The sequence below is a fragment of the Winogradskyella damuponensis genome (genome assembly GCF_039538385.1).
GTDB lineage: Bacteria > Bacteroidota > Bacteroidia > Flavobacteriales > Flavobacteriaceae > Winogradskyella > Winogradskyella damuponensis.
Window position 1 is genome coordinate 1 of the sequence record NZ_BAABCB010000020.1, and the last position, 57,671, is coordinate 57,671.

Sequence of the window (57,671 nt, forward strand, 5' to 3'; positions counted from 1 at the left end):
TCTGATTTATCCTTAAATTTAATGAATTGTAAACTTAAGCCGTGTATAATTAATTGCTTTGGCAAGTGCTTATCTGGAAAATTCCTTCGGAATTTTCTCTGGCAAGTATTTGTTTACTAAATTAGTTGCTTAACCACGCAACTAACCATACACAATCACGTTGTGCTTCATTACCACAAACCGCTAACCAATGATAAAATTCTTTAGAAAAATTAGACAAAATTTACTCTCTGAAAATAAATTCAGTAAGTACCTGATTTATGCCATTGGAGAAATTATTCTTGTTGTTATCGGAATTTTAATTGCATTGCAATTGAATAATTATAATGATGCCTTAAATAAAAATGATTTTGAACGAAAGGCACTTCTTAATCTTAAACTGGATTTTGAGTACAATCAATCAGAATTAAATAAATCTATTGTAGAACTAAAAGAAATTAAAAAAAATAGTTTCATAATTCTTGATAATACAGGTAGTAAATATCAAGCTTCATTCGATATCGATAGTTTACTGCAATCGGTTGGAAACGTTCCAAAATACTATCCTCAAAATGGGTTTTTATTGGATTTGATTAACTCGGGTAATCTCGGTATAATAAAAAACGATATTTTACGGAATAAACTTTCTTCTTGGTTACCAACACTTGAAACATTAAAAGACAGAGAAAAATCTGTAATTGATTTTTCTGATGACTTTATTAGATACATTATTAAAAATGGCAGTTGGTTAAATTCTGATGAAAAAACCAATGACGAAGAAATTACTAAAATAAGATTTCCTAAATCAGGATTTGAAATAAACAATAATGATCTACTCAAAAACATTGAATTTGAAAATATCGTTGAAAACCTGATTGTATATAAATCATTATTACTTGATAGACACGAAAAATGTATTGAACTGAATAAGGAAATAATTAATCTCTTGGAAACCGAAATTAAAAAATAACGAAAGCACAACAACGTATAAAATTAATTACTGGTAAAAACCTACTTACAAAAATCCTTGCGGATTTTTACTACACACAGTTCGCTTCGCTCGTGTCTATCTGGTTTTTATTTACTAAATTAGGTACTTAACCACGCCACTAGCCATAACACAAACACGTGAGTTAGACAACATTTGAAAAAACATTGAGAAAACAAGAATGATTTTAGATGATTTAGAATATATCACTATTGAAAACCAAACTACTGAATTTCCAAAGCACTTTCACGAAACGTTTTGCATTTCGCTAATACATTCAGGAATTGAACAAATTGATTTTGAACATCAAAGCCTTTTTAGTGAAGCTGGTTCTATTTCAATAACGAACCCTTACGAAATACATTCTAATCCACTATTTGACAAAACAACTCAATTGAAATTTGATACAATATACATTCCTAATCAATTGATGAAAGACATACTAAATGGAAAGAATATTAAATTTATAAACAGAAAAATAAATAGTAAAAACGCTAACAAATTGTTTATAGAACTTAAAAATGCTATTGATAAACAAGAAACTGAAAATATTGAATTTAATCTACATCAATTTATTAATACCATCAAATCGCACTCGCAAGAAAACGATAAAGAATATTCTGAATTAAATCTAAATAGTTTTAAGCAAATTAATAACTACATTGAAAAACACATTTGCGAAAAGTTTAGTCTAAATGAACTATCGAAAATTGCGAATATTAATAAATATGGATTTGCTAAAAAATTCAAAGCAGCTACAGGTATGACGCCAATTAATTACATATTGATGAAAAAAGTTTTTTCAAGTAAAATGTTAATTAATTCAAATACAGAACTTACAACATTAGCGTATCAATACAACTTTACAGACTTGGCACATTTTTCCAAAACGTTTAAGCGTTTTGTAGGAATTTCACCTAAAAAATACCAACAAAGCATTATTGAAAAACTATAATTGCCAATATTATACAAGTACTAATATTATGACTGCATTACATTTGGAAAAAATTTAAACCAAATGAAAAGAATATTAGCCCTCTCTCTTCTCTTTTTTATAATATCAAATTCAATTTTTGCTCAATCAACAGATGATTCTAATTCACATAAAAAATTTGTTGAAGATTTTGATTATTTAATCACAGAACTAAAATTACAACATCAGGGACTTTATGAATATGTCGGAAAAAATGAAACAAATGCGAAAATTGACAGTATACGAAACACATTAAAAAAACGTCAAACAAAATTAGAGTTCTACGAAAAGTTAAGGTATGTTATTGGATTAACCAACGAAGGACATACATCAATTGAGCTTCCAAAGGGGGCAATGATAAAACTTGGACTCTCAAAATCCTTTATACCATTAACGGTTAAATTATGTGATGGAAACTTGATTGTTACACAACATTATGGAAGCAATATTACACACCTTGAAAAAGGCGTTAAAATAGTTTCCGTTAACGGTAGAAAAATAACCGATATTCTTGAAAAACTTTACCCTTTAATCCCAACAGACGGTTTTAATGAAACCTCAAAACACGAATGGATTGGAGGCTTGAATTTCTCTTTACTTTACAGATTGGTTTACGGCAAAAAGAAAAAATTTGAACTTCAGATTCAAAAGTTCGGAAATGATAAAATTCAAACATTGACTGTTCCCGCCATCCGATTTACAAAATTCAAGACCAAAAATGCCAAATTTGCTTCACAAGATTTTGACTATAATCATTTTAAATTTGAGCAAATTAACGATTCCATTGCCTATTTGAGCATTCCTAGTTTTGGCGATGACAACCTAGATTACGAAGAGTTTTATCAAAAAAACTTCAAAAAAATAGATTCCCTGAACATAAAGCACCTAATTATTGACATTCAAGCCAATGGTGGAGGAACAGAAGGTAATGAAAATTTACTTTTTAGCTACTTATCTAACAAAGTCGTTCAGAAATACAAACAAGTAACAATGCTTCCAAAACCCTATCAAAAAAACAAAAGTAAACAAGGTTATATTGAGGATAAATGGACGTTTCAAAACACCTTTGCCAAGAGAGGAAATTTTACCCTGTACAGCGATTACTATTCCGATTTAGGCTATAAAAAACCGCAAAAAGAACTGATTTACAATGAAAAACTATACGTTTTGATAAGTGGCAGAACATTTTCGGGCGGTGCAGAATTTGCCAGCTTGATAAAAATGACTGACAGAGGAATATTCATCGGAGAAGAAACTGGTGGAACTTACGAAGGAAATGTTAGCGGGTATTCAGAATATGTGAAATTGCCAAATTCAAAAATTGAGGCAAAAATCCCGACTGTTCATTTTCAAATTAATGTAGAACCAAAAATAAAAGGACGAGGGGTAATACCTAACTACGAAGTACCTCAAACTTGGAAAGCTTATTTGAATGGAAAAAACACAAAAAAAGATTTTACAATTAAAAAAATAATGGAATAAAAACGTTGCCTAACAATGGCTATAAGTAATTGTTTGTTCTCGCCTACTACTGAAAATCCTTGTTATTTTTTGCTACGCACAGTTCGCTTCACTCATGTCTATTCGGTTTTTATTTGTTAAATTAGGTACTTAAACACGCCACAAACTCACTTACAGCCACTTATGATTGACACATATATCAATACAACGCTAATTATTATCTTGATTTGCCATTTAGCAGCCATTATCGTCGCTTACAAAAAGAGGAAATCAACATTAATAATTCCGTATTTAAATATGGTTATAGTAATCGGTATATTTGTCTTTTGGACCACCACTATTCCGAATATAAAAGAGCATCACTTTGAATTTAGAGAAATAGTGGTCATTGGTTTAGAAGCTTGTATTTTACTATTTGCCCTTTGCGCTATTTTTGGTTTTTTTAATAAAACCTACGTCAAAGTCTTAAATGCTATTGGATTTGGACTTCATTTATTGACAACAATAGGCCTACTTTATTATATGTTAGCATTCAAATTTGATAGCCTTTATTAATGATAAATTATACCTAACTATGAAGGTTCTCACATTTAACATATGGATTTTATTACTTGTATGTATGCCATACACGGGATATACACAATCAGAAAAGAACATGACAAACGATTCGATTACAATACCTTTAAAAACAGGAAAAAATCCTAGTATTCAATTTGAAAAATTAGTTATAGAACCTTCAAATCTATTCATTCAATCAACATTAATAAATAACGACTCACCGCAAATTCAGCTAGAATTAAACGTATTTGAAAACAATACTAAATACGCTACTTTCCTATGGTGTTATGATGCGTTTAGTGATCGTAAAAAAGCAAACTATCCAAAAGCATATCAAAACTATTCTTTTGATTTAAAAATGGATAAAGACGACGTAGCGTTAGTTATTACACAATTAGACTTTGAAAAACCAATGTTTATAGATTTGGGTCAAACTGCTGTAATTGGTAACCTTGAAATTATATTTAAGGATTATATTGGAGAATGGTCTGAGGATATAAATGGCAACCAAACCGATGCCTTTAACTCATATCATATGTTGTTATCAGAAGACGAGGCACAGAAAATGGTGTCTTTTACGTCTCTAAATAATACTGAAGATAAGGGTATAACTATAGAATGGAAGCATTATAAAATTATAATCTTAGAAGATTCTGAGAAAACAATAAAGCTAATGGTGTTTAAAAACGATTCTAACAAAAACTAAGTATTCAACTCAAAAAATGAAAATCCAAGACCTATTAAAAACCACTGAGCACAGACCTTGGAAAATACCCACTGAAAATTGGAAATTCTATCAAGAGTGGAATAATACCATATTTCTTCATTGGGAAGTTGAATTAGAGGAACTCAAAAAATTTGTACCAAAAGAATTAGAAATGGACCTTTTTGAGGGCAAACCTTGGGTTTCCGTGGTAGCATTCACTATGGAAAAAATCAGACCTAAATACTTCCCATCGCTCTCCGCAGTTTCAGATTTTGATGAAATTAATATTAGAACTTATGTAAAATCGGGATCTAAAACCGGTGTCTATTTTTTAAGTATTGAAGGGGGAAAACGATTCTCTTGTAAAATTGCAAAAGCAATTTCTGAACTTCCATATCGTTATTCAAAAATTAAGAGAACAGCAAACCAATACCAATCATATAATGCTGCCTTTAATGACAAACTGGATGTTAGATTCTCAATTGGAGAAACGCTTAAAACAAAATCAGAGTTAGACCGATGGTTAACGGAAAGATACGCCCTTTTTCAAGATACAAAACAAGCTATAAACGCGTTTGAAATTCACCATTTAGAATGGCCAATTCATCACATTAACATCACTGCAATTGACTTCAATTACCAAAGGTTTAAAAACCTTCTAAAAAACGAACCAAACAAAGTTCAATATTCTAAAGGTGTTAATGTTGTTGCTTGGGGAAAGACCAAAAAAGATAAAACTAGCTATAACAAGGTCTAAAAATTAGAGTATATCTTCGTCCTTCTTATACAAAGTAGGTAAACTAATTTTATAGCGCACGGCAATTAATCGCACAATAATAACTACCAAACCTGCAATAACAAATAAATAGTTTCTGTCCTCAAAAAATTGAAGTAGTAAAAAATAAGTTAAGCCTCCCAAGATACAAGCTGTTGCATAAATTTCTTTTCTAAAAACTACAGGAATTTCATTACATAAAATATCTCTTAACACACCTCCAAAACATGCCGTCATGGTTCCCATTGCAATACAAATAAGAGGATGTAATCCTGCCACAAGTCCAGTTTCTACACCAACAACAGTATAAAGTGCAATACCAATAGTATCGAATAAAAAAAGTGATTTTCTAAGGTAACTGATGCGTTTTCTAAAAACAACAGCAAATGCAGCAGAACCAATAATAACATACACAAAAGTCATATTTCGCATCCATGAGACAGGTTCAATGCCAATCATAACATCACGTAATGTACCACCGCCAACTGCTGTAACAAAAGCAATTATGAGTACGCCAAACGGATCCATACGTTTGTTCATGGCTATTAATGCGCCAGAAATAGCAAAAGCTATAGTTCCTAATATATCTACAATTTGAAAAAACATGAATGTATTATGGTTTCATTTTAGTTATTCTGTACTTAAAACAGAATTCACTTGATTAATGAGATTAGCTACGCTGAATCTACGATTTTCTAATTACATGTTTTGAGTGTAATAGTTATAATCCTTTATTACTTTCGCTACAAAATCTATTGGTTTCTCTGTTGTCTCTATTGCCATCACTTTTAAAAGGCGATAGTGTAAGTTTACTATGACATTATGGTTTCCATTTCTAATGGCATCATCATATAAATTTTTAATAGTTTGCATATCACTATCATTTAACACCGTTACTTGGCTGTATACAGGAACATAATCTAACGGAATATCTTTAATAAGTGTATCTTCAATGGTCAATTTTTCTTTTTCACTAATTACAGTTGTACCTGCAGCAATATCACCAATGCGCTGTCCATTGCCTTTTAATAAAATGGTTACTACTGCACCACCACCAGAGGTCAAAGCCACATCTACAATACGTAAAATCCATCTTACAAAGTAATTCGCAAAACTCGGTTTAGAACCATCTAATTTTACAACCCTAGTCTTCATTAACATTTTCCCTATAGTTTTTCCATCGAAAAAAGTTTCTAGCAAAACATAATACAAAAATGCAGGTAAAGACACCAATAAATAAATAGCCCAAGTATCACCTGGATCCAAATTTAAAGTGGTTAAAAGTAATATTGCAGATATAGAATAAAGAAGAATTACAGCACTATCTATAAGGTAACCAAACATTCTATCACCAATACTAGCAACATTTTGATTTATCCCTACATTTTGGGCTGTTTCTATTTGAAATTCATCCATATTTTCTTTTCTTTGGAAGTCTAAAAAGGGATTATAATGCGCGAGGCAGCTTTTGTAAAGCAAAATAAAGATAAATGGTTAGAATTTGAAAATATTCTAACTAATAATACTCAAATCGATCCCGATTTACTTTCTGATCTATATATAGAAGTTACCGATCATTTAAGTTACGCAAAAACATTTTATTCTAATAGCAACACAGAACGCTACCTTAATCAGCTCGCATCTAAAGCTCATCAACGTATTTATAAAACTAAAAAAGAACCTAAAAATAGACTCATTGGCTTTTTTAAAACGGAGTTCCCAACGATGTTCTATCAACATCATCGCGAACTATTTATTACCTTTTTAACCTTTGCTTTTTTTGTTTTTATAGGTGCATACTCTACGGCTACTGATGCCGATTTCGTAAGGTCTTTTGGACTTAACGATGCTTATGTAAATATGACATTAGAGAATATAGAAAAAGGTGATCCAATGGCTGTATATAAAGAGCAAGGTGAGTTTAATATGTTTTTAGGTATTACTTTAAACAACATAAAAGTAGCTTTATTTGCTTTTGGCTATGGTATTTTACTAGGTATTGGTTCCTTATATTTTATGATGCAGAACGGCATTATGCTAGGTGGTTTTCAATACTTTTTTTACGAGCAAGGCTTATTATGGGAATCTGCGCGTACCATTTGGATTCACGGTACTATTGAAATATCTGTTATTATTGTCGCTGGCTGCGCTGGTCTTGTTATGGGAAATGGCATGTTATTTACAGGGACACTCCCTAGATTAGAATCCTTTAAGCGTGGCGTTATTAATGGCTTAAAAATTCTTATGAGTACTATACCGTTTTTTATAATCGCTGGTTTTTTAGAAGGTTTTGTTACCAGACATACCGAAATGCCAGATTGGCTCGCTATATTAATTATTTCGAGTTCACTTGCTCTAATCTTATTTTACTACGTAATTTACCCCATTAAATTACACAAGAAGTCTAAATTAAATATTGAACAAAAAAATACAACAACATTAACACTTTCCCAAACCAATTAAATAATGAACAAACCATACATTGAATTTAGAAAACAACGCGATTTTAGTAGTATTTTAAGTGATACTTTTGGATTTATTAGAAACGAATTTAAACCTTTTATAAAAACAGTTATCAATATTGCAGGTCCTGCTATTGTTGTTTTTATGATTGCACTTGCAGCTTACAATTATGTCTCTGGAGATGTCCTTAACTTTAGCTCTTTTGGAGAGCCTAGTTTTAACTCTTCGAGTGTTTTTGTTATAATAACCACAGCCATTTTTTACTTAATTTCTGCAATTGCAGCATATATACTTACTGTAGCTTCTGTTCTTTTTTATATAAAGTCTTATGTTGATAACAAAGGGGTTGTTGATCCAACAGAGGTAAAAACCAATGTACACAAGTCGTTTTGGTCCTTTTTAGGGTTAAGCTTTTTAAAAGGTATTACCTTATTTATAGCTGCTTTACTTTGCTTTCTCCCTGTGTTCTACGCAATGATTCCTATGGCAATTGTCTTTAGTATTTATGTTTTTGAACCTAAACGTTCTACATCAGATGCATATAGTCAGAGTTTTAAATTAGTAAATATAGATTTCTGGACCGCTTTTGGAGCATTCCTTATTTTAGGTGTAATTTATTATGTTCTTGGTATGGTCTTTTCTATTCCTACAGTTATTTATACTCTAATTAGTACAGGTGTTTTTTCTGGCGAAATTGACCCCGCTAATATGAGCACTTTTTCTCAAGATCCTATTCTCATTTTCTTGAATGTGCTTAACACATTCTTTCAGTTCTTTTTAAACATCATTTTAATTGTTGGTGGAGCTATTATATATTTTCATCTGCATGAAAAAACAAACTTTACTGGAACTTATGATCGTATTAGTGAAATTGGAAAAATAGAAGACTAAATGCTTGTATATAAATGGTTTCTTATTTGTTTTTGTATTGGGCAATTTTCTTTTGCGCAACAAAACGAGCAACCTATATTATACGATGATTCCGTAATAGAAAAGCAACACATTTCCGAAAAAGACTTAGAAACGTATAAAGCCGATGACGATTTTAATTATACCGAAGTTGTAGCCGAAGAAAACTTTTTTGATAAAGCAAAACGATGGCTAAGAAACTTCCTTATTAAGTTTTGGGAATCTATTTTTGGTGTTGGCACTGCCACAGGATTTCTTTACTTTATGTTTCGAATTTTGCCCTATATATTATTAGGCGTTTTAATCTTTTTATTAATTCGGTTTTTCCTAAAAGTTAATTCAAACAACCTAATAACCAAAGCAAAAAAAGAAGCCTCAATATCGTTTACTGAAGAAGAACAAATCATTAAAAATGAAGATATTAATGCTTTGATAAAAGATGCTATTCAGCAAAAAAATTACAGATTGGCCATTCGGTATTACTATCTACTTTCTTTAAAACAATTAACTGAAAGCGATCATATTTTATGGCAGCCTCAAAAAACAAATGAAGATTACATCAATGAAATTGAAAAAGATCATTTAAAAATCGATTTTAAAAATATCACTAGAATTTATGATTATGTATGGTACGGAGAGTTTAATGTCGATGCTATAAAGTTTGAAACTTTAAAATTGCCTTTCGAAAATTTAAATAAAACAATTACAGCACCTTGAGTAAAAAAGGAAAACTATATATCGTACTTGTGGCTTTCGCAATTTTATCAATTGTTGTAATAGAAATGACCAAACCTAAACAACTCAATTGGTTTCCGTCTTATGCTACACATCATAAAATCCCTTTTGGCTCTTATGTCTTTAATGAGCAGTTAAAACGTGTTGCCAATACTGTTAATATTATAGACAGACCGCCTTTTGAGTACTTAAAAAACAACACTATTAATGGAACTTATCTGTTTTATAATGGAGGGATTAACTTTGGAAACGAAGAATTAAATAGTTTATTAGATTGGGTAAGCAAAGGAAACACACTAATGGTTTCTGCCGTTGGTTTTGAACATAAATTACTAGATACTTTAAACCTAGATACTAAAGCCGTAAATATTATTGACAATTTTAATAACAAATATCAAGTAAAACTAGTAAACCCTTTGTTAGCTAATAATACGTCCTATAAGTACGAAAAAGCAACAACATTCTATTATTTTAATAAAATTGACACTCTAAAAACTTCAGTTATTGGATTAATTGATAAATACAGAGGTGCAAACAAACCAATTAAAGATTCTTTAATCAGCAGTATAAAACAGCCCTTTGGTAAAGGTGAAATTATACTAAACACATTTCCTCAGGCTTTTACTAATTACTTTATATTACAATCCCCTAATCAAAATTATACCGCAGGACTTTTATCATATATAGATACCAGTAAGCCAATTTATGTAGACACTTATTACAAGACAGGAAAGACCTTTTACACTTCTCCAATGTATTTATTTTTAAATACTAAATCTTTAAAATGGGCCTATTATCTGGTATTAATTGGAGCATTAATCTATATTATTTTCGAAGGTAAACGAAAACAACGTGCCATCCCAATTATAAAACCTTTAAAAAATCAGACTGTAGACTTTACCAAAACGATTGCCAATATGTATTACGAAAACGGAAAGCATAAAGATATTGCGCAACATAAAATTCATCATTTTTTAGAGTATATTAGAAATACAATGCACTTATCAACTGCAGACATAAACACTAGTTTTTTAAAAAACTTAGCTGCAAGAAGTAATAATACACTTGAAGACACACAGACTTTATTTAAACTTATTAGAAGTTTAGATCAAAAAACAGAAATAAGTAATATCGAATTAGAAAGGCTAAATAGCTTAATAGAACAATTTAAATCCCATAATCAATGGAAGATACCGACATAGTAAACGACGACTTAAATTTTGATAATAGAATACAATTAGAAGGTTTAAAAAATGCTGTAGAAAGTATTAAAGCCGAATTGCGAAAAGTTATTATTGGGCAAGATCATTTTGTAGAACTACTTATTGTGGCATTATTGGCAGATGGTCACGTTCTTATAGAAGGTGTTCCTGGTATTGCTAAAACCGTAACAGCAAAATTATTTGCAAAAGTATTAAAAACAGAATTTAGCCGAATTCAATTCACACCCGATTTAATGCCAAGTGATGTTTTAGGAACCTCTATTTTAAATATGAAAACTTCGGAATTTGAATTTAAAAATGGTCCCATTTTTTCAAATATCGTTCTTATTGACGAAATTAACAGAGCTCCTGCCAAAACGCAAGCTGCATTATTTGAAACCATGGAAGAACGTCAAGCTACAATAGATGGCACAACCTATAAATTTGAGAATCCTTTTATGGTTTTAGCAACTCAAAACCCTATTGAACAAGAAGGAACTTATGCGTTACCAGAAGCACAATTAGACCGTTTTATTTTTAAAATCAAAGTAGATTATCCGTCTTTAGAAGATGAAATTAAAATTATTGCCTCACATCACGAACGCAAAGGCGAGAAACCACAAACAAGAATTAACGCCATTTTAGATGTCGCTTCATTAGAAGATTACAAAAGCAAAACACAAGAAATTCTTGTTGAAGAAAAAATCATTAAATATATCGCAGAGATTGTTTCTAAAACTAGAAATCATCCACATTTATATCTTGGTGGTTCGCCAAGAGCTTCGATCGCTATTTTAAATACAGCCAAAGCTTTTGCAGCCATAAACGGACGTGATTTTGTGATTCCAGAAGATGTAAAAAAATCGTTAAACCCTGTACTTAACCATCGTATTATCTTAACGCCAGAACGCGAAATGGAAGGTATGACTACTGAAAACGTAATTGAAATGATTGTACAATCGGTTGAAGTACCACGATAGTCTCAGTAAGCAGTAAGCAGTAAGCAGTAAGCAGTAAGCAGTAAGCAAATATGAAATTTTTAAAATCATTATACATACACAAACAGCTCTATATGTATATAGCTCTGGCATCGGTATGCTTTCTGTTATCGTATTGGATCCCTGTTTTATACGCTGTAGCCTGGATATTAACTATTTGCATAATTGTATTATTATTAATTGACATACTACTACTCTATCAACCAAAAAACGCTTTAAATGCAAGGCGAATTTTACCCGATAAATTTTCGAATAGTGACAACAACCCTATTCCAATTACAATAACCAATAATTATGGCTTTAAAATCCATTTAGACGTTATTGACGAGTTACCTGTACAATTCCAAAAACGGGATTTCTCTTACCAAACCTCTTTAAATCCAACTCAGAATCACAATTTTGAATATTTAGCAAGACCTGTAGATAGAGGTGAATATTACTTTGGCCACCTCAATATATTTGTATCATCTGTTTTAAAAATTATAAAACGAAAATATAAATTTCAAAATCAGCAAATGGTAATGGTTTATCCATCCATTATTCAAATGCAGAAGTACGATTTTCTAGCCATAAGTAACGCACTAACCGAAATTGGCTTAAAAAAAATTAGACGTATCGGTAATACTTCAGAATTTGAACAAATAAAAGACTATGTCCAAGGCGACGATTTTAGAACCGTAAACTGGAAAGCCACGGCAAAACGCGCACAGTTGATGGTCAATCAGTTTCAAGACGAAAAATCACAACCTATTTACTCTATCATTGATACTGGTAGAATAATGAAAATGCCTTTTAATGGCTTAAAACTATTAGATTATGCCATTAATTCAACCTTGGCCTTTAGTAATGTAGCCTTAAAAAAACATGATAAAGTTGGTATGATTTCATTCTCAAAAAAGATTGAAACCTTTTTGCCTGCCATTCAAAAACTAACGTACCTCAACCGTATTTTAGAAACCTTATACAACATAGACACACAATTTACCGATAGCGATTTTGGTTTACTTTATGCGCAATTAAAACGAAAAGTTACCCATCGTAGCCTGCTTCTACTCTACACCAATTTTGAACACATTAGTGGTTTAAAGCGTCAAATGCCCTACTTGCAAGCCATTTCTAAAAAACACATGCTTGTTGTTGTCTTATTTGAAAATACAGAATTAGATACAATCTTAAATGAAAATGCAGAAGATTTACAAACCATTTATCATAAAACCATAGCCGAAAAATTTGCTTTTGAAAAACGATTGATGGTCAAAGAGCTTCAAAAACACGGCATACAGTCTATTTTAACGGCTCCCGAGAATTTAACAATTAATACTATTAATAAGTATTTAGAAATTAAAGCTCGTGGACTTTTGTAATTACTTTTCTAAATTTAAAAAGTAACTCATAAGTTTTTAACCCGAATAACAGTTCATCTGTATAAAATTACAATTCAGTAAAGTCAATTATATAAACTGAAGTGTTTGTTAGATATTTGAATCATCAACAAAAAAGAACAGGATCTTACACTAACCATTAAAAACTTAAATCATGAAAAATTTACTTTTAACTTTCGCTTTAGCATTAACAACTTTATTCAGCTTTTCTCAGGACTCTAAAACAAGCATCACTGTAACTATAGATAACGTAACAAGTGATAAAGGCACCGTTAAATTATCTTTACATACAGCAGACACATTTATGAAAGGAAAAGGACTCATGAGTACCCAATCTAAAATAAAAGATGGAAAAATTACAGTCACTTTTGAAAATGTTAAGCCAGGCGACTATGCTATTATTGCTTTTCATGATGAAAATGAGAATAGTAAAATGGACTTTAGAGAAAATGGAATGCCATTAGAATCTTATGGTATGTCTAATAACTCTATGGCTTTTGGACCACCAAATTATAATGATGCAAAATTTACAGTTGCAGATAAAAACTTAGATTTAAATATTCGTTTCTAATAAAACACTCAATATACTCAAACAAAAAAACTTCAGATTTCTCTGAAGTTTTTTTTGTAACTAAAAGCTTGTATGACCTTTAAACTGTTTCACCCAACCACGCTTTCATCATCCAAACCGTTTTTTCTTGTTCAGTAATGAAATCACTCATCATTGAATTAGTTCCTTCATCATTAGCTTCTCCAGCTGTTTCTAAAATTCCTCTTTCTATTTTCAATAATTCTGACAATGAATCTACAATTAGTTGAACTGCTTTTTCATCTTTAGAAATATTTTTTCCAACCGGTACTTTTGCCGCTTTAGTGTAGTCTTCAAAGGTATGTAATGGCGTAGCGCCTAGTGTTAAAATACGCTCTGCTATTTCATCTACTTTAAGGTTCGCATCTGTATATAATTCTTCAAATTTCACATGAAGATTAAAAAAGCCACGTCCTTTTATGTTCCAATGAATACCTCTTAAATTTTGGTAGTACAATTGAAAATTTGCTAATAACTGGTTTAATTCATCAGCTAATACTTTTGTTTTTTCGGTATCTAAACCGATGCTATTAAGTGTCATAATGTGTTGTTTTTTTGTTTATTCAAAGTTACGATTTAAATAAGCCTTATTTCGTATAGTTTTTATGAATACTTTATATACTTTTATAGTCTAAATTAATAGTTATGACCATTACACAACTAAAATATGCTTTAGCCATAGCAGAACATAAGAATTTTACCAAAGCAGCAGAAAAATGCTTTGTAACACAACCTACCTTAAGTACTCAGATTCAGAAATTAGAAGACGAATTAGACATTACTATTTTTGACAGAGGTAAGAAACCAATTGAATTAACAGATGTTGGAAGAAAAATTGTTTTTCAAGCCAGAAACATTGTAAATGAAGCCGATAGAATTCAAGATATTGTAGATCAACAAAAAGGATTTATAGGTGGTGAGTTTAGGTTAGGTATTATTCCTACCGTTATGCCAACATTGTTACCAATGTTTTTAAAGAATTTTATAAAGAAATTCCCAAAAGTTAAATTAAAAATTGAAGAATTAACCACTGAAGAAATTTTAACGCGTCTTAGTGATGGCCATTTAGATGCCGCTATTGCAGCCACACCTTTAGAGAGTGACAATATAAAAGAGCGTGTTTTATATTATGAACCTTTTGTGGCTTACATCCCAGAAAACCACCGATTAAAAGACAAAAAAACCATTGAAGTTTCTGATTTAAGTATTGATGACATGCTGCTTTTAGAAGATGGTCACTGCTTTAGAGATGGCGTTATTAATCTCTGTAAAACATTTAAAGATCAAATTGATGAAAATTTTCAATTGGAAAGTGGCAGTATAGAAACGCTCATAAAATTATCTAATGAAGGTTTGGGCATGACATTATTGCCGTATTTACACACTTTAGATGTGAGAGAAAAATTAAACCCTAATTTAAGACACTTTAAAGAGCCCTCTCCTGCTAGAGAAGTGAGTATTATTTATCATAAAAGTGAATTAAAAATGCAAATCATCAACGCATTACACGATGTTATTTCTGGTATCATTAGAGGTGCAATTGCATTTCAGAATGTAGAAATTATTAGCCCAAAGGCTAAGTAATAAAAGATTAAAACTAAAAAAAGCGTCCCAAGGTTATTGGGACGCTTTTTTTATGCTTTTAAATAAATTAAACATTGATTTAATTCCGGGTTTTGATTGATTAGGGACTGAATATATATTCTAAGTTCTTCAAGTTCGTGAGGCAGTAATCGCCTAACTGCTTTTTGTACTTCCTTGCAGAATAATGTCGCATCAAAACTCACTTTGCTAAGTACAATTTTAGTGTACTCGTACATCGCTCTCGCCATAGTTTATTTTTAGTTTTAGGTTTAACAAAAGTAGATGTTCTCTATAGGCTATTGTTTCAATTATGTCTTAAAGATAATAAAAATTAACAATGAAACTCATTTTCACAGAAAGTTTAACAGCTTCTTATGTTAAAAGTTTGGAAATAACTCCTTTAAAATATTTATGAATGCAAAAACAAACCACCAAACCCGTAACAAACTACAAAACAGCCAGTTATTTATTTTTAAAATCTATTATCACCATCTAACAAATCGCCTAAGCCTCCTAAAATACTACCTTCTCCTTTAGACTTTCCACCTCTTGGTACAGAAGCTAAAACACGTCCTGCCAATCTACTAAATGGTAAAGATTGAATATATACTTTTCCTGGTCCTTGAAGCCTTGCAAAAAATAAGCCTTCTCCACCAAAAATGGAATTTTTTATACCTCCAACAAACTCAATATCGTAATCTACACCTTGTGTAAAACCAATAATACACCCTGTATCTACACGTAACGTTTCGCCTGCGGCCAAAGTTTTTACGGCTGTGGTGCCACCTGCATGAACAAATGCCATACCATCTCCTTCTAACTTTTGCATAATAAAACCTTCACCTCCAAAAAGTCCACGTCCTAATTTTTTAGAAAACTCAATACCTACACTAACCCCTTTTGCTGCGCATAAAAAAGCATCTTTTTGGCAAATAAATTTACCGTCATATTCCATTAAGTCAATCGGAATTATTTTTCCAGGATAAGGAGAAGCAAAAGACACGTTTCGTTTACCTACAAGATCGTTATAAAAAGCTGTCATAAATAAGCTTTCGCCTGTAAGAATACGTTTTCCAGCTCCAAGTATTTTACCTAAAAGGCCTGTATCTTTTTCTGAACCATCTCCAAAAATGGTATCCATTTTTATACCATCGTCCATCATCATAAAGCTTCCTGATTCTGCAATTACGGCTTCTTGCGGATCTAACTCTATTTCTACATATTGCATTTCTTCACCATAAATTCGGTAATCTATTTCGTGTGCGTTTCTATCGCTAAAATCTGGTAATTTTTCCATAATTAATGTATTGTTTTAAGATTGATTCACTTATATGTTGATAGAATATGTAAATTGTTACAGTTTATAAAAATTTCAATTACTAAATTTATTATGCCTATTTACGGTAAACTTTAAAAGCAAAATCTATGACTTTACTTTTAGTGTCCATTCAAAATTAAAAGAAGAGACTTCTACTCCATCTGCATTTACTCCATTAGCATTTAACCAAACTGTTTGCCCTTCACCTGTTTCTATTGCTTTTGATATTGCGTCATTAATCTTTTCACCTTCAACACACTTAAATGTAATTCTTCCTGTAGCTTTTTTAGTAAATGATGCGTTATTACTTGCAACCAACATAGATATTTTTTTTCCGCTTTCTCTTATCTTTTGCATAACTAAAGCACCAGTAGTTAACTCTGCCGCCATACCTTGCACAGCCCAAAACATAGATTTAAATGGATTTTGATTTACCCAACGATGTTTTACCGTAACAACACAAGAGTTATTATTTAATTCTTGAGTTCTCACACCTGTAAAATATGCTGCAGGCAGCTTAAACATTAGATATTTATTGAGTTTAGAAGGAGTGATTTTCATATAGATTGATAATATTTTTCACTAAAATAATCGAAAAAACTCAACATAACTAATGTTAATAAAATGTTAATTTTTAGTACTATGCGTAACATAATACCTTTTTAAAGACATATATTTGTATAAGCAACTATTATATACTTTTAAACATGTTAAACAATCATCATAAAAATTTAGCGACATTTATACACTTGTCTACCTTTTCTAGGTTTGTAATTCCGTTTGGGAATTTTATTGGTCCAATAGTATTATGGGCAGCTAACAAGGATAAATCAGAATTTATAGATACGCATGGTAAGCAAGCCATTAATTTTCAGATTAGTGTTTTACTCTATGCTATTATTATAGGCACTTTAAGTGTTCCTTTTTTCATCTTTAAGTTATTTAGAGGCTTAGATGTTATAGATTTTCATGGTTTTCATGATTTTCATATTAATGTAGGCGAGCCTTCCCCTTTATTATATATAGGAGGTGGATTGGGTGCATTGGCAGTAATCGCTTTTATAATAGAATTAGCTCTTATTGTTAAAGCGAGCTTATCGGCTAGAGATGGACAGACGTTTAAATATCCTTTTACCATCAATTTTTTAAAATAATTAATGTTGAATTAATTTCAGCAACCAAAATATTCATCAATCGGTACTGAACGTACTTCAGTATCACAAATCAATCAAAAAATGAACAGTTTAATAGAATTTAAGAATTATATCATATGAAGATAGAAAACACAAAAGCACAAATGCGTAAAGGTGTTTTAGAATATTGCATATTATCCATTTTAAAAGATGAAGATGCTTATGTTGCAGAAATTCTAGGCACACTAAAAGACGCAAAAATGCTTGTTGTAGAAGGAACCATATATCCACTATTAACAAGATTAAAAAACGCTGGATTACTCAATTACCGTTGGGAAGAATCGACATCTGGACCACCAAGAAAATATTATGGACTTACCGAAACAGGAAAGCTGTTTCTTAATGAATTAAACTCAACCTGGAGCGACTTACAAAATGCCGTTAACCTAGTAACCAATACAAAAACAACAAAGAAATGAATAAAACAGTCAATATAAATTTAGCAGGTATATTCTTCCATATAGATGAGGATGCATACCTTAAATTGCAACGCTATCTTGAGGCTATAAAACGTTCATTTACAGACTCTCAAGGTCGTTCAGAAATTATAGCAGATATAGAAGCTCGTATTGCAGAATTATTCTCTGAACGTATACAAAACGAAAAACAAGTGGTTGGTGTTAAACTCGTTGACGAGGTTATTGCCATTATGGGGCAACCAGAAGATTACCTCGTAGATGACGAAATCTTTGAAGATGAACCTAAACAACACTACAAACAAAAATCAACAACATCGAGACGATTATTTAGAGACACAGACAACTCTTATGTTGGTGGTGTTTCTGCTGGTTTAGGTCATTATTTTGGTATTGATGCCTTGTGGATTAGAATTGTTTGGTTTCTTTTAATATTTGGTGCAGGTACAGGTTTTCTGCTTTATATTTTACTTTGGGCATTAATACCTGAAGCAAAAACTACAGCCGAAAAACTAACCATGACTGGTGATCCGGTAAATATCAGTAATATCGAAAAAAAAATTAAAGATGGTATTGATACCGTTTCTGAAACGGTAAAAAATGTAGATTTAAAAAAACATGGAGACAAACTAAAAGAAGGCTTTGATCATGTATCTGATAATATATCGGAAACCGTAAAAGGTGTTAATTTTCAAAAGCAAGGCAGTAAACTAAAATCGAGCTCTCAAAACTTTTTTGATGGCATTGGTTCAATTATCATGTTCTTCTTAAGAGTGATTGCAAAATTCATTGGTATTATCTTAATTATTGTAGGTATAAGTGCTTTAATAGCCATGATAATCGCTTTATTTACTGTAGGAATCACTGATGTTATTCATTTCCCTGGCATGGATTTTATTAATGCCTCTAATGCGGCTAATATTCCTATTTGGCTAATGTCGTTACTACTATTTTTTGCTGTAGGAATTCCATTTTTCTTTATATTCTATTTAGGTTTAAAGATTTTGGTAAACAACCTAAAGTCTATAGGGAATATTGCAAAATTTGCATTATTAGGTCTTTGGATTGTCTCAATTATTGGACTCATTATTACAGGAATTAAACAAGCCACAGAACAAGCATATGATGCGAATTTCACTAAAGTTGACGACACTTTAAATATTGCTTCAGGCGATACACTGAAAATTAAAATGGTTGGTCACGATGAATATAACAAACATTTGTATAGCGACAATAATGGCTATAGAATTAGTAGTACAGATGATGGTAACAATATTATATCAACAACAGATATAAGGCTTACTGTAAAATCTACCACAGACTCTTTAGCTAGCATAAAAATTATTGCTTTGGCAAGAGGTAGTAGTTATGAATTAGCAAGAAAACGAGCTAATGAAATTAAATACAATTATTCTATAGTAAATAACGAACTAAAATTAGATTCATATTTAATTACGCATGCTTCAAATAAATTTAGCGATCAACATATTGAAGTGATATTGTACCTACCTGAAGGTAGCATCTTTATTGCCAACAGCAATACACAAAATTTTCGTCGCTATTATAAATCTTCAAACGAAATTCTGAAGCGAGGAATGGAAAACCATTTCCTAAAAGTAAAAGAAGATGATGTTGAGTGTTTAGATTGCGATGATGAAATTGAGAATGAAGAATTCATTGAAGAAACAAGCGAAATTATTGAAACCATTACTAATAAAGAAAAATCAGAAGTTACCATCTCAATTAACGAAGAGAATGGTGTTAATATTGAAATTAATGACAATTGAAACCAAAAATTCTACAAGTCATCACATTTTAATATACCATTAAGCCTAATCAACTTAAATTTATAAAAATTTCATCAATCAAAAAACCAACAGAAATCATGACTACATTAACAAGAATTATCGTAACTAGTATTATTAGTTTATTAATGCTATCCTGTAACTTTTCCATGAATTTTGGACAAGGAATAGATGGTAATAGAGAAGTTATCACAGAAGAGAGGACTATTTCTAATGACTTTAACGAAATTAAAATTAGCCAAGGTTTAGACCTCTACATTACTCAATCTAATAATGTTAATTTAAGCGTTGAGGCAGATGCAAATCTTCACGATCTAATTATGACAGATGTAGAAAATAATATATTACGAATTTATTCTACTCAAAATATAAGAAGTGCATCTTCAAAAAAAATTAGACTCAACCTTAAAGACATTTCTGTAATAAAAGCCACAAGCGGTAGCGATGTTTATTCTACAAACACCATTGAAGTTGACAAACTGGAATTAAACACAACAAGCGGATCAGATATTACATTAGACGTAAAAACGCTAACATTATATTGTAACTCTACAAGCGGAAGCGATATAAAAATTAGCGGTACCACAAAAGCACTCACTGCATCTGCAACAAGTGGAAGCGATATTGATGCCTCTAACCTTTTGGCTGAAACATCTGATGTAAAAGCCACAAGTGGTGCTGATATTTTTGTAAACACCACAAAAGCGTTAACCGCTAAGGCTACAAGTGGTGGAGATATTAAATATTATGGAAATCCTGAAAAAGTAGAAAAAACTGACACATCTGCTGGTAGTGTAAAACAACAATAATCATTTAAGTTTAGATATTTATTTAACCCACAAAACACTAACAACCAATCAATTATAAATCATCCTAAATTCTAATTAGAGTTTGGGATGATTTTTGTATATCTTAGTTTAATAACTTTTATTTGACCTATATTAAATAGAAATCATTAATATTGACAATTAAAATAGATCTAAGCGGTAGAAAACCTTAAAAAGTGACCAATTTGATACGTTTTGTGTCTCTTAAAAGACAGTAAACTTTAGAATATGAAAAAAATATTACTCATTCTGCTTTTAATGATTGTTGCTACACCTATTGCATCAGCTCAATCGGCAGAAAAAATTAAAGGAGATAGAAATGTCACTATTAAACAAACATATATTGATGATTTCCATTCGATTGTAGTTGATGGTGATTTTTCAATAGAAGTTGTCTATAATAGTAAACCTTCTGTAAATGTAGAAGCAGATGATAACTTACATGAAGTTATTCAGTTTAATGTTGTAGATGGTGTCCTTACTTTTGTTGAAACCATTCGTATTTCATCTAAAAAGAAACTAAATATTACTGTAAACTATAGTGATGGCCTTCATACTATTGAAACTAGAGGTGACGGAGAAATTAGGTCATTAACCTCTATGGAGCTTGGCGATGTTACTTTAACAACTGCAGATAATTCTAGAGCGTATTTAAATATTAACGCTAAAACTATCACTTATAAAGCTTCAGGAAAATCGAAAACACGGTTAAATCTTACTGCAGATACTACAAAAATTGAATTAAGTGACAACAGTAAGTTAGATGCCTTAATTAATAGTAAAGTTGCAGACTTTGATTTATACCAACGTTCTGATGCTGTTATTGAAGGTACTGCAAATAGTTCTGTTATTAGATTAGATAACTCAACCAACTTTAACGGTCCAAAATTCGACGTTAAAACTGCAGATACAAGTATTGAAGGCAGTAGTGATTTAACGATTGCTGCAATTGATCAGATTTCTATTGCGGCTTCTGGGAATAGTGAAATTTATTTATTTGGAAGTCCTGCAATAACAATTACGAAATTTGAAGACACAGCTAAATTGCAGAAGAAAAAACGCTAAATAAGACTACTAAGGCTCTAGTATTTTAAGAGAAAACTGAATCTCTATTTTAGGTGAAACTTTTACCATACCTAACATTTTTGTTGGTGCAGTTAAACTAAAATCATTGATATCTAAAGGCATTACTCCACTTACATGTAAATCGTTATTATTAATTACAGAAATAGGAATCGTATAAGTGTTTACGATATTGCTAATGTTAATTTCTATAGTTGCTGTAATAGAGTTTGCTTTTGTTTTAGATTTAGAAAGCTTTTTTAACTTGAGTGTTATTTCTGGAAACTCTTCAGTATTAAGTAATTTATTAAAATCTTTATTTATAGCCTTACCTCCACAGTTAAACTCTAAATTAGGAAGTATTAATTTGGTATCGTTAAACTTAACGATACTATCTTCATCTTTGTATGTAATATTAATAGCTTCTGAAATGGCAGTCATATCAAACTGACATTCAAAAGTACTGACATTCGTTTTTCCTTTAATTTTTAGATAACTTTCAGAAGAAAGGTTTATAGTAGATTCCTTAAATTTAGACACGTCCATTTTAGGAATAAAGCTCGCAGATCCTAAAAAAAATAAAATTATATATGATAATGTCTTAAGCATAACTAAAGATTAAAAAACAAGGCCTCTATCGTAATGACAAAGGCCTTTTTATTTATTAGTACTTAGAAACTAATTACAGCTTCAAGTATAACTCCATCAAATTTACCATCTTCAAGAAGGTCTCCTGCTGGGTAATCATTATAACTTTGGCTTACGTACTCTGCTTTCATTAGAACATTCTTAGTTAAGAACCAACCTGCTCCTAATTGAAATCTATCAATACTTACATCATCACCTCCAGCTAATTCTGCACTTACAGTATTGTAACGTGCGCCTAAAAACACATTTTCAGTTTCTCCAAATCTGTAAATAACTTCACCTGCATATTGGTTAGCATCTCTTCTGTCTGTTTCTGCTAATGCTTTACCTGATGTTATTTCAATCGTACCAAATACTTCTAATCCACCATATTTCACAAATGGATTAATCATAATTGCAGTAATTTGATTTTTGAATCCAGGATCAAAACGTCCAGATCTAAAATTATCACTAGTTGCAGTAGCATCTTGCATAATATTATAATATCTAGAACCTGCTCTATCTGCAGAATACAAATATACATTTGGTGCATATCCTGTATTATATAAAGATCCTGTTAATCTGAATCTGAAATCATCATTGATTTGTTTATCATAACCTAACTTTGCTAAAAAAGCAGCACCACCTGTTGTTCCATCAGATACAGTTGTACTTTGGTTTAATTTACCATTAGTAAATCCTATCATACCAAAAAGTCCCATATCTGTTGTGTAATATACTTCTGCTCCAACTTCTGTTGTAAATGAATCCATTATTAAGTTTCCAACAAATGGGTTGTATAGTGCTTGTGCATTATCACTTCTTCTAAAATGCGCATCACCATAGTTGTTTTCCATATGTCCAATTTTAATCGTTGTATGCTTCATTAGGTCTTCCATAAAACCTTCTCTAATAAAATCTAATTTGTCTATTTTAAAATAGCCACCTTTTACATAAGGCTCATGGTGGTGTCTAGAAGACAAATACGTTCTTAAATGCATGCTTACACCATCATACAGTGCTACATCTAAATCTAAATTAGCTGTTGCTAAGTTAAAGTTGCTACCTACTTCTGCTAAAGGTAATGTACCTGAATTTTCGTTATCTAGCGCTTGGTATTGAAGAGCAAATGAACCTCCAATTCTAACATACAAGTCTTCAAAAGAAGTGATTGTATCCTTTTTTGCCTCAAAAACATTGACACCTCGTTGATCTGGTTGCCTATAATTATCGAAGTCTCTTTTATTTTTTGTCTGTGCAGATAAAGAATACCCCATTGTCAATACAATGATAAAGCTTACGAGTTTTAGTGCTAATTTCATAATTTATTGGTTTAATTTTTAATTGATTTTGAATTATATTATTTGGTTTCGAATACAGATTTGAATTCGATTTTAATTGCATCTCCTGTTTTAATAGTTCCTAATAATGCTTTAGGTGGATCAATTCCAAAATCTGTCATTTTAAATGATTTTTCGCCATTGAGTAAAACCTTATTTCCCTCTAGTTTTAGAATCATATCTATAGACATATTTTTTGTAACACCAGCAATAGTCATTTTACCTGTTGTAGAAACTTTAAACGATTTATCGGATAACTTCTCTATTTTTTTAACCGATACAAGGTCAAAAGTCATAGTTTTATAATCCTCTGTTTTTAAGGCCTTATAAGTGTTTTTGTCCATTGAAGATTTCCCACTTTTAAGACTCTCTGCTTCTACAGAAAAACTTAAAGTTTTAATTTCTAAATCTCCTGAATGCGCAATAACAATTTTACCTGATTGCTTTTCTGTTTCTAAGGTCCAATCGTGTAAAGAAGATGTACCATGAACTTCTAGAACTGAAGCGTTATTATTTAAGATATAATTTTGAGATAAAGCAACCTGAAAAGAAAAAAGACTGCTTAAAAATACTGTTAGAAAAAATACCGGAAATTTAATTGAATGTTTCATAGTTGCGTTTTTATGTTTGTGCAAAGATTTACATAAAAAGCATTTTAATTTATGACAAAAGTCATACATCAATTATTTCTTACAAAAAATTAACGCTTAAGGTATTTTAAAATTTTGCATAAAAAAGCCGAAGTTTATTTGCTTCGGCTTTTAGTTATTAAGATTGTAATAATAGCTTTTTCTAACGTTGGTATGTTTCAACTAGCGTTCCTTCTCCACTTATATTAGTTGTCCACTTTAAAATAGATTCTGTTAGCTCATTAACTTCTAAAACATAAGCTTCTAAACCAGCTTCTGAGTCATCCCAAGTTATTGTAAGTGTGGTTTCATTTTTAGTCCAGCTTCCAAATTCAGATATATTTTCTCCATTAATTCCGAAGCCTCCATATATAAATTCAACGCGATTATTAGATGTAAATTTCACTGTATTACTATCAGGAACACCTATATTATTCCCATTAAAAACACTAGAGACACCTGTCCATGTTCCTATTAGTAATGAATTATTTGCATTATCAGTACTGTCATCACTTGAGCACGATACCAAAATTAAAAATACAAACGCACCTAATAAGTATTTCTTCATTAAGCTTACTTTTATTTAATTGTAACTAGAAGTAGCCACCTCAAAATCAGAATCTTTAGCTGCCAAATAACGTTCAGCATCTAAAGCAGCCATACAGCCTGTTCCAGCAGCAGTAATTGCCTGTCTGTACACATGGTCTGCAGCATCTCCACTTACAAAAACTCCCTCTACATTGGTTTTACTTGTTCCTGGTTTTGCGTTGATAATATAACCTGTTTCATCTAAATCTAAAAAGTCTTTAAAAATATCTGTATTGGGTTTATGACCAATTGCTACAAAGAATCCTGTAGCTTCAATATCGTGTTTTTCATTGGTTTTGTTGTTATAGACTCTAACTCCTGTAACCACTTGTCCATCACCTAAAACCTCATCTGTTTCAGTGTTGAAAAGTATTTCAATATTTTCAGTATTCTTTACACGTTGTGCCATGATTTTAGAGGCTCTAAATTCATCACGTCTTACCAACATGGTTACTTTTTTACAAAGTTTAGATAAGTAGTGAGCTTCTTCACAAGCAGAATCTCCAGCTCCTACAATTACTACCTCTTGATTTCTATAAAAGAAACCATCACAAACAGCACAAGCAGAAACACCGCCTCCTAATTTTAAATATTTTTGTTCAGAAGGTAAACCTAAATATTTTGCAGATGCTCCTGTAGAAATAATAATAGTATCTGCATGAATTTCTTTCTCTTCATTTACCCAAACTTTATGAACATCTCCTGAAAAGTCTACTTTAGTTATCCAACCATGGCGCACATCAGTACCAAAGCGTTCTGCTTGCTTTTGTAGCTCAATCATCATTTCTGGTCCCGTAATTCCTTCTGGGTATCCAGGAAAATTCTCAACTTCATTGGTAGTTGTTAATTGACCACCAGGCTGCTCTCCTTGGTATAAAACAGGAAACATATTAGCTCTTGACGCATAAATTGCAGCTGTGTAACCTGCTGGGCCAGAACCTATAATTAAACACTTTACTTTTTCAATTGTATCAGACATATTATGTATTTTATTACGTAAAACAAAAGTAGGTTTTTTGTATAAATCCTTACATAGAAGTTATTAACAGTAATTATAGTATCATAAATATTTTAAATCATGGCTTCTTTTACTCATAATTTCGTAATTTAAAGGTGTTTAATAGTAAAACCCAAGAAATTATGTCTCGTAAAATTTTAGTTTTAAGCCTTGCATTGGTGTTTATATCTTCTTGTAATGACCAACCCGAAAAGACTACAACAGCTGTTGAAGTTGAGGAAACTATTGATACAAATAGCAAAAATCTCAAAGGCACATGGGAATTAGTTGGATTTTATAATTATAAAGATAATGTGGCTGTAGATTCTTTTAATACATCTTCAAGCTCTAGACAATTAAAAATGTATACAGACACAAAAGTCATGTGGTGTAAACATAAACCTGCAGATTCTTCTGAATGGTTTGGGTATGGCACTTATAAGTATAAAGACGATACTCTTACTGAAGTTTTAGATTTTGGATCTGCGGTAATGAATGAGGTGATTGCTGAAAAAAAAGCGTTTAAATTTGAATTACAATTACAGAACAATCGTTTTCAACAAATTGAGTTAGATGAAGATGGTAATCGTATTTATTCTGAAAATTATAAACGTATAGAATAAAACTCAAACGGTAAAAATTTTAAAATATATAAAGCCTGCGCACATCTTTTAAAATAATGTAACGCAGACTTTACCCCTAAATAAAAACTAAATATTAGTCTTTTAATGTATACACAACGGTTAATCTAAGATATTCCGTGCCAGAATTTGCAGCTCTCCAATACGACTCCTCCCCTAAATCGTAACTACTTATAGAAAATATTTTATCTATTTCCTCTCCTGAAACTTCCGCAAGTAATTCTGCATTTTTGCGTGCATTTTCCAGAGCTTTTTGAGTTAATAACTTAATCTCTGCATCAAATATTTTAGATTTAACCTGAACATAAGAAGGCATGGCCTGAGACATTTTTATATTAGTAAGTTTTAAAATATCTTTTTTGCTCTTGGTTTCATATCTAAGAACAGTTCCCTCTGTTCTATAACCCATTGCCGCAAAAGCCAAATCATCCCTTATAAACTTTGAAGTATCAATATTTAGACTTTTAACCTCTTCGTAATACTTAGCCAACAACTCGTCTAAAGTTTTATATGGACCATCTCCATAATAGCCTTTTTCTAATGACAAGGTGACTTCTGTTTTGTACATTACATCATCTAATGGTTTTTCTACTGTACCATGAACTGTAATTGATCTTTCTGGTGTTATTTGTTGTGCTTTTGCATATACTGAAGCACATAGCATGAGTATTAAAATAATAGGTTTCATAATAAAATATAGTGGTTTGAATTATAGTGGTTATACTGTAAACATAAAAGAAGCAGCAATCATCCAACCGCCAACTACAAGGCCTAGAATACCTAATTTACCTAGTTTGGGTGCTAATGTTTCTCTTAATTTGGCCGCTTTTTCCTTTGCCGCTTCGTTTTTACTTAGCAATAATTTGTTTATCATACCAAAGCCAAGCATAAACCCAAGTGCAGCTTCTACAAAGCTTCCTGCTAATAAGGTTATCCACCAAATTGGTGCTACTGATAACCAGCCCATATTAAGAAAGGCAGAAATAATTCCCCAAACTCCAAAAAAGCAAAAGACAATACCTATCCAACCTTGGTAAGGTGCGACTTTGTCTAACAGTTCTTGTGCGTTAGGTTTTTTTGATAAAATAAGTGATGGCACTGCAATAATGCTCAAAAGAATTAATGAAATTCCGTAAATCATAATGTTTAATTTTTAGTGATTAATTATGATGCAAATTTCAATAAACAAGCCAGTGCAAAACAGACGGTAACTAGTAAAAGTGCTTACCCTGTTTTCAGGGATAAAGATATTATTTAAGCATTCCTTTTTCTACGGCATAACGCGTAAGACCTGCCAAATTGCGTACTCCTAGCTTAGAGATAAGGTTTTTACGATAACTTTCAATAGTATGCTTACTTAAAAACAACTGGTCTGCAATTTCTTGAGTTGTAAACTCTTGTGCGATGAGTTTTAAGACTTCTGTTTCTCGTTTACTTAATGAAATTTCAGGTTCAGATTTAGCAGAAAACATAGCTTCCATTAGTATCTGCTTAATGTGAGGTGAAAAGTAATTTTGACCTCCTAAAATAGATGTAATAGCTTTTAATAACTCTGTCTTTTCTGCATTTTTAGAAATATATCCATTTGCATTAGCTTCGGTAAGTGTTTTTATTTTTTTAGCATCTTCAAGCATGCTAACCACAAGGGTTTTGATGTGTGGAAACTCTTCTTTTATTACAGCATTGAGCTCTACACCATCCATTTCTGGCATATTTATATCTGTAATAACTAAATCTACTTTTTGATCTGTATTAATTCTTATATACTTTAAAACCTGTGTCCCTGTTTTTGCTGTAAGAATAATGTTGATGGATTTTTCTTCTGCTAAAATACTCGTCAAGCCATCTAAAAACATAGCATGATCGTCTGCAATTATTATAGAAAATGGTGTTTTCATAAGTTATGTTTGTGGTAAGCTAATACTTATTACAGTTCCTCTATTCTCAGCTGTATTAATAGAAATTGTCCCGTTAAAATCGGCAACTCTGGTTTCAATATTACGTAGCCCTATGCCTTTATTATTAGCGTTTAAATTGAATCCTATACCATCGTCTTCATAAATAAGTTCTATACTCTTTTCTTCGGGAAGTGATGTGAGCTGTATACTAACTTCTTCGGCCTTAGCATGTTTTAAAGCATTAGTAATTAATTCTTTTATAATATTAAATAAGGCAACTTGAATAGACACATTAATTTCATTGATAGCCTCTTTAGGAAAAACGTCTAGGCGCAAATCTACTGAAGTGTTACTTAGGGTGTTTACATAATTATTAAGCAAATCCGTAAAAGCAGCCCCTTCGAATTCTTTTGGAATTAAACTATGAGAAATCTCTCTCACTTGATTATAGGTCATATCTAACTGATTTAAAATCTGCCTAAATTCTGGTTGATGGTCACCAAAACTATTCATCTTTAATTTAATACCTGCTAAATTACCACCTATACTATCGTGTAATTCTCTAGCGATTCTGTCGCGTTCTTTAGATTGAACTGCGATGGCATTTTTTGCCAATTCTAATTCCTGCGATTGTAATAAAGTCTTAACTTCTTGTTGATTTATAGCCTCTTGCTGCTTGTTTAATAAACTCTGCGTTTGTAGCTTTTGATAATAAACCACAAGCAATAAAACAACGGGTATAAGAATGATTAAAAAACCTATTAAAAAAGCATACTTTATTGTTGTTTGTCTTTCAATTTCTGCCTCTTTTAATATTTGATCTTTTTGTAATTTATCAATCTCTTTTTCCTTTTTTAAGGTTTCGTATTTAAGTTCTAAATCTTTTACCAAACGTTGATTTTGCTTACGTGCTATTTCCCTACTAACACTTTGGTATTGGGTCATTAAACTATAGGCGTTTTTATAATCTTCTTTGGCATTATAAAGTCTTGCTAATGCATCTATAACTTTTTGTTGCAATTCTAAACGGTTCCACTGAATGGTATTTATATAGGCTGTACTTAACGCCATTTGTGAAATGTCGTAGTTGTTTAACATCGCATAGCCATAGCCAATATCTAAAATTGCTTCAATGTACAAATCGTAAAACCCATTATTTAAAGCTTCAGTTTTTATGGCTTCTGAACTATCAATTAGAGTTTCGTAATGACCTTGCCTCAACTCTATTTCTGACAAATTGAGTTGTAATTCTAGTTTTAACTTTTGGTAATCTTCTATAAACGCTTTAGACAATGCTTTATCTATCATCGTTTTTGCTAAATCATAATCTTTATGTAGAATTAAAAAAAAGCTTTTTATCACCACATTTTTCAAATAGAAATCATCATTTGTATAGGCTTGTGGTAATTCTTCTAAAAGCTCTTGAGCTTTGTTAAATTCACCTTTAAACAAATACGTTTCTGCTAATTGTAATTTTAAATAATTATGAATATAATCTTTGGGAGTTGATGTTTCAATACCTTGAATATACGAGCTTGTAGCTTCATCTAACAATCCCATTTTTTGAGCAGCAACCCCTTCAAAATATAAAGCTCTAAGCTTAATCTCTTTAAGATCCTGAAACGTTGAATCTTTATAAAACGCTTCACTTTTCATCAATTTACCATAATGCATTAAAGAATCTGCATGACCTGATTTAAGGTAAATCTGTGCAATAGTATCTAAATATTGAAATCGGACTTGCTGTGTTTCTGCTGCATTTAATTTTATAAAAATATCATTGCTAACAACATTAGGCATGTGACCAAACGCCCTAAAATTGTGCTGCTTTTCTTGAGTAAAACCTAGAAAGCACATCACCCCGAATACAAGAAAAACTATTTTTCTAATTTGCATTATTGCTATAAAATCTATTGACAAATGTAATATATTGCTATTCTATTATCTAAACTTAGACGGCATTACTATTGTGTTTTCATTAATATTACAATACTACATACATCGAAAATGCTAATTATCACGGTTTTCCGTGAAAATAAAAAAAGCCTTGAGATTTATGTTTCTCAAGGCTATTTATAAATGCTATATAATCTATATTACTTCTTTATTAATCCTTTTAATAGAGATAGTACAAAAAGCACTATAAAGATAAAGAAGATAATTTTTGCTATTCCTGCCGCTGCTCCTGCTATTCCTCCGAATCCAAGGATGGCTGCTATGATTGCTATTATAACGAATGTGATTGTCCAACGTAACATAATTTTTTGGTTTTTAGTATTAATATTCGAAACTAGCTCGTCTAATTCCTTATGATATAAAGATAAACAACTAACCTACAAACATTTAACACATTTCATACGATTACTAACTCATATAACTAATATTTATAAAAAGGAAAAGTGCCATATTTACATATGACACCTTTCCCAACCTAACCAAACCTAATCTAACTATGTTCCGCTATTAATGTAAGTCTTCTAATACATTTATTTTTGCCAACCCATTAGTAATGGTGGATTTCTGCGATTGTAATATTGATTTTGTACTCATTGGGAGGCTTGTCTCATTTATTACATCTTCATATTCTTCAATAGCAGCTTTTTCTCCCCTAATGGCTTCGTTTAACATCGATTGTTCATCATCGGCTGAAAACAAACTTTTAACATCCATCCACGCTCTGTGCGCTTTTCCTGTTAAACTTCCCCCTTTGTCTACATCTTGATTAAAGCTTCTAATTTCCTGCTTTAATTCACGTCCAAAATTAAGACGCTCTTGCGCTTTGTTTCTAAAGTATGATTTTAATGAAGCGTGTTCTATATTTTCTGCCGCTTTAGTAAAACCTTTTTCAGCATCGTATGTTTTTTCTAATAAATTGTTTAATTTTTCTCCGACTTCTTCTGTGTAAGTACTCATAATTCTATTTTTTTTTTAAAATTTATGATACTTTATTTTAGAGATGTGTATCACTTAACATCTTTACTTTATTTGATAAAATTAAGGGAATTATCCAACCTAACTTAATGCAAAAGATTTCAGTTTTAGCTCAAATAAAAAATAGATTTAATTCTTAATTTTTACCGATGCGTTTCCATATATGCATTATATTTTGTTGCTAATTCCTCCTTTTGATTTTTGGTTAAAATTTTACCTGATAACTGAAAAAAAGTATGCTCTTCATCTTCCAAATGGTGTTCTACTTTTTCTTTTAAATCCTTGGCTGTTTTTAGCCAGGCTGAAGAGTCCATTTCAGTCTCTTCCAACTGTTCTATAAGCTCATCAATCTCATGGTGCTCTGCAATTCCATGTCTGGCATGTTCTTGCATCATATCTGTTGGAATTAAGGGTTTATAGAAGTGTCGCTCCTCTGCATTGGCATGCAAATCGAGTTCTTTTTTTAGTTTATTAAAAATTTCCGTTCTCTCTTTTGAGTCTCCTTTAGTCTGTATTAATTTGTCTAAAAGCTCTCTTTGGATGTCGTGGTCAATTCGTATGGCTTCGTATATGTTCATTTGTAATTCTTTTTGGTTACTAATCAAAGGTAATTTTATGAACCTCAACAAATTTGCTCTATAAGTTTAAAAGTTAACTGTATAGAACTTAGAGCGCTGGTGAGAATGCATTAAAAAGTCCTGCTAAACCATATAATTTAGAGGACCGATCTGAAGGAGTTTAGTTTACCCCATATCTTACTTTAAGGTCGTTTTAAATTTTACATAAAAACTAAACTATATTTATTAGACATGTAAGACTAAAACAAGCTGAAAATTACTTTTTAAAAATCCATTTTCTAATTAGTGCAATAAAACTGTATTTCCCAGTTAATTTTAAGGCTGTACTTACCCAATTTAATGGCTGTAAATCTTCCTTAAATTCACCTTTTGTCAATTTTAATTCTTCCCATGCAATATCACGCTCTAGCTTAAAACGTTTTAAATCGTTATCAATTTCTTCAAATGTGGCGTATGTCTTCATATTAATTAAAAAATTTAAGTCCTACTTTTTTTATGATAAACGAATTGAATTTTGTTCTTAACTTATAGATTATAAGTGACAGTATAACATAAGCCACACCTACTATTAAAAATCCTAGCGCATAGCTATTTAAAGCATTACCTATTTCTAATGCTGCTGCAATAGATAAGAATACTAAGCCTGCAAACAATAGACTTCCTACAGCCAATACCTTAGTCACTAAACTTAATGACAATGTTAGTTGTTGAAAAATTTTCAATCTAAAATATTGGTGAGACGCCTTAACGTAGCGCTCACCAATATGTGAAACTTTGCTTGCTGTATGGTTTATGTCGTCAAAAACACTCATTTATTAGGCTTTTTTCTGTAAATTCTTATTCTTAGCTTTTAAATCCTTTAATTTCGCCTCAAGTGTAGTGATGACATCTTCTGCCTTATAACTTGCATTAGAAACTATAGATTCTACTTGATGGTCTAAATTTTCTTTATGAGAAGAAATGCTATTACCTAAAGAATCTCTTAATTCGGTAGCCTTCTCTGCCATCAAATCTCTTTTCGTTGCTGCTTCGTCTGCAATTCTCTGTCTAGTTACACTACCCTTATCTGGGGCAAACAAAATTCCTAAAACCGCTCCTACTGCTGTTCCTGCTAGTATCCCTAAAACTGTATTTCCGTTATTACTCATGTTATTTAATTTTTATAGTTAATTTTATTATTCAGCACACTGCTGTTACACAAAGATATAGTCAAGATAAGCCACAGCTTAACTCTTTACATAGCAATATTAGCTGTAATGCTAGTTTAGTGTTAGCGTCAAACATTTTAGCAATTGAATTAACTCAAAGACATAAATAAATCTAGATTTGAAGAATAGAATAATCCTATGAAAACAAGTATTAAAACATACCATCCATTTAACGGAAATCATTTAGAAACCTATACTATGGATTCTGAATCTAAACTAAAAGAGAAATTAAAATTAGCCGATTCAACATTTAAAACATGGAAACAATTAGAGATTAAAACGCGTGTAGCGCTAATGCAAAATTTAGCTAATGAATTACACCAGAATAAAACCGAATTAAGCCTACTCATTACAAAAGAAATGGGAAAACCCATTGCAGAAAGTAGAGCTGAAATAGAAAAATGTATTTATCTCATTGATTTTTATATCCAAAATTCGGATCATTTTTTACAAGACGACATTATTGCAACCGAAGCACATGAAAGCTTTATAAGTTATGATCCTTTAGGCTGTATTTTAGCTGTAATGCCTTGGAATTATCCGTTTTGGCAAGTATTTAGATTTGCTGTGCCAACATTAGCAGCAGGCAATGTAGCACTTCTAAAACACGCTTCTAATGTTACAGGTTGTGCTATAGCTATTGAAAAACTTTTTTTAAATGCTAAGTTTCCAAAAGGATGTTTTCAAACTTTAGTTACAGATCATGAAGGCATTGAAAAACTTATGTCAAATGACATTGTTAAAGCAGTTTCCTTAACTGGAAGTGAAAAAGCAGGTCGAAAAATAGCAGAACTCGCAGGAAAAAACCTTAAACCTTCACTATTAGAATTAGGTGGAAACAACGCGTGTATTGTTTTAAAAGATGCCGATTTAGACAGACACATAGAAACGATTGTAAAAGCACGAATGCAAAATTCTGGGCAAAGTTGCATTGCAGCTAAGCGGTTTATAGTTGTAGAAGATATTTATGATGACTTTATTGAAAAATTCACATCAAAAGTAAAAGCCTTAAACTATGGAAATCCACTAGAAGACGATACTACAATATCGTGTTTAGCTCGTGAAGATTTAGCTGAAACTTTAGAAAAACAAGTTCAAAGATCAATTGATTTAGGTGCTAAAGTAACACTTGGAAATACACGAGATGGTGCTTATTTTCAACCTACAATCCTAACTAATGTTACAGCGGAAATGCCTGTATTTAAAGAAGAAACTTTTGGTCCTGTAGCTGCCATTATTAAAGTACAGTCAGAAGACGAGGCATATACAATGGCATCAAAGTATAAGTTTGGGTTAGGTACCATGGTGTTTACATCAGATTACGATGCGGCATTACAACGCACATCAGAAATTGAAGACGGTGCTTTTTTTATCAATGAAATGGTTAAATCAGATCCAAGATTACCGTTTGGAGGCACTAAAATTTCAGGCTATGGCAGAGAATTATCAAAAGAAGGTATGCTAGCCTTTGTAAATAGGAAAACCGTATATATTAATAAGTAAAATTTAAAATTATGAAGTTTGTAAAAGAAGAAGATGAAAAAAGACGCGATTACGTCTTTCAAAAGGATAACAAAACAAAATTTGGAGCACGAATAATAATTCTTATACTTATCATTTTAGTAGGTGCTGTAGTTGCCTCTGGAATCCACTTTGAATGGTTTTAGAAAACATAAAAACTAACGGCTTTTCTTAGATGCGATAACACTTATAATTAAGATTTGTGTCGCATGAAACAACATTAATGGTAACAACACAATACCTAAAGTTGCCATATTTCCGAATAGTATTTTAGAAAAAACAGTACCGTGAACTAATGATTTTTTAGTACCACAAAATTGTGCTGTAATACGATCTTCATTATTAAGTTGAAGTTTTTTAGAAATAAATCCCGTTAGCGAATAAACAATTATAAATAACGTTACGACTCCTATAAAAAGGAAGAGTAAATCTAAAAATGACACCACACTAAAAATATTATTGTCAAATGATGCCGCAAAACTCTTGTAAATAATTAATAAGATAATAGCCTTATCAAACAAAGTTAATTTGCTACTATGCTTACGAGCAAAATCACCCAAATAACGTTGCAATAAGAGGCCAACAATTACAGGTAAAATAATTTGAACAATGAGCTTGATATAAATTTCAGTAAAATCAAAATCCGTTTGAATACTATCTACAAACAATCCCATCCAAAGTGGAGTCAACACAATACCAATAATACCTGATATACTTGCATTAAAAATCGCTGCTGGTACATTTCCTTTAGCCATAGCCACCATCACTACAGACGATGATACTGTAGATGGCAATGCTGCTAAAAAAAAGAACGCTAACCAAATGGTTTCTTGAGCTTCATTTTGAATACATGGGCGCAGTAATAAAATCAACAACGGAAACATTAAAAATGTAGAACCTTGCACTAAAACATGCAATTTCCAGTTTTTAAGCCCAGCTTTAAGTTGCGTTGGATTTAGTTTAAGTCCGTAAAAAAAGAATATAAGCGAAATGCCTATCGCACTAATAGCGTCTATAGGAATTTGACTACTTTCTATTCCCCATTCTGGAAAGAAATAAGCTAAAACGATTACTATAATAATGGATATGACGAATTTATCAACCTTTATACTCATGTATGGTCACTTTGTTTCTGTCTGCTAAATAAAGTCTCTTTTATTTAATGCTCTAAAATAATATCATTTAATTACAAAAAAGACAAGCTAATTATCTTATTTTTTGAAAACCTAAACAGGTTTACAAATAGTAAATCAAGTCTAACTGAAAGCAGTATTAGATTTTTTGAAGCTAATATAAAAACCATTTTTAAAAGCTTATATGACTCATTTCAAATCTTGAAATATTAGGAAGTTTTAAAAAAAATAAAGACCTTTACGCTGTGAAAACAGCTACACTTTTTTTAGCATTGTTTATGCTTCTCAAACCTACTATTCCATTTGTGGAATACGCTGCTTTTTATGACTACATTAAAAATGAACTTTGCGTCAATAAAGACAAACCCGAATTAGCTTGTAACGGTAAATGTCATTTAAAAAAAGAATTAGCAAAAGCTTCCGATTCCGAAAAAAGTAACGACAAAAATCACTCTTCTTCAACAGAACATCAAGTCGTCTTCTTTCAAGATCTTTTTGATGACAATCTCGTTATTGCTGTTAATACAGAACATTTAAAAATTGAATCTTCTTATAATAAAATTTATAAATTCGATTTTATGAATTTTATCTTTCATCCTCCTTTAGCTTAAGTTTAAATAGAGACCTTGTAATTTATAATCCTATCAATAGCCAAACGCTTTACATAGGTATTATGTGGTATGCTTTACACTAATAATTTAACATATGAGCGTACATACTAGTCTTGTTGTACAATCCGTACAATAAAAGTAATCTTATACACAAGTCTTCTATTTATTTCTTGTAGCGGTATTAAGACCTTTTCTGTCTTCATACATTCCTAATTTAATACAATGCTATTGCGTTTTCAATAGGTATTTATTAGTTGGGATATCCGCTGCTATATTTTTAAGTTTTTTTAATAAAACACCTATAAGTGATGAAGAAAAATATATTTTTTGTCATTGCAGCACTTGTTGCAGTGACATCTTGTACCCTAGATAAAACCGATTACGAAGCTGAAATAAGTACTGTAGTTGTTGAGCATTTTGAGTACAACGAAGTCGTTTCAATAAATAAAAACAACTATCAAATTCGTATAGAAGCTTTAAATGGGACACTGTATAAAGGCTATAATGACATCCATTTAACAATTACAAATACCCAAACTAACGAAAACATTAGCACGTCTAACGTCACGTTCTTACCCATTATTACTAATTATAATGGCAACAACGCTTCATGTCCACATCAATACAACTTAAATTATAGTACAGAAAACGACTACTATTCTGGTTACGCTGTATTTACAAGCGAAAGTAATGAGTTAGAAAACTGGGAAGTGCATATTTCATTTACAGATAATGGAGAAACCTATACTGTAAATCAAGACATCATTGTTGAAGAACAGGCGAACATGAACTTAAACATGACTGCTTTTACAGCCAATGACGGAGAGCAATATTTTATCGCTTTGGTTGCACCACAGAAACCTAAAATTGCAGAAAACGAATTGGTTGCAGGAATTTACAAATACAACCAGCCTTCCAATGAAGCCGGAACATTCCCAGACCCTTCTCAGTTTTCATATACAGAAGTTTCCAACTACACTTTATTATTAGATCCCAGAATGCCAGAACCTTCAATGGGAAATCACTCATCTCCAAACAATCAAGATTTAACACAACAGGAAGGTGGCTTGTATTACGGAACAGTTAATTATACCATGACCGGAAACTGGACCTTAAATTTTAGACTTCAGAATCCAGACGGAGACATTATTAAAGGCACCGAAGTTTCAACTGATTTTACACCAGGTATTGAAGGAGAAAGAAGCGAATTGCATATTGATATACTGTTTTAATAATGAAAAAACCCATAACACTAGTCATACTGCTTTTTGTTAGCCTATTTACCACGGCACAAAACACAGAAAAAGAGAAAAAGAAAGACAGCATTGTCGCTTTAGACGAGGTACAGTTAATTACTATAATTAAAAAGAAAATTGAAACAGACATGAAAATGGCCGTTACAGTTGACGAGTTTTTGGCGTCTTCAGATAATATTAGTTTTATAAAACGTGGAGCATACGCTTGGGAACCTTTACTAAATAATATGAGCTCAGAACGCTCTACAATTACTATTGATGGTATGCATGTTTTTGGTGCTTGTACTGATAAAATGGATCCTATCACCTCGTATGTAGAAAGTAACAACCTCTCTAAAATTGATATCAAGTCTGGACAAGAAGGCAGTATGCATGGAGCTACTGTTGCAGGAAGCATTGATTTAAAACGAAAAAGCACACCATTTAACCTTTCTAAAAAATGGAATGGAGCTTACCAAACCGGCTTTGAATTTAATAACAAACAATTTTTCAATTTGGCCAATGCATCTTATTCCGGCAGCAAATTTGTGGCAGATGGAAGCTTGGCGTATAGAAAAGCTGAAAACTATAGTGATGGTAACACTGAGGAAGTCAAACACTCTCAATTTACTAAATTCAATGCATCACTAGGATTAGCCTATAAAACAAGCGAATTATCTTCTGTAAAAGTTGAAGCAATTTATGATGAAGCTAAAGATGTTGGTTACCCAGCTTTACCTATGGATTTATGGTTGTCTCGTGCCTTAATTACATCAGCAACATATAAGCAATTGTTTAAAGAAGGACTATTTAGAGCCTTAGACACTAAAATTTATTTTAATGCTATAGAACATTATATGGACGATACCACACGTCCAGAAAATTTAGTACATATGGATATGCCTGGCTGGAGCACTACTTATGGCTTACTATCTAAAGCAAATTTAAAAAGCAATGATTTTAGTTCTGAAATTCAGCTGAACGCTTATAACAATTTATCTACAGCCGAAATGCGCATGTATCCACAAGACCGAAGTGAACGCTCTATGTTTGCTTACAGTTGGCCTGCAGTTACGACGACTTTTGCAGGACTTTCTCTAAATAACTCTTGGGAGATTTCAGACAAAAGTCAACTTAATTTTGGTGGGGCGTTAGGCATCAATTACAACCACTCTAAATACGTAGAGTTTAACTGGATTTTTCACCCTGGAACGCCTCAAGAAAAAACACGAATACTACCTAGTTTACACGCAGGTTATCAATTAGATATTAAAAATTTTAATTTTTCCGTAGGAGGTGGCTATGGCCATAGAGCTCCTTCTGTTTCTGAAGGCTATGGTTATTACATTTATAATAGTTTTGACCGTTACGATTATATTGGTAATCCTGACCTTAAAAACGAGATATCATACGAAGGTAATGCTAGTGCTGGTTATAAAGATGATAAATTCAGTTTACAAGCAAACGTAAATTATTTCTACATTGAGAATTACATCATTGGTCGAATTTTAAGTTTGGGAAGCCCCATGAATTATCAGTCTGTTGGTGTTAAAGGATATACTTCCTTAGAGTACTCAACCTTATTTAATTTTTCATTAAATACTAGCTATACCATTTTAGACAATCTTCATTGGAAAGGTGTATTAACTTATGCTCGTGGAAAAGACGATAACAAAAACAACTTACCATTTATTAGACCTTTAAGTTACCAATCATCAATCCATTATAGATACAACCGATTTAATTTTCAAACGTCGGTTAATGGCGATTTAGAACAAATTAATTACAGTCCAGAATACGGAGAAGATCAAACTCCTTCTTATACCATTTGGAACCTGTCTGCAGACTACACGTTTAAAATTAAAGATTACAAGACCGTTGTTCAGGTTGGCGCAGAAAATATACTTAATGAGTATTACAGTACTTATGCCGATTGGGGAAATATACCAAGAATGGGACGCAATATTTTCACCTCTTTAAAATTCAACTTCTAAACTAATGCAACGGGTTTTTAGCTCCATAATGACTTTAATATTTCTGTTTGTTGTTTCACAGCAAGCCGTCGTTGTAATGCACTTTAAACTCAACCAAAAAGCAATTACAGAACAGTTTTGTATCAATAAAAACAAACCTGAACTCCATTGTAATGGAAAATGTTATTTAAGTAAAGAATTACAAGAAACGGAAAACAGCGATTCTGAAAAAATACTTAATACCAAAAATTTCGATTTGGTTTTTTATTCAAATATTGCATATGAAATAGAAACTCCAAACGTCATTAAAACCAAAGTAAAATTGATATATATAGAGTTCCATCATTCGGAACCCTATCTAGAAGTCCTAGTACCTCCTCCGATGTTAAGTGCTGATTTAGAAAACGCTTAACATAAAAAAATAAACATATCAATTAACATAAATTTTAAAAATGAAAAATCTTAAAAAATATATTTTATCAGCAGCCGTAGTCGTTGCATTCATGTCTTGTAGTAGCGATGACAATAATCCTGTTGCAAATAATGTAACCTTAGAATTCAATAACACATTTGGCGACACACCTATTGTTCTAGGAGATGCAACATCTAGTGCTGCGACTAAAAACACTTCTGATGCTGGACAAATTCACCACTTTGAAGAAGTTAAATACGTTATTAGTAACATTCGTCTTATAAAAGCAGATGGCACTGAAATTCCTTATCATGTAAATGATTTAGATAACGGAGCTACGGTTGTAAATCAGTCAAAACCAGAAACATTGAGTTATGTTATGAGTGATATTCCTGCAGGAGATTACACAGAAATAAAATTTGGTTTAGGTGTAAGATCTGATTTAAACACTTTAGATCAAGTAAGTTTCCCTACATTTTATGAAAATGCAGGAGCAAATGATACACAAATGCATTGGGAATGGGGAACGGGATACCGTTTTACAAAACTCGAAGGATTCTATGATACCGATAATAAGCAATTGTCTTTCCATTCTGGAAGTACAGTAGAAGGTGAAGAAGGTGCTTATACGCAAGGTGTTGATGCTTATAGAGATATTACAATTGTACTTCCTACAACAACTACTGTTGGCAATAGTGCACCTACAATTAACATTAAAGCCGATTTTGATTATTTCTTAAGTGGCGAAAGTCATACGGTAACATTAGTCTCTACAGAAGACATTACCAATAATGCAACACCAAGTGCTCATACAGCTACTGAAATGATGAAGTTTGTAGAAAATATTGGTGGTAATGGTACAACGGACCATACAGGAATGTTCTCTGTTACTTCAGTAGAAAACTAAATCTAAAAAATTAATGGGTCGGCTATGATAAAACACCATAGCCGACTCCATTATAGTTTTATAGCAAAATGAAAAAAACAATACAAAGTATCGCTATCATCCTTTTATTTACAGGATGTAGCACTAATGATACTGAGCCTATTATATATGACAACCCTGAATTAACACTGAATATTCCAATTGATTTTCCAGAACTAAACAGTTCGGTTTACAATAATATGCCAACGCAATATGGAGTTGAATTAGGTAAAAAATTATTCTTTGACAGACAATTAAGTGCAGACAACACCATTTCCTGTTCAAGTTGCCACATACAAGAAAGTGCCTTTGCTGATCACAACCCAAAAGCTATTGGAATTGAGGGACGAATAGGACTTCGTAATGCTCCGCCTGTACAAAACATGGCATTTATGCAATTTTATAATTGGGATGGTAATAAACTCCAATTAGAAAACCAACCATTGGTTCCTATCATTACACACGAAGAAATGGATTCCTCTATTTTAGAGGTTATTGGTAAACTTGAAAGCGATCCTTCTTATATAGAGCTATTTAATAAAGCTTTTCAAGGAGAAGGTATTACAGCAAATGGTATTTACAATAGTATTGCGCAATATGAATACACGCTCATATCTTCAAACAGTAAATACGATAGAGTTAAACGAAACGAAGGAGAAACATTTACAACAAGTGAAGCACAAGGCTATGCTGTTTTTCAAAACAAATGTATAAGCTGTCACAGCACAGAATTATTTACGGATCAAAGTTTTAGAAATATTGGATTTCCTATAAATCCAGATTCTGAAGAAGGAGGACGTGCCAGAATCACAGGTCTTGTTGAAGATTATATGCGTTTTAGAGTGCCTAGCTTAAGAAATATAGAATATACTGCTCCTTACGGCAGCTTCGGACAATTTGCAACTTTAGAAGACCTACTCGATTATTTAGATAACGGAGTATTAGAGGCAGATAACCTCGACCCTATCTTAAAAGATAATAACAATAGAATCCCACTTACAGCTCAAGAAAAAACAGATTTAATTGCTTTTATGAAAACCTTAAGTGATGCTGAATTTTTAGGTCTTGAATATTAAACCTGATAAGATAGCTTGAAATAATTTAGCGACTTCATCTTATATATAATAAATAGAAATCAACTATTCTAAAAAAACAAAAAACCTTGTAAATAAATTTACAAGGTTTTTTAATATGAAGTCGGGGTGGCAGGATTCGAACCTGCGGCCTCCACGTCCCAAACGTGGCGCGATAACCGGGCTACGCTACACCCCGAATTGTGGTTTCCCGATTTCGGACTGCAAATATATAATTTTTCTTTATAATTCAACAACATTTAAGTAACTTTAAAACTTATTCTTTTTTTAAGACAAAAAACTATGAACCCAAGACACCTTTTTATCAGTTTAATTCTTACTACTACACTAGCTTGTGCTCAAGACAAAAATCCTGTCAACAATAAAAACAGTCACGAGGTTGTCGTTTCAGATCTTAATAATCCTTGGGGATTTACATTCCTACCAGATAATTCTATTCTAATTACTGAAAAATCAGGAGAACTTATTCATTTTAAAGATGGAAAAAAGACAGCTATTTCAGGATTACCCGAAATCTATGTTCGTGGTCAAGGTGGCTTATTGGATATTATTTTACATCCCGATTATGCGACTAATGGTTGGATTTATTTTTCTTACGCATCACCAAAAGGCGAAGGCTCTGGAGGCAATACATCTATTGCGCGAGCCAAATTAAAAAATAATAGCTTAACCGATTTACAAGTACTATACAAAGCCCAACCTAATACAACTAAAGGCCAACATTTTGGATCACGCTTAGTTTTTGACAAAAATGGTTACTTATTTTTTAGCATAGGAGATCGTGGCAATAGAGATGAAAACCCGCAAGACATCACTAAAGACTGTGGAAAAATATACCGACTCAACGCTGATGGCACAATCCCAGAGGACAATCCATTTGTAAACTCCAACAACGCTAAAAAAGCTATTTATTCTTATGGCCACAGAAACCCTCAAGGCATGACACTACACCCTAAAACAGGTGCTGTATGGACACACGAGCATGGCCCAAGAGGTGGAGACGAAATAAATATTATCGCCTCTGGTAAAAACTATGGCTGGCCAATTATTAGCTATGGCATAAATTATAGCGGCACAAAATTTACCGAAATATCAAAAAAAGAAGGTATGGAGCAACCTCTTCACTACTGGGATCCATCAATAGCGCCTAGCGGAATGGCATTCATAAACAGTGATAAATATGGAGATTGGAACGGAAATTTACTTATTGGATCATTAAAATTTCAATACTTAGACATGTGTACCTTAAAAGACAATAAAGTTATAAAAGAAGAACGTTTACTAGACGGCTTGGGGCGCATAAGAAGTATAAAACAAGGCCCCGATGGTTATATTTATGTAGGAATTGAAAATTTAGGTATCGTAAAATTAATTAGAAAATGAAAAAAGTAATTATCATCGCAATTTCTTTTTTAACATTTGTGTCCTGTAATTCAAATGCTAAAACATCTAATTTAATTGCTCAAAATCAAGACCAATCAAAACTTGAAGCAAGCATGAAACGAGGTCAAATAGTATATAATGATATGTGTATAACTTGCCATTTACCAGATGGCAAAGGAGTACCAAAAGCCTTTCCGCCTTTAGCAGACTCAGATTATTTAAGAGAAAATCAAACCGAAAGCATCAAAGCTGTAAAACATGGTCTATCTGGAGAAATAATAGTAAATGGCATCACTTACAATGGTACAATGGCACCTTTAGGACTGTCAGATGAAGAAGTAGCAGACGTCATTAACTATATAAACAACAGTTGGGGAAATAAGATTGGTAATTTTATAACACCTGATAAAGTTTCTAAATTATAGGATTCATCTTAAGGTCATATTAATTAACTTTACAGCCTCAATTAAATCAAAAATTAAAACATGCTTATAATAGGAATTGCTGGCGGAACAGGATGCGGAAAAACAACTGTCGTTAACACAATTTTAAATGAATTACCAGAAGGAGAGGTTGGAGTCATTTCACAAGATTCTTACTACAAAGACACATCACATTTAAGTTACGACGAACGTGTTAAAATTAATTTTGACCATCCACGCTCTATAGATTTCGAATTATTGGAGAAACATCTTATAGAACTAAAAAAAGGCAATGCTATTGACCAACCTGTTTATTCTTTTGTAAAACACAATCGTACAGGAGACACTATAAATACGATACCAAGAAAAGTAATGATTGTAGAAGGGATTTTAATTTTATCTCATGCAGAAATCAGAAATCTTTTTGATATAAAAATATTTGTTCACGCAGATTCTGACGAACGTCTAATTCGTCGTTTAAAACGAGATATAACAGAACGTGGTAGAGATATTAATGAGGTTTTAACACGATATCAAAACACACTAAAACCAATGCATCAGCAATTTATAGAACCTATGAAAGAATATGCAGATATCATCATTCCAAATAACAAGTACAATACTGTTGCTGTAGATATCGTAAAAACTATAATCAACGAACGTCTATAATGAGCATTTTTAATTCTAAATATCTAAAACCTTTCAAGAACATCTATATCGTTGTTCTTGCTGTATTTGTGGTTTGGATGTTATTTTTTGATGCACATTCCTGGTTGTTTCATCACGAATTAAATTCCGATATTTACGAATTAGAATACCAAAAAGAACATTATAAAAACGAAATGGCTAAAGACAATAAAGCCATAAAAGAACTAAGTACTGATGAAGGTATTGAGCGTACAGCGCGAGAAACCTACTATATGAAAAAGCCTAACGAAGACATATATATTATAGAATACGAAGACAGCATAGCCAAACAAAAGAAAGATGAGTAAATCATTATTTAATGAATTTGAAGACGTTTCTTCAAAAGCATGGAAACAGAAAATACAAGCAGACCTAAAAGGAGCAGATTACAATGATACTTTAATCTGGAAAACAAAAGAAGGTATTGATGTAAAGCCTTTTTATCATGCCGATGAATTTGAAACAACACCAAAACGATCAGACAGCAAAACAAACGATTGGAAAATCTGCCAATCTATTGATGTAACTGACGCACAAGCTTCAAACCTAAAGGCATTAGACGCTATTAATCGTGGTGCTGAAAGCATTCTATTCAATATAAAATCTAAAACAATCAGTATTGAAGATTTATTTCAAAATATTGATTTAAACAAAACACCAATTGATCTTAAATGTGATTTTCTTTCCGAAAACTTCATTAATACTGTCGTAAATACAGTAAAGCAATCGCAATGCTATATTCACACAGATATCATTGGTAACCTAGCTAAAACAGGAAATTGGTACAACAACCTCAAAGACGATTTTAGCAAATTTGAAACGATCGTCAAGTCAACAAACCAACTAAGCATAGACCTTAGCCTATACCAAAATGCAGGAGCAACTATTACCCAACAACTAGCTTACGGCTTAGCTCATGCCAACGAGTACTTAAATCATCTGGAAAACATCATTTCAAGCGACGCAAAACAATCGCTTAATGTAACATTCTACACCTCAATTAGCTCAAACTATTTCTTTGAAATTTCCAAACTAAGAGCTTTAAGGCAACTTTGGTCTACCTTAGCATCAGAATACAATGTAAACACAACATGTAGAATTATAGCAACACCAAGCAAACGCAACAAAACCATTTACGATTATAACGTAAACCTATTGCGTACTACAACGGAATCTATGAGTGCCATTTTAGGAGGTGCAGATGTTGTTTGTAATTTACCTTACGACGCTTTATATCACAAATCAAACGAATTTGGAGAACGAATTTCGAGAAACCAACTTTTAGTCTTAAAGCACGAAAGCTATTTTGACAAAGTAAATAATCCCGCAGATGGAGCTTATTATATAGAAAGCTTAACAGAACAATTAGCGGAAAAAGCACTAACTATTTTTAAAGATATCGAAAGCAATGGCGGCTTTTTAAGGCAACTAAAAGAAGGGACGATTCAAAGAAAAATTAAAGAAAATGCGACTAGTGAGCAAGCCGATTTTGAAGCTGAAAAATTAGTGTTATTAGGTACAAACAAACATCCTAATTTAGCAGACAAAATGAAAAATGAACTAGAAATTAGTCCATTTTTAAAAATTGAAAAGCGAAAAACATTAATTGAACCAATACTAGAAAAAAGACTATCTGAAGACCTGGAAATTAACAGATTGAATAATGAATAAAACCACACATAGAGAAAAACTATAGTACTGCGTTTCCATTAAAATCACATTTAAAATGTCAAGAAAAAATCTTCAACATATAGAATTAAAAAACGAGTCACGAAGCTCACAGCATCAAGAAGAAAAAGACTTCTTAACAGCTGAGGACATCATGGTAAAATCCACTTACAATAAAGACGATTTAAAAGATCTTGAACACCTAAATTTTGTAGCTGGTATTGCACCTAATCTTCGCGGCCCCTATTCAACAATGTATGTTCGTAGACCTTGGACAATTAGACAATATGCAGGTTTTTCAACTGCAGAAGAAAGCAACGCATTTTACAGAAGAAATTTAGCAGCCGGACAGAAAGGATTATCAGTAGCTTTTGATTTAGCTACACACAGAGGTTATGATTCTGATCACGAACGCGTAGTTGGAGACGTTGGAAAAGCTGGCGTTGCAATTGATTCCGTGGAAGACATGAAGATCTTATTCGATCAAATTCCCTTAGATAAAATGTCTGTTTCCATGACCATGAATGGCGCTGTTTTACCTATTATGGCATTTTATATTGTTGCAGCCGAAGAACAAGGAGTAAAACCAGAACAACTTGCCGGAACCATTCAAAATGATATTCTTAAGGAATTTATGGTGCGTAACACCTACATCTACCCACCTACTCCTTCAATGAAAATTATCTCAGATATTTTTGAATACACCAGCAACAATATGCCAAAATTCAACAGTATTAGTATTTCTGGCTACCACATGCAAGAAGCTGGCGCCACTTGCGATATTGAATTAGCCTACACATTAGCTGACGGACTAGAATACATAAGAAAAGGGCTAGACGCAGGTATGGACATAGACACCTTTGCTCCGCGACTTTCATTCTTTTGGGCTATAGGCATGAATCATTTTATGGAAATTGCTAAAATGCGAGCAGCACGAATGCTTTGGGCAAAACTCGTAAAACAATTCAACCCAAAAAATCAAAAATCATTAGCATTACGAACCCATTGCCAAACTTCTGGCTGGAGTTTAACAGAACAAGACCCTTTTAACAACGTCGCAAGAACATGTATTGAAGCTTCTGCTGCAGCTTTTGGTGGTACCCAAAGTTTACATACCAATGCTTTAGACGAAGCCATTGCTTTACCTACAGATTTTTCTGCACGTATTGCTAGGAACACTCAAATATATCTACAAGAGGAAACACACATCACCAAAACGGTAGACCCTTGGGCCGGCAGTTATTATGTTGAAAAACTAACACATGATATCGCTCAAAAAGCATGGCAACTCATAGAAGAAGTTGAAGAATTAGGAGGTATGACCAAAGCTATAGAAGCCGGAATACCTAAACTGCGTATTGAAGAAGCAGCAGCACGCAAACAAGCACGTATAGATTCTAACCAAGATATAATTGTTGGTGTTAACAAATATAGATTAAACGAAGAAGACCCTATCACTACACTAGAAGTAGATAATCAAACAGTTCGTACTCAACAAATAGAACGCTTAAACAGCATTAAAGCAAGTAGAGATACCGAAGCTGTAACCGAAGCTTTATCAAAATTAACCGATTCTGCTAAAACAGGTGAAAATAATTTACTAGCTTTAGCAGTAGATGCCGCACGAAAACGAGCGACATTAGGCGAAATAAGCGATGCTTTAGAAGCTGAATTTGGACGACACAAAGCACAAATAAAATCATTTTCAGGAGTGTATAGCAAAGAAATAAAAGACGATAAAAGTTTCCAAAAAGCAAGAGAACTTGCCGACCAATTTGCAGAGCAAGACGGTCGTAGACCTCGTATAATGATTGCTAAAATGGGACAAGATGGTCATGACAGAGGCGCAAAAGTAGTGGCCACTGGCTATGCAGACGTTGGCTTTGATGTAGACATTGGACCACTCTTTCAAACACCAAAAGAAGCCGCAAAGCAAGCCGTAGAAAATGACGTTCATATTTTAGGTGTATCTTCCTTAGCAGCAGGACACAAAACATTAGTACCTCAAGTTATACAAGAACTTAAAAACTATGGTCGTGAAGACATAATGGTTATTGTTGGTGGAGTAATTCCAAAGCAAGATTATCAATATTTATTCGACGCTGGAGCTGTTGCTGTTTTTGGCCCTGGTACAAAAATTAGCGATGCAGCTATTCAAATACTAGAGATATTAATTGACTAGACTACATGAACACATGCTTTAAATTATTCGTGATCTGTTTATTCTTATTCACTTTGTCATGCAAAAAAGACATAGAATCAAAAATAACAATCACAGGTAATTCCAAAGAGCTAATTAACAACACCATCTATCTTAAAGAATACAACCACTTTAATTATTTAAATAAAAGCTACATTCTCGACTCAACAATAGTTGATAGTCTAGGTGATTTTCAGTTTTCTATTAAAGCAGATTCCCCAGAATTAATTACAATATCAAAATACAGCTTACCTCCACTTTCGTATCAAGTATTCAAAGAAACGCCTAACATCTACTATTACTCCTTTTGCGCTAACTTCTTTGCCAACGAACCATGCCTATACATTGATACCAAAAAGAACTATTCAATTACACATTGGGATACAAAAAACCATAACTCATCAATTATTTTTAATAATGAGAATCAAAATTTGTTACGAAATTATTATAGAACTATAGACTATAGAGGCCTTGTGACAGATGAAAACAGGCAACCACTAAACATAGCTACAACAGAGGCTTGGGACATCATTTTAGAAGAAAAAGAAAAAAGAATCAAAGACTACAATCTCAAGAACACGTCCCCTATAAACAGTTTTGAAAACTATCTAATAACCGAAATTAGCCTTGGAGCCGTAAATGATTTTCTTATCTGGACTAATCTTCAAGAAAATAAAGATATAGACCCTGAGTTTTACAATTCAATTTTGGAAATTTATAATTCAGAAGAATGGAGTAAAAATAGTGTTGAATACTACAAACTTACAGAACGCTACATTACACATCAACTCAATTTAGCTAAAGATAAAAACAAGAATTACTACGAGCCTACCAACGAAAAACTAGAGTTTGCAAAAAAATACGCAAAAGCAAACATTAAGGACAAATACCTACAAAACCTTCAGGAAATTCTTAAACAACACCCATAACACACGTATACCTAAAACCGCTTTTTTTTAACTAAGAAATTAGTTAAAATAATGTTATTCCTTTTCTAATTAACATATTATCTCTAAATTTAGAGGAATTTTCTTATGCAAAAATTAATCCACTTAAACCATCATTCACATGAAAACAAAGATTTCCCTCGTGTTTAAAACATTTTTTGTCTGCTGCTTACTTGCGACATTTACAACGAATGCACAAACTAAGACACTAGAAAACCAAACCAGCAGCTACATTCCAACAGACCAATTACCAACCTCGCCTGAAGTTAAAATAGGCAAACTCTCAAACGGCCTTACTTACTACATTCAGAATAACGGCAAACCTGAAGACAAAGTAGAATTACGCTTAGCCATTAATGCAGGTTCTATTTTAGAAACTGAAGACCAGCGTGGTCTAGCTCACTTTATGGAGCACATGAATTTTAATGGAACCACCAATTTTAAGAAAAACGAATTAGTAGACTACCTACAAGGTATTGGTATAGAGTTTGGTGCAGACCTAAATGCTTACACAAGTTTTGACCAAACGGTTTACATCCTCCCTATTCCTAGTGACGATCCTAAGAAGTTAGATAAAGGGTTTCAAATTTTGCACGATTGGGCTGGCAACGCACTACTTACAGAAGAAGATATTGATGAAGAACGCGGTGTCGTTATTGAAGAATACAGAACACGTCTTGGCGCCGCAACCAGAATGCAATCTAAATATTTAGACAAAATTGCTTACAAATCTAAATATGCAGATCGCTTACCAATTGGCACAAAAGAAAACTTAGAGACCTTTAAATACGAAAGCCTTAGAAACTTTCAAAAAGATTGGTATCGTCCAAACTTAATGGCAGTAATTGCTGTTGGTGATTTAGACGTAGAAACACTTGAAAAGAAAATAAAAGACAATTTTAGCGACCTTAAAAATCCAAAGAATCCGAAGCCAAGAGAAGAATTTGGTTCAGAAAACCACGAAGAAACGTTTATCGCCATTGAATGGGATGAAGAAGCCACAGGCTCACAAGTTCAAATATATTATAAAGATAAAGGCGAAAGAAAAAAAACAAAAACAATTAGCGACTACAGAGACAATATGGTTGAAGGTCTTTTTGACCAAATGATTAATAATAGATTAAGCGAATACAGCAACAAACCAAATCCGCCTTTTATCTACGGATTTTCATACAAAGGAGGTATTATTGGTAATAAAGACGCCTACCAATCTTTTGCACAAACCAATGACACTGGTCAATTAGAAGCCCTAAAAACGCTATTAGAAGAAAACGAACGTGTTAAGCGTTATGGCTTTAAAGCTTCAGAACTAAAACGTGCTAAAAAAGATTTCTTAGCACGATTAGAACGTCAATTTAAAAATAAAGACAAGCAAGAATCAGGTAGAATTGTTGGCCGTTATATTCAAAATTTCTTACAAGAAAGCCCGATTCCTGGAATTGAGTGGACCTACAATTTTGCACAAACAGAATTACCTAAAATAACACTAGACGAAGTTAATGCTTTAATTAACAAATTCTTACATAACGACAATAGACTAGTTATATTAACAGGCCCTAAAAAAGAAGGGCTTAAAAAAGTAACAGAACAAGAAGTCATTGATTTATTAAAAAGCGTAGAAAAAGCCGAAATTAAAGATTATGAAGACGAAGCTGTAAGAGAGCACTTAATGCCCATTAAACCTAAAAAAGGCAGCATAATTAAAAAAGAAGTTAGCAACGAAGGTCAAATTAATGAAACCACAACGCTTACACTAAGCAATGGTGCCAAAGTCATTTACAAAAAAACAGATTTTAAAAATGACGAAATCTTATTTGAAGCATATAGTTATGGAGGCACCTCTCTATACTCTGATGAAGTTTTAAAAGAAACCGCAAACGCCAATAGAGGCTTATTTGAAGCTGGTATTGACGGACTCACTAAAAACGATCTAAACAAATTAATGTCTGGTATAATTGCTAGCGTTAGTCCATTTATTGGTAACTTAAGTGAAGGGATGAGAGGCGCTGCTTCACCAAAAGATTTTGAAACCATGTTTCAAATGATTCACTTATACTTTACTAAATTAGACAAAGACCCTGAAGCCTTTGCATCGTATATAAGTAAACAAAAAGCTTTTTTAGGTAATATTCTATCTAATCCTAATATCTCATTCTCAATTGCACTTAATGAATTCACCAATGAAGGAAATCCTAGATATACAGGCTTCCCAACAGAAGTAGATCTAGACAAGGCCAATTATGATTTAGCATACGAAAAATACAAAGAGCGCTTTGCCAACGCAGGAGATTTTAACTTCTATTTTGTTGGTAATATTAATGAAGATAAGATTGCTGAATTAGCTGAAACTTATATTGCTTCTTTACCTGGAAATTCAGAGAGAGAAATGTATAAAACTACTACATTTAGACCAAAATCAGGTGCGCATGAGTTTATATACTATAAAGGCACAGAGCCAAAAAGTCAGGTCAACCTCACCTATTCTGGCGAAGCAAAATACAATGTTAACGACGCAAGAGCAATGAATGTTTTAGGTGAAATTTTAAGTATTAAACTAATCGAAAAACTAAGAGAAGAAGAAGGTGGTGTATACGGAGCTGGCGCTAGAGGCTCTATTAGCAAATTACCTTATGGTCGCTTTAATTTTAGCATTTCATTCCCTTGTGCACCTGAAAATGCAGAAAAACTATCTCAGGCCTCTATTGCCGAACTAGAAAAAATCATTAAAGATGGCCCAACAGAAACTGATTTAAATAAAGTAAAAAAAGCATTATTATTAAGTAGAAAAGATGATTTAGAACAAAATCGATTTTGGCTATCGACTATAAAAGGTGCAGACTACAACCAAAGCGACATTAATAATGTTATAAACTACGAACGCAATATTAATGCGTTAACCACAAAAGACATTCACGATGTTGCTAAGAAGTATTTAACAGGAGGCTATATAAAGGCTATTTTATTGCCTGAGGAATAATAATTTTAAATTAGAGTCATTTAAAGGCAGTCTTTTTTTTGACTGCCTTTTTTATTAAGTCAATGTTAACAACTTCAGTTTCCTAAACTCGTAAATAATCGTATTTTTAAGCCCTAGAAAAACCAAATCATTTAATGGGTAAAATCATTGCAATTGCTAATCAAAAAGGAGGTGTTGGAAAAACAACAACCTCAGTAAATTTAGCCGCTTCTCTAGGCGCTCTTGAGAAGAAAGTATTACTAATAGATGCTGATCCTCAGGCCAACGCAAGTTCTGGCTTGGGCATTAACGTAGATACTGTTGAAATAGGCTCATACCAAGTATTAGAGCATACTGCTACTGCCAAAGAAGCTATAATCGCTTCTAATGCACCAAATGTAGATGTTATGCCTGCACATATAGATCTTGTCGCTATAGAAATTGAATTAGTAGATAAAGAAGAACGCGAGTATATGCTAAAAAAGGCAATTATAGATTTAAAATCAGACTATGATTATATCTTAATTGACTGTGCTCCATCTTTAGGCTTACTAACATTAAACGCTTTAACGGCTGCAGATGCTGTAATTATTCCTATTCAATGCGAATATTTTGCACTAGAAGGTTTAGGCAAACTGTTAAATACTATTAAAAGTGTACAAAAAATACATAATGAAGCGTTAGATATTGAAGGCTTACTTTTAACTATGTTCGATTCGCGTTTACGTTTATCTAACCAAGTCGTAGAAGAAGTCCAAAAACACTTTACAGATATGGTTTTTGACACTATTATTCAACGTAACGTACGTTTAGGCGAAGCACCAAGTTATGGTGAAAGCATTATTAACTATGATGTAAGCAGTAAAGGGGCAGCTAATTATTTGAGCTTAGCCAAAGAGCTGATTAAGAAAAACGAATTATAATGGCCAAAGCAACAAAAAAACAAGCATTAGGACGTGGACTTTCGGCTTTGTTGAAAGATCCTGAAAACGATATTAATTCTGCAGAAGATAAAAATGCAGATAAAGTTGTTGGTAATATTGTAGAACTCGATATTGACAGTATTGAAGTCAACCCTTTTCAACCAAGAACAAATTTTAATGAAGAATCCTTAAGAGAACTCGCCTCTTCAATTCGTGAATTAGGCGTTATTCAACCTATAACCGTAAGAAAACTAGCCTTTAACAATTATCAATTGGTATCTGGTGAGCGTCGTTTTAGAGCTTCAAAACTCATTGGGCTAACAACAATTCCGGCATATATTAGAATTGCTAACGACCAAGAGTCCTTAGAAATGGCTTTGGTTGAAAATATTCAACGTCAAGATTTAGATCCTATTGAAATTGCCTTATCCTATCAACGCTTAATAGACGAAATAGATTTAACTCAAGAACAAATGAGTGAACGTGTGGGCAAAAAACGCTCTACAATTGCTAATTATTTACGTTTATTAAAATTAGATCCAATTATCCAAACGGGTATGCGAGATGGTTTTATTACCATGGGACACGGAAGAGCTATGGTTAATATTGAAAGCCAAATTGACCAGCTTGAAGTTTATGAAAAAATAATAAGTAATAAACTGTCTGTTAGAGCCACAGAACAACTGGTTAAGAACCTTAATTCTGATGAGACACCTAAAAAAGAAAATACTGCTACAGAAGTCCCTAAACATATAAAGAAAGGAGTTAAGGAATTCTCAGAATATTTTGGCCATAAAATAGATGTTAAAATCGCAAAAAACGGAAGCGGAAAAATAACAATCCCTTTTCATTCTGAAGAAGATTTTAATAGAATAAAAAAACTAGTACAACGTGACAAATAAAGGTTTATATACACTTTTACTATGCATGTTCTCGGTATTATATTCATTTTCTCAAAAAGAAAAAGACAGTACTAGTATTGCCTTAGACCAAAGTCCTATTATAGCTAATAAAACATTGGTTAAAAAAGAAATTGACCCTCTAAGGCCATCAAAAGCAGCATTTTACTCCACTATACTTCCGGGTTTAGGCCAAGCCTATAACAAAAGGTATTGGAAAATCCCAATTGTTTGGGGAGCTATTGGAGCTGGCGTTTACTTTTACGTTAGAAACGACAAACAGTTTGACCGTTATAGAGATGCTTATAAAAGCCGATTAGCCGGTTTTAAAGATGATGAATTTTATGGTTTAATTTCAGATGATGGTCTTATTAGAGCTCAAGAACAATTTAGACGAAATAAAGAAATGTCGCTATTAATTACCTTTGGCTTGTATGCTCTTAATATTATTGATGCTAACGTTGATGCACATTTACTTCAATTTAATGTCGATGAAAATCTAAGTCTAAGTCCACATTACCAATACAATGAAATGGAAAACACTTCAGACTTAGGACTAACACTCAATTTCAAGTTTTAATATGAAAATTGCTTTACTTGGTTACGGCAAAATGGGCAAAAGCATTGAAACAATTGCTCTAAATCGCAACCACACTATCTCATTAAAAGTTTCGAGTGCAACAACAGCTTTTGATTTTTCAAATACAGATGTTGCCATAGATTTTAGCTTACCTACAACAGCTGTAGCAAATATAAAACGTGCTTTAGACGCTGGTGTTCCTGTAATCTCCGGAACAACAGGTTGGCTAGATCAATACCAAGATATATTAGACTATTGCAAGGAAAAAAATGGCGCATTTTTATACGCTTCAAATTTTAGCTTAGGTGTAAACATCTTTTTTGAAATTAATAAAAGACTAAGTGAGCTAATGTCTGATTTTCCTGAATACACAACTAGCATTGAAGAAATTCATCACACACAAAAGCTAGATGCACCAAGCGGCACAGCAATTACTTTAGCAGAACAGATTATAGAAAATACCAATTATAACAATTGGACTTTAGACCAACCTCAACCTAAAGAAATTCTTATTGATGCCAAACGAATAGAAAACGTTCCTGGCACACATGAAATCACATACAATTCTGAAATAGACGCTATAAGCATTAAACATACTGCGCACAACAGACAAGGCTTTGCTTTAGGAGCTGTAATTGCTGCAGAATGGATTAAAGACAAAAAAGGCGTATTTAGCATGAAAGATGTGTTAAACATTGGTTAACTTGCCAATATTTTGAAACAAATTAAAATAATTTTCAACCAACATATAGACAAAACATAACGGTATGACTTGGACACAGTGGTTTATCTTTTTACTCGTATTACAAATTATACATGGCTTAGGCACATGGAAATTATATATAAAAGCAGGCCGTAAAGCATGGGAAGCCTTTATACCAATTTACAACGCTGTAATTTTAATGAAAATTATCACACGTCCTTGGTGGTGGGTAATTTTAATGTTTTTGCCTATTGTAAATCTTATTATGATTCCTGCTGCTTGGGTAGAAACGGCTCGTGCGTTTGGAAAAGACAGTAAAATTGACGCCCTTTTATGTATCGTTACTTTAGGGTTTTATCTGTACTACCTAAACTATGTGGCAGACGTTAATTATATAGAGAACAGAAGACTTACACCTAAAACATCTACAGGCGAATGGATTACCTCTATCCTATTTGCAATTGTAGCTGCAACCATTGTACACACTTACTTTTTTCAACCATTTGTTATCCCTTCATCTTCCTTAGAAAAATCGTTATTGGTAGGCGACTTTCTTATTGTAAGTAAGATACATTATGGAGCAAGAGCACCAATGACAACTGTTGGAGCACCAATGGTACATGACACTATTCCTGTTTTAGGAACAAAGTCGTACTTATTCAATGATCATTTTGAAGAACGAAACACCTCTTGGATGAACAAACTCCAATTGCCGTATTTCAGATTTCCAGGTTTTGAAAAAATAGAACGTAATGATATCGTTGTATTTGGGCAACCTGCAGATACTTTGGTGGATATGAACAAGTTTACACCAGACAGAAACTATTACAAACCTATTGATAAAAAGACCAACTTAGTAAAACGTTGCGTTGGTATTCCGGGAGATACCTTAGAGGTTAGAAATGGAGTTGTTTATATTAATGGGAAGCAAAATAAACTACCAAATAGAGCAAAAGTTCAGTTTTCATACGATGTTGTTTTTAATAACATAAACGCTAACACGATGTACGAGCTTAATCAAAAAGTTAGGCCTATTCTAAAAAAATATGATATAACTGACGGCATTCGTTACGATAGCCAACGCGAAACCTTTATTGTACAAGCGACACAAGAAGCGGCTAAAAAAGCCGTTGTACATCCTAACATAGCATCAATAAACTTTCATGGTGAGGATGAAGGCATCAGAGATCCAAACGTATTTCCTCACGACTTAAAGCACAATTGGAATTATAACTTTTTTGGACCTATATGGATTCCTAAAGCCGGAAGTACTCTTGAGCTAAACATGGATAACATTGTACTTTATAAACGTGCCATCGCTGAATATGAAGGTCATAAAGTTGTAACAAGAGGCAATCAAATATTTATTGACGATAAACCTGCAACATCTTACACGTTTAAGCAAGATTATTATTGGATGATGGGTGATAACCGTCATAACTCTATTGATGCTAGAGCATGGGGATTTGTACCATATGATCACGTTATCGGGAAACCTGTATTTATATGGATGAGTATTGATGGTATTAATGATGGCCTTAAAAATTGGCGTTTCCGTTGGGACCGAATTTTTACCACTGTAAGCGGAACTGGCGAACGTACATCTTATTTGATACCTTTTATAGTTCTTATTATAGGCATCAGCATTTTTAACAAATGGAGAAGAAAAAAGAAAGCTAAGGAGAGTTAAATTTTGAATAGTCTTATATATCCAACCTCTTTTCCTAACATTGCGCACTTTTGGGCAATTGTTAATTCGGATTCTGTTTATTTTGAAGTTTGTGATAATTATCAAAAACAATCGTTTAGAAATCGTGCTGAAATCTATGGCGCTAATGGAAAACTGGCCTTAACAGTTCCGGTAAGTTACTCACAAAAAAACAGACAGCTCTATAAGGATGTAAGAATTGCTAATGAAGAAAAATGGCAAATTCAGCATTTAAAGTCTTTACAGTCGGCTTATAGTATGTCGCCTTTTTTTGAGTATTATATAGACGATTTAATGCCACTTTTTGAAACACATTTCGATTATATTTTAA

64 protein-coding genes and 1 tRNA gene (1 of these 65 running past the window's edge) are annotated in these 57,671 nt (G+C 32.4%); 42 read left to right on the plus strand and 23 right to left on the minus strand.

Features of this window, described 5'->3' with window-relative positions; translation table 11 throughout:
* Positions 1-190: 190 nt before the first annotated feature.
* The 6 genes from ABD730_RS11750 (at position 191) to ABD730_RS11775 (ending at position 5,422) form a co-directional block, all read left to right on the plus strand.
* Positions 191-949: a hypothetical protein gene (locus ABD730_RS11750; RefSeq protein ID WP_344714804.1), complete on the plus strand. Its 759-nt coding sequence runs from the start codon at positions 191-193 to the stop codon at positions 947-949.
* Positions 950-1,148: 199 nt separating this feature from the next.
* On the plus strand, positions 1,149-1,922 hold the full coding sequence (locus tag ABD730_RS11755) for an AraC family transcriptional regulator (protein WP_334470878.1): 774 nt from the start codon (positions 1,149-1,151) through the stop codon (positions 1,920-1,922).
* Between the two features lie 63 nt (positions 1,923-1,985).
* Positions 1,986-3,422 (plus strand): S41 family peptidase, encoded by a 1,437-nt coding sequence (locus ABD730_RS11760; protein ID WP_344714807.1) that lies wholly within the window; start codon positions 1,986-1,988, stop codon positions 3,420-3,422.
* 162 nt (positions 3,423-3,584) lie between these two features.
* Entirely contained in the window at positions 3,585-3,956 is a 372-nt protein-coding gene (locus tag ABD730_RS11765; RefSeq protein ID WP_344714809.1) for a hypothetical protein, read from the plus strand.
* A gap of 19 nt (positions 3,957-3,975) precedes the next feature.
* The gene (locus tag ABD730_RS11770; protein WP_344714811.1) at positions 3,976-4,665 is read left to right on the plus strand and encodes a hypothetical protein; all 690 of its coding nucleotides are present in this window, start codon (positions 3,976-3,978) and stop codon (positions 4,663-4,665) included.
* Between the two features lie 16 nt (positions 4,666-4,681).
* Entirely contained in the window at positions 4,682-5,422 is a 741-nt protein-coding gene (locus ABD730_RS11775) for a YqjF family protein (RefSeq protein WP_344714813.1), read from the plus strand.
* A 3-nt stretch (positions 5,423-5,425) separates the two neighbouring features.
* On the opposite strand, the gene ABD730_RS11780 is transcribed toward ABD730_RS11775, so the two are convergent.
* Both ABD730_RS11780 and ABD730_RS11785 read right to left on the minus strand, forming a co-directional pair.
* Positions 5,426-6,046, minus strand: coding sequence for a trimeric intracellular cation channel family protein (locus ABD730_RS11780; protein WP_334470868.1), 621 nt, complete (start codon positions 6,044-6,046; stop codon positions 5,426-5,428).
* Between the two features lie 93 nt (positions 6,047-6,139).
* Positions 6,140-6,856, minus strand: a complete 717-nt coding sequence (locus ABD730_RS11785) for an RDD family protein (protein ID WP_334470866.1) — start codon at positions 6,854-6,856, stop codon at positions 6,140-6,142.
* A 36-nt stretch (positions 6,857-6,892) separates the two neighbouring features.
* Between ABD730_RS11785 and ABD730_RS11790 the strand changes: the two genes are divergently transcribed.
* From ABD730_RS11790 to ABD730_RS11820, 7 genes are all read left to right on the plus strand, one after another.
* The gene (locus tag ABD730_RS11790) at positions 6,893-7,903 is read left to right on the plus strand and encodes a stage II sporulation protein M (RefSeq protein ID WP_334470864.1); all 1,011 of its coding nucleotides are present in this window, start codon (positions 6,893-6,895) and stop codon (positions 7,901-7,903) included.
* Positions 7,904-7,906: 3 nt separating this feature from the next.
* Complete coding sequence (locus ABD730_RS11795) at positions 7,907-8,794, plus strand: SLC5/6 family protein (protein WP_344714816.1); 888 nt, start codon at positions 7,907-7,909, stop codon at positions 8,792-8,794.
* On the plus strand, positions 8,795-9,529 hold the full coding sequence (locus tag ABD730_RS11800; RefSeq protein ID WP_334470860.1) for a DUF4129 domain-containing protein: 735 nt from the start codon (positions 8,795-8,797) through the stop codon (positions 9,527-9,529).
* Positions 9,526-10,749: a DUF4350 domain-containing protein gene (locus ABD730_RS11805; RefSeq protein WP_344714818.1), complete on the plus strand. Its 1,224-nt coding sequence runs from the start codon at positions 9,526-9,528 to the stop codon at positions 10,747-10,749. The genes ABD730_RS11800 and ABD730_RS11805 overlap by 4 nt, the downstream gene beginning before the upstream one ends.
* Entirely contained in the window at positions 10,731-11,729 is a 999-nt protein-coding gene (locus ABD730_RS11810) for an AAA family ATPase (protein ID WP_334470856.1), read from the plus strand. The genes ABD730_RS11805 and ABD730_RS11810 overlap by 19 nt, the downstream gene beginning before the upstream one ends.
* A 50-nt stretch (positions 11,730-11,779) precedes the next feature.
* Complete coding sequence (locus ABD730_RS11815) at positions 11,780-13,111, plus strand: DUF58 domain-containing protein (protein WP_334470854.1); 1,332 nt, start codon at positions 11,780-11,782, stop codon at positions 13,109-13,111.
* 172 nt (positions 13,112-13,283) lie between these two features.
* Positions 13,284-13,700, plus strand: coding sequence for a DUF2141 domain-containing protein (locus ABD730_RS11820; RefSeq protein ID WP_344714821.1), 417 nt, complete (start codon positions 13,284-13,286; stop codon positions 13,698-13,700).
* A 79-nt stretch (positions 13,701-13,779) separates the two neighbouring features.
* Here the strand turns inward: ABD730_RS11820 and ABD730_RS11825 are convergent, their stop codons facing one another.
* A complete protein-coding gene (locus ABD730_RS11825) occupies positions 13,780-14,259 on the minus strand; it encodes a Dps family protein (RefSeq protein WP_215924477.1) in 480 nt (159 codons plus the stop codon).
* 104 nt (positions 14,260-14,363) lie between these two features.
* Between ABD730_RS11825 and ABD730_RS11830 the strand changes: the two genes are divergently transcribed.
* The gene (locus tag ABD730_RS11830) at positions 14,364-15,302 is read left to right on the plus strand and encodes a LysR substrate-binding domain-containing protein (RefSeq protein WP_215924476.1); all 939 of its coding nucleotides are present in this window, start codon (positions 14,364-14,366) and stop codon (positions 15,300-15,302) included.
* 50 nt (positions 15,303-15,352) lie between these two features.
* Here ABD730_RS11830 and ABD730_RS11835 read toward each other — a convergent pair whose 3' ends face one another.
* The 3 genes from ABD730_RS11835 to ABD730_RS11845 form a co-directional block, all read right to left on the minus strand.
* Positions 15,353-15,550, minus strand: coding sequence for a hypothetical protein (locus ABD730_RS11835; protein ID WP_334470840.1), 198 nt, complete (start codon positions 15,548-15,550; stop codon positions 15,353-15,355).
* Positions 15,551-15,774: 224 nt separating this feature from the next.
* Complete coding sequence (locus tag ABD730_RS11840) at positions 15,775-16,599, minus strand: TIGR00266 family protein (protein ID WP_344714825.1); 825 nt, start codon at positions 16,597-16,599, stop codon at positions 15,775-15,777.
* 126 nt (positions 16,600-16,725) lie between these two features.
* The gene (locus ABD730_RS11845; RefSeq protein ID WP_215924468.1) at positions 16,726-17,181 is read right to left on the minus strand and encodes a DUF4442 domain-containing protein; all 456 of its coding nucleotides are present in this window, start codon (positions 17,179-17,181) and stop codon (positions 16,726-16,728) included.
* 146 nt (positions 17,182-17,327) lie between these two features.
* On the opposite strand from ABD730_RS11845, the gene ABD730_RS11850 reads away from it, so the two are divergent.
* The 5 genes from ABD730_RS11850 to ABD730_RS11870 all read left to right on the plus strand — a co-directional run bounded on the left by ABD730_RS11850 (position 17,328) and on the right by ABD730_RS11870 (position 21,926).
* A complete protein-coding gene (locus tag ABD730_RS11850) occupies positions 17,328-17,774 on the plus strand; it encodes a DUF4870 domain-containing protein (protein WP_215924466.1) in 447 nt (148 codons plus the stop codon).
* A gap of 116 nt (positions 17,775-17,890) precedes the next feature.
* Positions 17,891-18,232 (plus strand): PadR family transcriptional regulator, encoded by a 342-nt coding sequence (locus ABD730_RS11855; RefSeq protein ID WP_215924464.1) that lies wholly within the window; start codon positions 17,891-17,893, stop codon positions 18,230-18,232.
* The gene (locus ABD730_RS11860) at positions 18,229-20,016 is read left to right on the plus strand and encodes a PspC domain-containing protein (protein ID WP_334470835.1); all 1,788 of its coding nucleotides are present in this window, start codon (positions 18,229-18,231) and stop codon (positions 20,014-20,016) included. The genes ABD730_RS11855 and ABD730_RS11860 overlap by 4 nt, the downstream gene beginning before the upstream one ends.
* Before the next feature lie 98 nt (positions 20,017-20,114).
* Positions 20,115-20,843 (plus strand): head GIN domain-containing protein, encoded by a 729-nt coding sequence (locus ABD730_RS11865; RefSeq protein ID WP_334470833.1) that lies wholly within the window; start codon positions 20,115-20,117, stop codon positions 20,841-20,843.
* Positions 20,844-21,089: 246 nt separating this feature from the next.
* Positions 21,090-21,926, plus strand: coding sequence for a GIN domain-containing protein (locus ABD730_RS11870; protein WP_344714830.1), 837 nt, complete (start codon positions 21,090-21,092; stop codon positions 21,924-21,926).
* A gap of 9 nt (positions 21,927-21,935) precedes the next feature.
* Here the strand turns inward: ABD730_RS11870 and ABD730_RS11875 are convergent, their stop codons facing one another.
* From ABD730_RS11875 to trxB, 5 genes are all read right to left on the minus strand, one after another.
* Positions 21,936-22,532, minus strand: coding sequence for a YceI family protein (locus ABD730_RS11875; RefSeq protein WP_344714832.1), 597 nt, complete (start codon positions 22,530-22,532; stop codon positions 21,936-21,938).
* A 62-nt stretch (positions 22,533-22,594) separates the two neighbouring features.
* Positions 22,595-23,872 (minus strand): hypothetical protein, encoded by a 1,278-nt coding sequence (locus tag ABD730_RS11880; protein WP_334470827.1) that lies wholly within the window; start codon positions 23,870-23,872, stop codon positions 22,595-22,597.
* 38 nt (positions 23,873-23,910) lie between these two features.
* Positions 23,911-24,501 carry a YceI family protein gene (locus tag ABD730_RS11885; protein ID WP_334470825.1) on the minus strand — a complete coding sequence of 197 codons (591 nt, stop codon included), beginning with the start codon at positions 24,499-24,501 and terminating at the stop codon, positions 23,911-23,913.
* A gap of 181 nt (positions 24,502-24,682) precedes the next feature.
* On the minus strand, positions 24,683-25,087 hold the full coding sequence (locus ABD730_RS11890; RefSeq protein WP_344714835.1) for a lipocalin-like domain-containing protein: 405 nt from the start codon (positions 25,085-25,087) through the stop codon (positions 24,683-24,685).
* A 15-nt stretch (positions 25,088-25,102) separates the two neighbouring features.
* Positions 25,103-26,086, minus strand: coding sequence for a thioredoxin-disulfide reductase (trxB, locus tag ABD730_RS11895; RefSeq protein WP_215924450.1), 984 nt, complete (start codon positions 26,084-26,086; stop codon positions 25,103-25,105).
* Between the two features lie 161 nt (positions 26,087-26,247).
* Here trxB and ABD730_RS11900 point away from each other — a divergent pair, with 161 nt between their 5' ends.
* The gene (locus ABD730_RS11900) at positions 26,248-26,727 is read left to right on the plus strand and encodes a hypothetical protein (protein ID WP_334470820.1); all 480 of its coding nucleotides are present in this window, start codon (positions 26,248-26,250) and stop codon (positions 26,725-26,727) included.
* A 94-nt stretch (positions 26,728-26,821) separates the two neighbouring features.
* Here ABD730_RS11900 and ABD730_RS11905 read toward each other — a convergent pair whose 3' ends face one another.
* The 10 genes from ABD730_RS11905 to ABD730_RS11950 form a co-directional block, all read right to left on the minus strand.
* Positions 26,822-27,433, minus strand: coding sequence for a hypothetical protein (locus ABD730_RS11905; RefSeq protein WP_334470818.1), 612 nt, complete (start codon positions 27,431-27,433; stop codon positions 26,822-26,824).
* 30 nt (positions 27,434-27,463) lie between these two features.
* Positions 27,464-27,886: a hypothetical protein gene (locus ABD730_RS11910; protein WP_334470816.1), complete on the minus strand. Its 423-nt coding sequence runs from the start codon at positions 27,884-27,886 to the stop codon at positions 27,464-27,466.
* A gap of 109 nt (positions 27,887-27,995) precedes the next feature.
* Positions 27,996-28,643 (minus strand): response regulator, encoded by a 648-nt coding sequence (locus tag ABD730_RS11915; protein WP_334470814.1) that lies wholly within the window; start codon positions 28,641-28,643, stop codon positions 27,996-27,998.
* A gap of 3 nt (positions 28,644-28,646) precedes the next feature.
* The gene (locus ABD730_RS11920) at positions 28,647-30,443 is read right to left on the minus strand and encodes a tetratricopeptide repeat-containing sensor histidine kinase (RefSeq protein WP_344714838.1); all 1,797 of its coding nucleotides are present in this window, start codon (positions 30,441-30,443) and stop codon (positions 28,647-28,649) included.
* A gap of 296 nt (positions 30,444-30,739) precedes the next feature.
* Positions 30,740-30,901 (minus strand): DUF1328 family protein, encoded by a 162-nt coding sequence (locus tag ABD730_RS11925; protein WP_215924438.1) that lies wholly within the window; start codon positions 30,899-30,901, stop codon positions 30,740-30,742.
* 205 nt (positions 30,902-31,106) lie between these two features.
* Complete coding sequence (locus ABD730_RS11930) at positions 31,107-31,556, minus strand: ferritin-like domain-containing protein (RefSeq protein ID WP_334470810.1); 450 nt, start codon at positions 31,554-31,556, stop codon at positions 31,107-31,109.
* A 161-nt stretch (positions 31,557-31,717) separates the two neighbouring features.
* Positions 31,718-32,152, minus strand: coding sequence for a hemerythrin domain-containing protein (locus ABD730_RS11935; protein WP_344714841.1), 435 nt, complete (start codon positions 32,150-32,152; stop codon positions 31,718-31,720).
* Positions 32,153-32,408: 256 nt separating this feature from the next.
* Positions 32,409-32,615: a DUF6327 family protein gene (locus ABD730_RS11940; protein WP_334470806.1), complete on the minus strand. Its 207-nt coding sequence runs from the start codon at positions 32,613-32,615 to the stop codon at positions 32,409-32,411.
* Between the two features lies 1 nt (position 32,616).
* The gene (locus ABD730_RS11945) at positions 32,617-32,964 is read right to left on the minus strand and encodes a hypothetical protein (RefSeq protein WP_334470804.1); all 348 of its coding nucleotides are present in this window, start codon (positions 32,962-32,964) and stop codon (positions 32,617-32,619) included.
* 3 nt (positions 32,965-32,967) lie between these two features.
* Positions 32,968-33,300 (minus strand): YtxH domain-containing protein, encoded by a 333-nt coding sequence (locus ABD730_RS11950; RefSeq protein WP_215924428.1) that lies wholly within the window; start codon positions 33,298-33,300, stop codon positions 32,968-32,970.
* Positions 33,301-33,498: 198 nt separating this feature from the next.
* Here ABD730_RS11950 and ABD730_RS11955 point away from each other — a divergent pair, with 198 nt between their 5' ends.
* A complete protein-coding gene (locus ABD730_RS11955; protein WP_344714845.1) occupies positions 33,499-34,863 on the plus strand; it encodes an NAD-dependent succinate-semialdehyde dehydrogenase in 1,365 nt (454 codons plus the stop codon).
* 11 nt (positions 34,864-34,874) lie between these two features.
* On the plus strand, positions 34,875-35,027 hold the full coding sequence (locus tag ABD730_RS11960; protein ID WP_215924424.1) for a hypothetical protein: 153 nt from the start codon (positions 34,875-34,877) through the stop codon (positions 35,025-35,027).
* 12 nt (positions 35,028-35,039) lie between these two features.
* On the opposite strand, the gene ABD730_RS11965 is transcribed toward ABD730_RS11960, so the two are convergent.
* Positions 35,040-35,996 (minus strand): bile acid:sodium symporter family protein, encoded by a 957-nt coding sequence (locus ABD730_RS11965; protein ID WP_344714847.1) that lies wholly within the window; start codon positions 35,994-35,996, stop codon positions 35,040-35,042.
* A gap of 263 nt (positions 35,997-36,259) precedes the next feature.
* On the opposite strand from ABD730_RS11965, the gene ABD730_RS11970 reads away from it, so the two are divergent.
* The 6 genes from ABD730_RS11970 (at position 36,260) to ABD730_RS11995 (ending at position 42,246) form a co-directional block, all read left to right on the plus strand.
* Positions 36,260-36,625: a hypothetical protein gene (locus tag ABD730_RS11970; RefSeq protein WP_344714849.1), complete on the plus strand. Its 366-nt coding sequence runs from the start codon at positions 36,260-36,262 to the stop codon at positions 36,623-36,625.
* A 308-nt stretch (positions 36,626-36,933) separates the two neighbouring features.
* Positions 36,934-37,857 (plus strand): hypothetical protein, encoded by a 924-nt coding sequence (locus tag ABD730_RS11975; protein WP_344714851.1) that lies wholly within the window; start codon positions 36,934-36,936, stop codon positions 37,855-37,857.
* Between the two features lie 2 nt (positions 37,858-37,859).
* Positions 37,860-39,854 (plus strand): TonB-dependent receptor plug domain-containing protein, encoded by a 1,995-nt coding sequence (locus tag ABD730_RS11980; protein ID WP_344714853.1) that lies wholly within the window; start codon positions 37,860-37,862, stop codon positions 39,852-39,854.
* Between the two features lie 4 nt (positions 39,855-39,858).
* Positions 39,859-40,245, plus strand: coding sequence for a hypothetical protein (locus tag ABD730_RS11985; protein WP_344714855.1), 387 nt, complete (start codon positions 39,859-39,861; stop codon positions 40,243-40,245).
* A 40-nt stretch (positions 40,246-40,285) separates the two neighbouring features.
* Positions 40,286-41,152 carry an MbnP family protein gene (locus tag ABD730_RS11990; protein WP_344714857.1) on the plus strand — a complete coding sequence of 289 codons (867 nt, stop codon included), beginning with the start codon at positions 40,286-40,288 and terminating at the stop codon, positions 41,150-41,152.
* A 68-nt stretch (positions 41,153-41,220) separates the two neighbouring features.
* Positions 41,221-42,246: a cytochrome-c peroxidase gene (locus ABD730_RS11995; protein ID WP_344714859.1), complete on the plus strand. Its 1,026-nt coding sequence runs from the start codon at positions 41,221-41,223 to the stop codon at positions 42,244-42,246.
* A 121-nt stretch (positions 42,247-42,367) separates the two neighbouring features.
* Here ABD730_RS11995 and ABD730_RS12000 read toward each other — a convergent pair.
* A tRNA-Pro gene (locus tag ABD730_RS12000) sits at positions 42,368-42,442 on the minus strand.
* 104 nt (positions 42,443-42,546) lie between these two features.
* Between ABD730_RS12000 and ABD730_RS12005 the strand changes: the two genes are divergently transcribed.
* The 14 genes from ABD730_RS12005 to ABD730_RS12070 all read left to right on the plus strand — a co-directional run.
* Positions 42,547-43,647 (plus strand): PQQ-dependent sugar dehydrogenase, encoded by a 1,101-nt coding sequence (locus ABD730_RS12005; protein WP_344714861.1) that lies wholly within the window; start codon positions 42,547-42,549, stop codon positions 43,645-43,647.
* Positions 43,644-44,072: a c-type cytochrome gene (locus ABD730_RS12010; RefSeq protein ID WP_344714863.1), complete on the plus strand. Its 429-nt coding sequence runs from the start codon at positions 43,644-43,646 to the stop codon at positions 44,070-44,072. Before ABD730_RS12005 ends, ABD730_RS12010 begins: the two co-directional genes overlap by 4 nt.
* A gap of 60 nt (positions 44,073-44,132) precedes the next feature.
* The gene (udk, locus tag ABD730_RS12015) at positions 44,133-44,738 is read left to right on the plus strand and encodes a uridine kinase (RefSeq protein WP_215924394.1); all 606 of its coding nucleotides are present in this window, start codon (positions 44,133-44,135) and stop codon (positions 44,736-44,738) included.
* The gene (locus ABD730_RS12020; protein ID WP_344714866.1) at positions 44,738-45,064 is read left to right on the plus strand and encodes an FtsB family cell division protein; all 327 of its coding nucleotides are present in this window, start codon (positions 44,738-44,740) and stop codon (positions 45,062-45,064) included. Before udk ends, ABD730_RS12020 begins: the two co-directional genes overlap by 1 nt.
* Positions 45,057-46,427 (plus strand): methylmalonyl-CoA mutase subunit beta, encoded by a 1,371-nt coding sequence (locus ABD730_RS12025; RefSeq protein ID WP_334470268.1) that lies wholly within the window; start codon positions 45,057-45,059, stop codon positions 46,425-46,427. Before ABD730_RS12020 ends, ABD730_RS12025 begins: the two co-directional genes overlap by 8 nt.
* A 55-nt stretch (positions 46,428-46,482) precedes the next feature.
* The gene (gene scpA / locus ABD730_RS12030) at positions 46,483-48,606 is read left to right on the plus strand and encodes a methylmalonyl-CoA mutase (RefSeq protein ID WP_344714869.1); all 2,124 of its coding nucleotides are present in this window, start codon (positions 46,483-46,485) and stop codon (positions 48,604-48,606) included.
* Positions 48,607-48,659: 53 nt separating this feature from the next.
* Positions 48,660-49,553: a DUF4369 domain-containing protein gene (locus tag ABD730_RS12035; protein WP_344714871.1), complete on the plus strand. Its 894-nt coding sequence runs from the start codon at positions 48,660-48,662 to the stop codon at positions 49,551-49,553.
* A gap of 139 nt (positions 49,554-49,692) precedes the next feature.
* Positions 49,693-52,548, plus strand: a complete 2,856-nt coding sequence (locus ABD730_RS12040; RefSeq protein ID WP_344714873.1) for a M16 family metallopeptidase — start codon at positions 49,693-49,695, stop codon at positions 52,546-52,548.
* 134 nt (positions 52,549-52,682) lie between these two features.
* Positions 52,683-53,450: a ParA family protein gene (locus ABD730_RS12045; RefSeq protein ID WP_215924382.1), complete on the plus strand. Its 768-nt coding sequence runs from the start codon at positions 52,683-52,685 to the stop codon at positions 53,448-53,450.
* The gene (locus tag ABD730_RS12050) at positions 53,450-54,352 is read left to right on the plus strand and encodes a ParB/RepB/Spo0J family partition protein (protein ID WP_334470261.1); all 903 of its coding nucleotides are present in this window, start codon (positions 53,450-53,452) and stop codon (positions 54,350-54,352) included. The genes ABD730_RS12045 and ABD730_RS12050 overlap by 1 nt, the downstream gene beginning before the upstream one ends.
* Positions 54,342-54,929 carry a DUF5683 domain-containing protein gene (locus ABD730_RS12055; RefSeq protein WP_344714876.1) on the plus strand — a complete coding sequence of 196 codons (588 nt, stop codon included), beginning with the start codon at positions 54,342-54,344 and terminating at the stop codon, positions 54,927-54,929. The genes ABD730_RS12050 and ABD730_RS12055 overlap by 11 nt, the downstream gene beginning before the upstream one ends.
* Position 54,930: 1 nt before the next feature.
* The gene (gene dapB, locus ABD730_RS12060) at positions 54,931-55,632 is read left to right on the plus strand and encodes a 4-hydroxy-tetrahydrodipicolinate reductase (RefSeq protein WP_344714878.1); all 702 of its coding nucleotides are present in this window, start codon (positions 54,931-54,933) and stop codon (positions 55,630-55,632) included.
* A gap of 64 nt (positions 55,633-55,696) precedes the next feature.
* Positions 55,697-57,322, plus strand: coding sequence for a signal peptidase I (gene lepB / locus ABD730_RS12065; protein ID WP_334470257.1), 1,626 nt, complete (start codon positions 55,697-55,699; stop codon positions 57,320-57,322).
* A 3-nt stretch (positions 57,323-57,325) separates the two neighbouring features.
* Positions 57,326-57,671, plus strand: partial view of a WbqC family protein gene (locus ABD730_RS12070; RefSeq protein WP_344714880.1) — the 5' portion only. It continues 266 nt past the right edge of the window; only the first 346 of its 612 coding nucleotides appear in the window; the start codon lies at positions 57,326-57,328; its stop codon lies beyond the right edge, outside the window.

Excerpts from the sequence above, each read along its gene's own strand:
- ABD730_RS11750 (WP_344714804.1), top strand. The coding sequence starts at position 191 with ATGATAAAATTCTTTAGAAAAATTAGACAAAATTTACTCTCTGAAAAT.
- ABD730_RS11755 (WP_334470878.1), top strand. The coding sequence starts at position 1,149 with ATGATTTTAGATGATTTAGAATATATCACTATTGAAAACCAAACTACT.
- ABD730_RS11760 (WP_344714807.1), top strand. The coding sequence starts at position 1,986 with ATGAAAAGAATATTAGCCCTCTCTCTTCTCTTTTTTATAATATCAAAT.
- ABD730_RS11765 (WP_344714809.1), top strand. The coding sequence starts at position 3,585 with ATGATTGACACATATATCAATACAACGCTAATTATTATCTTGATTTGC.
- ABD730_RS11770 (WP_344714811.1), top strand. The coding sequence starts at position 3,976 with ATGAAGGTTCTCACATTTAACATATGGATTTTATTACTTGTATGTATG.
- ABD730_RS11775 (WP_344714813.1), top strand. The coding sequence starts at position 4,682 with ATGAAAATCCAAGACCTATTAAAAACCACTGAGCACAGACCTTGGAAA.
- ABD730_RS11780 (WP_334470868.1), bottom strand. The coding sequence starts at position 6,046 with ATGTTTTTTCAAATTGTAGATATATTAGGAACTATAGCTTTTGCTATT.
- ABD730_RS11785 (WP_334470866.1), bottom strand. The coding sequence starts at position 6,856 with ATGGATGAATTTCAAATAGAAACAGCCCAAAATGTAGGGATAAATCAA.
- ABD730_RS11790 (WP_334470864.1), top strand. The coding sequence starts at position 6,893 with ATGCGCGAGGCAGCTTTTGTAAAGCAAAATAAAGATAAATGGTTAGAA.
- ABD730_RS11795 (WP_344714816.1), top strand. The coding sequence starts at position 7,907 with ATGAACAAACCATACATTGAATTTAGAAAACAACGCGATTTTAGTAGT.
- ABD730_RS11800 (WP_334470860.1), top strand. The coding sequence starts at position 8,795 with ATGCTTGTATATAAATGGTTTCTTATTTGTTTTTGTATTGGGCAATTT.
- ABD730_RS11810 (WP_334470856.1), top strand. The coding sequence starts at position 10,731 with ATGGAAGATACCGACATAGTAAACGACGACTTAAATTTTGATAATAGA.
- ABD730_RS11815 (WP_334470854.1), top strand. The coding sequence starts at position 11,780 with ATGAAATTTTTAAAATCATTATACATACACAAACAGCTCTATATGTAT.
- ABD730_RS11820 (WP_344714821.1), top strand. The coding sequence starts at position 13,284 with ATGAAAAATTTACTTTTAACTTTCGCTTTAGCATTAACAACTTTATTC.
- ABD730_RS11825 (WP_215924477.1), bottom strand. The coding sequence starts at position 14,259 with ATGACACTTAATAGCATCGGTTTAGATACCGAAAAAACAAAAGTATTA.
- ABD730_RS11830 (WP_215924476.1), top strand. The coding sequence starts at position 14,364 with ATGACCATTACACAACTAAAATATGCTTTAGCCATAGCAGAACATAAG.
- ABD730_RS11835 (WP_334470840.1), bottom strand. The coding sequence starts at position 15,550 with ATGGCGAGAGCGATGTACGAGTACACTAAAATTGTACTTAGCAAAGTG.
- ABD730_RS11840 (WP_344714825.1), bottom strand. The coding sequence starts at position 16,599 with ATGGAAAAATTACCAGATTTTAGCGATAGAAACGCACACGAAATAGAT.
- ABD730_RS11845 (WP_215924468.1), bottom strand. The coding sequence starts at position 17,181 with ATGAAAATCACTCCTTCTAAACTCAATAAATATCTAATGTTTAAGCTG.
- ABD730_RS11850 (WP_215924466.1), top strand. The coding sequence starts at position 17,328 with ATGTTAAACAATCATCATAAAAATTTAGCGACATTTATACACTTGTCT.
- ABD730_RS11855 (WP_215924464.1), top strand. The coding sequence starts at position 17,891 with ATGAAGATAGAAAACACAAAAGCACAAATGCGTAAAGGTGTTTTAGAA.
- ABD730_RS11860 (WP_334470835.1), top strand. The coding sequence starts at position 18,229 with ATGAATAAAACAGTCAATATAAATTTAGCAGGTATATTCTTCCATATA.
- ABD730_RS11865 (WP_334470833.1), top strand. The coding sequence starts at position 20,115 with ATGACTACATTAACAAGAATTATCGTAACTAGTATTATTAGTTTATTA.
- ABD730_RS11870 (WP_344714830.1), top strand. The coding sequence starts at position 21,090 with ATGAAAAAAATATTACTCATTCTGCTTTTAATGATTGTTGCTACACCT.
- ABD730_RS11875 (WP_344714832.1), bottom strand. The coding sequence starts at position 22,532 with ATGCTTAAGACATTATCATATATAATTTTATTTTTTTTAGGATCTGCG.
- ABD730_RS11880 (WP_334470827.1), bottom strand. The coding sequence starts at position 23,872 with ATGAAATTAGCACTAAAACTCGTAAGCTTTATCATTGTATTGACAATG.
- ABD730_RS11885 (WP_334470825.1), bottom strand. The coding sequence starts at position 24,501 with ATGAAACATTCAATTAAATTTCCGGTATTTTTTCTAACAGTATTTTTA.
- ABD730_RS11890 (WP_344714835.1), bottom strand. The coding sequence starts at position 25,087 with ATGAAGAAATACTTATTAGGTGCGTTTGTATTTTTAATTTTGGTATCG.
- trxB (WP_215924450.1), bottom strand. The coding sequence starts at position 26,086 with ATGTCTGATACAATTGAAAAAGTAAAGTGTTTAATTATAGGTTCTGGC.
- ABD730_RS11900 (WP_334470820.1), top strand. The coding sequence starts at position 26,248 with ATGTCTCGTAAAATTTTAGTTTTAAGCCTTGCATTGGTGTTTATATCT.
- ABD730_RS11905 (WP_334470818.1), bottom strand. The coding sequence starts at position 27,433 with ATGAAACCTATTATTTTAATACTCATGCTATGTGCTTCAGTATATGCA.
- ABD730_RS11910 (WP_334470816.1), bottom strand. The coding sequence starts at position 27,886 with ATGATTTACGGAATTTCATTAATTCTTTTGAGCATTATTGCAGTGCCA.
- ABD730_RS11915 (WP_334470814.1), bottom strand. The coding sequence starts at position 28,643 with ATGAAAACACCATTTTCTATAATAATTGCAGACGATCATGCTATGTTT.
- ABD730_RS11920 (WP_344714838.1), bottom strand. The coding sequence starts at position 30,443 with ATGCCTAATGTTGTTAGCAATGATATTTTTATAAAATTAAATGCAGCA.
- ABD730_RS11925 (WP_215924438.1), bottom strand. The coding sequence starts at position 30,901 with ATGTTACGTTGGACAATCACATTCGTTATAATAGCAATCATAGCAGCC.
- ABD730_RS11930 (WP_334470810.1), bottom strand. The coding sequence starts at position 31,556 with ATGAGTACTTACACAGAAGAAGTCGGAGAAAAATTAAACAATTTATTA.
- ABD730_RS11935 (WP_344714841.1), bottom strand. The coding sequence starts at position 32,152 with ATGAACATATACGAAGCCATACGAATTGACCACGACATCCAAAGAGAG.
- ABD730_RS11940 (WP_334470806.1), bottom strand. The coding sequence starts at position 32,615 with ATGAAGACATACGCCACATTTGAAGAAATTGATAACGATTTAAAACGT.
- ABD730_RS11945 (WP_334470804.1), bottom strand. The coding sequence starts at position 32,964 with ATGAGTGTTTTTGACGACATAAACCATACAGCAAGCAAAGTTTCACAT.
- ABD730_RS11950 (WP_215924428.1), bottom strand. The coding sequence starts at position 33,300 with ATGAGTAATAACGGAAATACAGTTTTAGGGATACTAGCAGGAACAGCA.
- ABD730_RS11955 (WP_344714845.1), top strand. The coding sequence starts at position 33,499 with ATGAAAACAAGTATTAAAACATACCATCCATTTAACGGAAATCATTTA.
- ABD730_RS11960 (WP_215924424.1), top strand. The coding sequence starts at position 34,875 with ATGAAGTTTGTAAAAGAAGAAGATGAAAAAAGACGCGATTACGTCTTT.
- ABD730_RS11965 (WP_344714847.1), bottom strand. The coding sequence starts at position 35,996 with ATGAGTATAAAGGTTGATAAATTCGTCATATCCATTATTATAGTAATC.
- ABD730_RS11975 (WP_344714851.1), top strand. The coding sequence starts at position 36,934 with ATGAAGAAAAATATATTTTTTGTCATTGCAGCACTTGTTGCAGTGACA.
- ABD730_RS11980 (WP_344714853.1), top strand. The coding sequence starts at position 37,860 with ATGAAAAAACCCATAACACTAGTCATACTGCTTTTTGTTAGCCTATTT.
- ABD730_RS11985 (WP_344714855.1), top strand. The coding sequence starts at position 39,859 with ATGCAACGGGTTTTTAGCTCCATAATGACTTTAATATTTCTGTTTGTT.
- ABD730_RS11990 (WP_344714857.1), top strand. The coding sequence starts at position 40,286 with ATGAAAAATCTTAAAAAATATATTTTATCAGCAGCCGTAGTCGTTGCA.
- ABD730_RS11995 (WP_344714859.1), top strand. The coding sequence starts at position 41,221 with ATGAAAAAAACAATACAAAGTATCGCTATCATCCTTTTATTTACAGGA.
- ABD730_RS12005 (WP_344714861.1), top strand. The coding sequence starts at position 42,547 with ATGAACCCAAGACACCTTTTTATCAGTTTAATTCTTACTACTACACTA.
- ABD730_RS12010 (WP_344714863.1), top strand. The coding sequence starts at position 43,644 with ATGAAAAAAGTAATTATCATCGCAATTTCTTTTTTAACATTTGTGTCC.
- udk (WP_215924394.1), top strand. The coding sequence starts at position 44,133 with ATGCTTATAATAGGAATTGCTGGCGGAACAGGATGCGGAAAAACAACT.
- ABD730_RS12020 (WP_344714866.1), top strand. The coding sequence starts at position 44,738 with ATGAGCATTTTTAATTCTAAATATCTAAAACCTTTCAAGAACATCTAT.
- ABD730_RS12025 (WP_334470268.1), top strand. The coding sequence starts at position 45,057 with ATGAGTAAATCATTATTTAATGAATTTGAAGACGTTTCTTCAAAAGCA.
- scpA (WP_344714869.1), top strand. The coding sequence starts at position 46,483 with ATGTCAAGAAAAAATCTTCAACATATAGAATTAAAAAACGAGTCACGA.
- ABD730_RS12040 (WP_344714873.1), top strand. The coding sequence starts at position 49,693 with ATGAAAACAAAGATTTCCCTCGTGTTTAAAACATTTTTTGTCTGCTGC.
- ABD730_RS12045 (WP_215924382.1), top strand. The coding sequence starts at position 52,683 with ATGGGTAAAATCATTGCAATTGCTAATCAAAAAGGAGGTGTTGGAAAA.
- ABD730_RS12050 (WP_334470261.1), top strand. The coding sequence starts at position 53,450 with ATGGCCAAAGCAACAAAAAAACAAGCATTAGGACGTGGACTTTCGGCT.
- dapB (WP_344714878.1), top strand. The coding sequence starts at position 54,931 with ATGAAAATTGCTTTACTTGGTTACGGCAAAATGGGCAAAAGCATTGAA.
- lepB (WP_334470257.1), top strand. The coding sequence starts at position 55,697 with ATGACTTGGACACAGTGGTTTATCTTTTTACTCGTATTACAAATTATA.